44 protein-coding genes and 1 other annotated feature are annotated in these 56110 nt (G+C 50.8%); of the genes, 42 read left to right on the forward strand and 2 right to left on the reverse strand.

Annotated features, from left to right (window positions below; translation table 11 throughout):
• The 13 genes from HMPREF1548_RS13600 to HMPREF1548_RS13655 all read left to right on the forward strand — a co-directional run.
• The coding region (locus tag HMPREF1548_RS13600; RefSeq protein WP_021636798.1) for a cell wall hydrolase at nt 1–409 on the forward strand (409 nt) is incomplete at its 5' end.
• Between the two features lie 140 nt (nt 410–549).
• Entirely contained in the window at nt 550–765 is a 216-nt protein-coding gene (locus tag HMPREF1548_RS29980; RefSeq protein ID WP_021636800.1) for a hypothetical protein, read from the forward strand.
• A gap of 34 nt (nt 766–799) precedes the next feature.
• On the forward strand, nt 800–2068 hold the full coding sequence (locus HMPREF1548_RS13605) for a cell wall hydrolase (protein WP_021636801.1): 1269 nt from the start codon (nt 800–802) through the stop codon (nt 2066–2068).
• A 163-nt stretch (nt 2069–2231) separates the two neighbouring features.
• On the forward strand, nt 2232–2675 hold the full coding sequence (locus HMPREF1548_RS13610) for an NfeD family protein (protein WP_021636802.1): 444 nt from the start codon (nt 2232–2234) through the stop codon (nt 2673–2675).
• A gap of 1 nt (nt 2676) precedes the next feature.
• On the forward strand, nt 2677–3600 hold the full coding sequence (locus HMPREF1548_RS13615; protein ID WP_035322126.1) for an SPFH domain-containing protein: 924 nt from the start codon (nt 2677–2679) through the stop codon (nt 3598–3600).
• A 201-nt stretch (nt 3601–3801) separates the two neighbouring features.
• Nucleotides 3802–4794 carry an ornithine carbamoyltransferase gene (gene argF / locus HMPREF1548_RS13620; protein WP_021636804.1) on the forward strand — a complete coding sequence of 331 codons (993 nt, stop codon included), beginning with the start codon at nt 3802–3804 and terminating at the stop codon, nt 4792–4794.
• A gap of 45 nt (nt 4795–4839) precedes the next feature.
• On the forward strand, nt 4840–5859 hold the full coding sequence (locus HMPREF1548_RS13625; RefSeq protein ID WP_021636805.1) for a biotin--[acetyl-CoA-carboxylase] ligase: 1020 nt from the start codon (nt 4840–4842) through the stop codon (nt 5857–5859).
• A gap of 107 nt (nt 5860–5966) precedes the next feature.
• The gene (locus HMPREF1548_RS13630) at nt 5967–6347 is read left to right on the forward strand and encodes a DUF6145 family protein (protein WP_021636806.1); all 381 of its coding nucleotides are present in this window, start codon (nt 5967–5969) and stop codon (nt 6345–6347) included.
• A gap of 14 nt (nt 6348–6361) precedes the next feature.
• Entirely contained in the window at nt 6362–7132 is a 771-nt protein-coding gene (locus HMPREF1548_RS13635; protein ID WP_021636807.1) for a type III pantothenate kinase, read from the forward strand.
• Between the two features lie 81 nt (nt 7133–7213).
• Complete coding sequence (gene dusB, locus HMPREF1548_RS13640; protein ID WP_021636808.1) at nt 7214–8170, forward strand: tRNA dihydrouridine synthase DusB; 957 nt, start codon at nt 7214–7216, stop codon at nt 8168–8170.
• 104 nt (nt 8171–8274) lie between these two features.
• The gene (locus HMPREF1548_RS13645; RefSeq protein WP_021636809.1) at nt 8275–9186 is read left to right on the forward strand and encodes a hypothetical protein; all 912 of its coding nucleotides are present in this window, start codon (nt 8275–8277) and stop codon (nt 9184–9186) included.
• Nucleotides 9187–9387: 201 nt separating this feature from the next.
• Nucleotides 9388–9870 carry a transcription elongation factor GreA gene (greA, locus tag HMPREF1548_RS13650; RefSeq protein ID WP_021636810.1) on the forward strand — a complete coding sequence of 161 codons (483 nt, stop codon included), beginning with the start codon at nt 9388–9390 and terminating at the stop codon, nt 9868–9870.
• A 298-nt stretch (nt 9871–10168) separates the two neighbouring features.
• On the forward strand, nt 10169–12127 hold the full coding sequence (locus tag HMPREF1548_RS13655; protein WP_035322127.1) for a right-handed parallel beta-helix repeat-containing protein: 1959 nt from the start codon (nt 10169–10171) through the stop codon (nt 12125–12127).
• 229 nt (nt 12128–12356) lie between these two features.
• Here HMPREF1548_RS13655 and HMPREF1548_RS13660 read toward each other — a convergent pair whose 3' ends face one another.
• On the reverse strand, nt 12357–12998 hold the full coding sequence (locus HMPREF1548_RS13660; protein ID WP_025487451.1) for an SGNH/GDSL hydrolase family protein: 642 nt from the start codon (nt 12996–12998) through the stop codon (nt 12357–12359).
• 74 nt (nt 12999–13072) lie between these two features.
• On the reverse strand, nt 13073–13990 hold the full coding sequence (locus HMPREF1548_RS13665; RefSeq protein WP_021636813.1) for a dihydrodipicolinate synthase family protein: 918 nt from the start codon (nt 13988–13990) through the stop codon (nt 13073–13075).
• A 318-nt stretch (nt 13991–14308) separates the two neighbouring features.
• On the opposite strand from HMPREF1548_RS13665, the gene HMPREF1548_RS13670 reads away from it, so the two are divergent.
• The 29 genes from HMPREF1548_RS13670 (at nt 14309) to tuf (ending at nt 56037) form a co-directional block, all read left to right on the forward strand.
• Entirely contained in the window at nt 14309–15010 is a 702-nt protein-coding gene (locus HMPREF1548_RS13670) for an N-acetylmannosamine-6-phosphate 2-epimerase (RefSeq protein WP_025487449.1), read from the forward strand.
• 121 nt (nt 15011–15131) lie between these two features.
• Nucleotides 15132–15581 carry a NanQ anomerase/TabA/YiaL family protein gene (locus HMPREF1548_RS13675; protein WP_021636816.1) on the forward strand — a complete coding sequence of 150 codons (450 nt, stop codon included), beginning with the start codon at nt 15132–15134 and terminating at the stop codon, nt 15579–15581.
• 30 nt (nt 15582–15611) lie between these two features.
• A complete protein-coding gene (locus HMPREF1548_RS13680; RefSeq protein WP_035322130.1) occupies nt 15612–16505 on the forward strand; it encodes an ROK family protein in 894 nt (297 codons plus the stop codon).
• An 8-nt stretch (nt 16506–16513) separates the two neighbouring features.
• A complete protein-coding gene (locus HMPREF1548_RS13685; RefSeq protein ID WP_035322138.1) occupies nt 16514–17362 on the forward strand; it encodes a MurR/RpiR family transcriptional regulator in 849 nt (282 codons plus the stop codon).
• A gap of 223 nt (nt 17363–17585) precedes the next feature.
• A complete protein-coding gene (locus HMPREF1548_RS13690) occupies nt 17586–17921 on the forward strand; it encodes a transcriptional regulator (protein WP_009256204.1) in 336 nt (111 codons plus the stop codon).
• A gap of 15 nt (nt 17922–17936) precedes the next feature.
• Nucleotides 17937–19061, forward strand: a complete 1125-nt coding sequence (gene glf / locus HMPREF1548_RS13695) for a UDP-galactopyranose mutase (RefSeq protein ID WP_021636820.1) — start codon at nt 17937–17939, stop codon at nt 19059–19061.
• Between the two features lie 174 nt (nt 19062–19235).
• Nucleotides 19236–20867 (forward strand): acyl-CoA carboxylase subunit beta, encoded by a 1632-nt coding sequence (locus HMPREF1548_RS13700; protein WP_021636821.1) that lies wholly within the window; start codon nt 19236–19238, stop codon nt 20865–20867.
• A 219-nt stretch (nt 20868–21086) separates the two neighbouring features.
• A complete protein-coding gene (locus HMPREF1548_RS13705) occupies nt 21087–28550 on the forward strand; it encodes a non-ribosomal peptide synthetase (protein WP_055725903.1) in 7464 nt (2487 codons plus the stop codon).
• Between the two features lie 95 nt (nt 28551–28645).
• Nucleotides 28646–30523 carry a sensor histidine kinase gene (locus HMPREF1548_RS13710; RefSeq protein WP_049942201.1) on the forward strand — a complete coding sequence of 626 codons (1878 nt, stop codon included), beginning with the start codon at nt 28646–28648 and terminating at the stop codon, nt 30521–30523.
• Nucleotides 30520–32025 carry an HD domain-containing response regulator gene (locus HMPREF1548_RS13715; protein WP_021636825.1) on the forward strand — a complete coding sequence of 502 codons (1506 nt, stop codon included), beginning with the start codon at nt 30520–30522 and terminating at the stop codon, nt 32023–32025. Before HMPREF1548_RS13710 ends, HMPREF1548_RS13715 begins: the two co-directional genes overlap by 4 nt.
• Nucleotides 32022–33683, forward strand: a complete 1662-nt coding sequence (locus tag HMPREF1548_RS13720; protein WP_021636826.1) for an AMP-binding protein — start codon at nt 32022–32024, stop codon at nt 33681–33683. The genes HMPREF1548_RS13715 and HMPREF1548_RS13720 overlap by 4 nt, the downstream gene beginning before the upstream one ends.
• A gap of 13 nt (nt 33684–33696) precedes the next feature.
• Nucleotides 33697–33924 carry an acyl carrier protein gene (locus HMPREF1548_RS13725; protein ID WP_021636827.1) on the forward strand — a complete coding sequence of 76 codons (228 nt, stop codon included), beginning with the start codon at nt 33697–33699 and terminating at the stop codon, nt 33922–33924.
• Nucleotides 33925–34593 (forward strand): 4'-phosphopantetheinyl transferase family protein, encoded by a 669-nt coding sequence (locus HMPREF1548_RS13730; protein ID WP_021636828.1) that lies wholly within the window; start codon nt 33925–33927, stop codon nt 34591–34593. It begins immediately after the preceding gene.
• 321 nt (nt 34594–34914) lie between these two features.
• Nucleotides 34915–35064: a 50S ribosomal protein L33 gene (rpmG, locus tag HMPREF1548_RS28995; protein WP_009256180.1), complete on the forward strand. Its 150-nt coding sequence runs from the start codon at nt 34915–34917 to the stop codon at nt 35062–35064.
• A 29-nt stretch (nt 35065–35093) separates the two neighbouring features.
• A complete protein-coding gene (secE, locus tag HMPREF1548_RS13735) occupies nt 35094–35300 on the forward strand; it encodes a preprotein translocase subunit SecE (RefSeq protein WP_021636830.1) in 207 nt (68 codons plus the stop codon).
• Between the two features lie 15 nt (nt 35301–35315).
• A complete protein-coding gene (gene nusG, locus HMPREF1548_RS13740; RefSeq protein WP_021636831.1) occupies nt 35316–35834 on the forward strand; it encodes a transcription termination/antitermination protein NusG in 519 nt (172 codons plus the stop codon).
• Between the two features lie 145 nt (nt 35835–35979).
• On the forward strand, nt 35980–36405 hold the full coding sequence (rplK, locus tag HMPREF1548_RS13745; protein WP_021636833.1) for a 50S ribosomal protein L11: 426 nt from the start codon (nt 35980–35982) through the stop codon (nt 36403–36405).
• An 89-nt stretch (nt 36406–36494) separates the two neighbouring features.
• A complete protein-coding gene (rplA, locus tag HMPREF1548_RS13750) occupies nt 36495–37184 on the forward strand; it encodes a 50S ribosomal protein L1 (RefSeq protein ID WP_021636834.1) in 690 nt (229 codons plus the stop codon).
• Between the two features lie 123 nt (nt 37185–37307).
• Nucleotides 37308–38633 (forward strand): CapA family protein, encoded by a 1326-nt coding sequence (locus HMPREF1548_RS13755; RefSeq protein WP_276945580.1) that lies wholly within the window; start codon nt 37308–37310, stop codon nt 38631–38633.
• Nucleotides 38634–38654: 21 nt separating this feature from the next.
• A complete protein-coding gene (locus HMPREF1548_RS13760; RefSeq protein ID WP_021636836.1) occupies nt 38655–39785 on the forward strand; it encodes a DUF6709 family protein in 1131 nt (376 codons plus the stop codon).
• Nucleotides 39786–39805: 20 nt separating this feature from the next.
• The gene (locus HMPREF1548_RS13765; RefSeq protein WP_021636837.1) at nt 39806–41656 is read left to right on the forward strand and encodes a hypothetical protein; all 1851 of its coding nucleotides are present in this window, start codon (nt 39806–39808) and stop codon (nt 41654–41656) included.
• Nucleotides 41657–41757: 101 nt separating this feature from the next.
• Nucleotides 41758–41906, forward strand: a sequence feature (ribosomal protein L10 leader region).
• A gap of 84 nt (nt 41907–41990) precedes the next feature.
• The gene (gene rplJ / locus HMPREF1548_RS13770; RefSeq protein WP_021636839.1) at nt 41991–42557 is read left to right on the forward strand and encodes a 50S ribosomal protein L10; all 567 of its coding nucleotides are present in this window, start codon (nt 41991–41993) and stop codon (nt 42555–42557) included.
• A 55-nt stretch (nt 42558–42612) separates the two neighbouring features.
• Nucleotides 42613–42990 (forward strand): 50S ribosomal protein L7/L12, encoded by a 378-nt coding sequence (gene rplL / locus HMPREF1548_RS13775; protein ID WP_021636840.1) that lies wholly within the window; start codon nt 42613–42615, stop codon nt 42988–42990.
• Between the two features lie 349 nt (nt 42991–43339).
• Entirely contained in the window at nt 43340–47200 is a 3861-nt protein-coding gene (gene rpoB / locus HMPREF1548_RS13780; RefSeq protein ID WP_021636842.1) for a DNA-directed RNA polymerase subunit beta, read from the forward strand.
• A gap of 77 nt (nt 47201–47277) precedes the next feature.
• A complete protein-coding gene (gene rpoC / locus HMPREF1548_RS13785; protein ID WP_021636843.1) occupies nt 47278–50997 on the forward strand; it encodes a DNA-directed RNA polymerase subunit beta' in 3720 nt (1239 codons plus the stop codon).
• Between the two features lie 404 nt (nt 50998–51401).
• Nucleotides 51402–51821, forward strand: a complete 420-nt coding sequence (rpsL, locus tag HMPREF1548_RS13795) for a 30S ribosomal protein S12 (protein ID WP_009256158.1) — start codon at nt 51402–51404, stop codon at nt 51819–51821.
• 216 nt (nt 51822–52037) lie between these two features.
• On the forward strand, nt 52038–52508 hold the full coding sequence (rpsG, locus tag HMPREF1548_RS13800; protein ID WP_021636845.1) for a 30S ribosomal protein S7: 471 nt from the start codon (nt 52038–52040) through the stop codon (nt 52506–52508).
• A 60-nt stretch (nt 52509–52568) separates the two neighbouring features.
• Nucleotides 52569–54686 (forward strand): elongation factor G, encoded by a 2118-nt coding sequence (gene fusA / locus HMPREF1548_RS13805; RefSeq protein ID WP_025487438.1) that lies wholly within the window; start codon nt 52569–52571, stop codon nt 54684–54686.
• A gap of 157 nt (nt 54687–54843) precedes the next feature.
• Nucleotides 54844–56037, forward strand: coding sequence for an elongation factor Tu (tuf, locus tag HMPREF1548_RS13810; protein ID WP_021636847.1), 1194 nt, complete (start codon nt 54844–54846; stop codon nt 56035–56037).
• Nucleotides 56038–56110: the final 73 nt, after the last annotated feature.

Consider the following 56110-nt stretch of genomic DNA (forward strand, 5'->3'; position numbering starts at 1 on the left):
CGCAGCCGAGCAGGCGCAGGCAGCCGCGGTTCAGGCAGCACAGCAGGCGGTTATCGCGCAGTCGGGCGTTACCCCCCAGGATGTGGAGCTGCTTGCAGCGCTCATCCAGTGTGAAGCCGGCGGCGAGCCCTATGTGGGCCAGGTCGCGGTTGGCAGCGTGGTTATGAACCGTGTGGAAGCTGCAGAACATCCCAGCAGTATTCCGGATGTTATCTATGCGGCCGGCCAGTTCAGCCCGGTAAGGAACGGAAGCCTTTCCAGAACCCTTTCCACCGGCGATATCAGCCAGTCCTGCAGACAGGCGGCCATTGAAGCGCTTGCAGGTTCCGAGCCTGTAGGAGATAAGCTTTATTTCCGAAGGGTAAACGGAAGACATGGGCAGGTCATCGGCAATCATGTTTTTTATTAATTGAATAGTAACTGTTCAGGATGGCGGATATATTGGATGTTCTGAACTGTTACATTGGATAAAACGAAACAGACAAAAGAGCAAAAGGCGGTTGGAGTATATATCCAGCCGTCTTTTTTCTTACCTGCCGCAGTCGGCATATGAAAAATAAGCTATCAACAGTAACAGTTGAAATCTCTGGTGTTGTTACTGCTAATATGTCTGTTTTTTTACAAAACTTGACAAATTTTGCAACAATTGTTAACATGTCTGTAATATCTGGCGGGAAGCGGAGCGGAATTAGAAGGCTGTCCCGCGGCGGGAATTATGGCACGGCCATTTTCCCATATCTTATCTGTGCCGCACAGGCGGCATGAGGGGAAGTGTAAAACACTTTACAGGGGTTATACTATGAAAGTATTGAGAAAACACAGCATTGCATTTTTTATGAGGCGGACGCTGCTGTTTGCCGCCGTATGTATGCTCATGGCAGGGACACAGTCCAGCGCGCAGGGAAGCAGCGGAGAGCGTCTGGGGGCGGGCGTTGCGGAAATCCTGGATGAGGAAGCGGATGTACCCGATTTACAGAACGCGGATACGGATGCTACGGAGAAGGACGGGGAAAAGGATATCCTTATGGCCGAAGCCCTGCAGACAGGCGCCGTGGGAGAAGCGGTGATTACCGACAGAATACCTGACGGAGAAAAGGCCGTGGAGGAAGCGGCGGATACGGATTACGATCTGGTTATGGCCAACGTGTCCAATACGCTGAATGTAAGACAGGAGCCGGACGAGGAAGCGAAGAAGGTAGGCTACCTTTACGCGGACTGCGGTGGAACGGTACTGGAAAGAAAGAATGGCTGGACGAAGCTGAAATCAGGTGACCTTACCGGCTGGGCCAAGGACGAATTCCTTCTGTTCGGACAGAAAGCGCTGGAGGAGGCTAAGAAGGTGGGGAGAACGGTAGCCACGGTTACCGGGGATACTCTGCGTATCCGTAAGGAGCCTGCGGCCGATGCGACGGTATACGATCTGGCTGCAAGAGGAGAAATTTTCCGGATAGTGGATGCGGGAGAGCTGGAATTCAGCGACGGCATCCGGCTGAATGCGGATTGGGCGGCCGTGGACTACGAAGGCCGCACCGGTTATGTGTCGGCAGACTATATTACTGTGGAATTCGAACTGGACGAGGGTGAGACTCTGGAGGAAATCGCGGCAAGGGAAGCTGCGCAGAAGGAAGCCCAGGCCCAGACCCTGCTTCAGGCGCAGGATGGGAAGGCATCGGAAAAAGCAGGACGTACAGGCGGCAGAAATATAGAAAACTCAGGCGCAGTGCCTGCAGGGACCAGCGATGCTATTCTGCTGGCGGCGCTGATCCAATGCGAAGCGGGAAGCGAAATTTATGAAGGACAGCTTGCGGTAGGCGCGGTGGTAATCAACCGGGTGAAAAGCGGTTCCTACCCCAACAGTGTTTCCGGGGTTATCTATGCATCCGGACAGTTCGGCCCTGCGGGAACCGGCAAGGTAGCCAGGCTCATCCAGAGCGGAAATATTAAAGCCAGCTGCCTGCAGGCGGCCAACGAGGCTCTGGCAGGCTCCACAAATGTGGGAACCGCCACCCATTTCAGACGAGCAGGCAGCCGGGAAGGCATTGTTATCGGCAATCATGTATTCTGGTAAAGGATGCTTTGTATACAGGGCGGCGGCAACCGCCCAAGCTGGACACAAACAGGGAGTGAACAGTAACGGGACTGCGGCATTGCTTCCATCGGCCTGAAACAAATGATTGAATATCTTTTTATTATATAGTATTATGTAGGAAAGCCGAAAAGGAGGGATTTGTATGAACCAGGTTGTATTCTGGCTGATTTTGCTTATTATTCTGGTTGCCATTGAGATTGCAACTATGGGTCTTACCACCATCTGGTTTGCGGGCGGAGCATTCGTCGCAATCATAGCAGCGGCTTTCGACGCACCGTTGTATGTGCAGATAACGTTGTTTCTGAGCGTGTCGGTGGTGCTTCTGCTTTTCACAAGACCGATCGCAATGAAGTATTTTAACAGAGACAGGATCAAGACCAACGCGGAAAGCCTGATAGGCAAGCAGGCTATTGTCACAGAGGAAGTGGATAACCTGATGGCCGCCGGCACGGTAAGTGTGGACGGACAGGAATGGACCGCCAGGAATGTGATGGACGGTGTGAAGCTTCCCAGGGGAACCATCGTGATTATACGCGCCATCAGCGGGGTCAAACTAATCGTAGAAGAAAGAAATGAGGGAATGTAGTATGGCTGGAGCAATTGTGCTGTTAATTATTCTTGTACTTATCATCATCCTGCTGGCATCATGTATCAAGATTGTACCGCAGGCTCAGGCATATGTTGTGGAAAGGCTGGGCGCCTACCAGGGGACCTGGAGCGTGGGCCTGAAATTAAAAATGCCTTTTATTGATAAGATTGCCAGAAAGGTGAACCTGAAGGAGCAGGTGGTTGATTTCGCTCCCCAGCCGGTTATCACCAAGGACAACGTTACCATGCGGATAGATACGGTAGTATTTTTCCAGATTACCGATCCCAAGCTGTATACCTATGGCGTGGAAAATCCCATCATGGCTATTGAGAACCTGACGGCTACCACGCTTCGTAATATCATCGGCGACTTGGAGCTGGATCAGACCTTGACCTCCAGAGAGACCATCAATACCAAAATGCGCGCGTCCCTGGACGTTGCCACCGACCCCTGGGGAATTAAAGTAACCAGAGTCGAACTGAAGAATATCATACCTCCGGCGGCCATCCAGGACGCCATGGAGAAGCAGATGAAGGCGGAACGTGAAAGACGTGAGTCCATCCTCCGGGCGGAAGGCGAGAAGAAGTCCACCATCCTTGTAGCGGAAGGTAAGAAGCAGTCCGCGATTCTGGAAGCGGAAGGCGAGAAGCAGTCTGCCATCCTTCATGCGGAAGCTGAGAAGGAGAAGATGATTCGGGAAGCGGAAGGTGAAGCGGAAGCTATCCTGAAGGTACAGCAGGCCGCAGCTGACGGTATCCGTTTTATCAAAGAAGCAGGAGCGGATGATGCGGTGCTCAAGATCAAGAGCTTGGAGGCCTTTGAAAAGGCAGCTGACGGCAAGGCGACCAAGATCATTATCCCATCCGAAATCCAGGGACTTGCAGGAATGCTGGCCTCTGCCAAGGAAGTGCTCAATAGCTGACAGCAAATACCCCGCGTAAGCAGCGGGGCATTTGAACCCCGTGCAGCCGCCGGGTGGGCGCGTTGACGCGTCCGTCCGGTTCGCTGCACGCGGGAATAAACCGGTAACTATATAAAAGACATGGATAAGTCTCACATCAAAGACGATCAGGATGTGGGACTTTTTCGTCAGAAGGAATGAAGAAAGAGAGGAGAGACTGCTATGGACTTAAAAGGACGTCATTTTTTGAAATTAATGGATTATACGCCGGAGGAGATTACATACCTGCTGGATTTGGCTGCTGATTTGAAGGACAAGAAGAAAAAAGGCATTCCGGTCAATTGTTTCCAGGGGAAGAACGTAGCCCTGATTTTTGAAAAAACAAGTACCAGGACCAGATGCTCTTTTGAGGTTGCCGCCCATGATCTGGGCCTGGGAACCACCTATCTGGATCCTTCAGGCTCCCAGATTGGCAAGAAGGAAAGCATTGCCGATACCGCCAGGGTGCTGGGAAGAATGTATGAAGGAATTGAATACCGCGGCTTCGGACAGGCGATTGTGGAAGAGCTGGCCGCTAATGCGGGAGTTCCTGTATGGAATGGCCTGACCAATGAATTCCATCCCACCCAGATGTTGGCGGATCTTCTGACCATCAGAGAGCATCTTGGCCGTATTAAGGGCGTAAAGCTTGTATACATGGGCGATGCCCGCTATAATATGGGCAATTCCTATATGGTGGCCTGTGCGAAAATGGGCATGCATTTTACTGCCTGCGCGCCGAAGGCATACTTCCCGTCCCAGGAGCTGGTGAACCAGTGTAAGGTTATTGCATCGGAAAACGGCGGAAGCATCACCCTGACTGAGGATGTCATGGCGGGAACCAGGGATGCGGATGTCATCTGCACCGACGTATGGGTATCCATGGGTGAACCGGACTATGTATGGGAGGAGAGGATCAACCTGCTTTCCCCGTATCAGGTGAATAAAGCGATTATGGATAATGCGGGAAATGCTATTTTCATGCACTGCCTCCCTGCATTCCATGATCTGAATACGAGGATCGGGAAAGAGATAGGGGAAAAATTCGGCATCAGTGAAATGGAGGTTACCAACGAGGTGTTTGAATCCCCTGCCTCCGTGGTATTTGATGAAGCGGAAAACAGGATGCATACCATCAAGGCGGTCATGGCGGCCTCACTTGGTTATGAATTCTGAAAATAACAGGCAGGCCAAAAACCTCAAAGGAGCGCTGACGGATATATGAAATCGGAAATACTCACCCTGCTGAGAGAAGGAATGCGCAGGGGGAATGCACAGGACGGAAGCCAGGAATATATATCGGGGCAGGAGCTTTGCAGCCGGTTCGGCGTTTCCCGCACCGCTGTATGGAAGGTGATGAACCAGCTGAAGGCGGAGGGCTATGAGATAGAAGCGGTACAGAACAAAGGCTACCGTCTGAAGGCCTCCCCGGATGTGGTGGGGGAAGATGAAATCAAAAGCCGTTTTGAGAACCGGGGAGAAGGCCATTGGGCGGGATGCCGCCTGATGTATTTCCCGGAAACGGGTTCTACGAATATCGATGCCAAAAAGGCGGCTGAGGAAGGCGCGCCGGAGGGAACGCTGGTGGTGACGGACTGCCAGAATACGGGCCGCGGCCGGAGGGGGCGAAGCTGGGCCTCCCCTAAGGGATGCAATCTCTATTTTACCCTCCTGCTGCGCCCTGACTGCAAGCCGGAGCAGGCCTGCATGCTCACCCTTGTTATGGCTCTTGCCGCGGCGGAGGCTGTGGAGGAGCTTGGCATTAACGCCGGCATTAAATGGCCCAACGATATTGTGGCGCACGGCAAAAAGGTCTGCGGCATCCTGACGGAAATGAGCGCGGAGCCTGACTACATCCATTATGTGGTCATAGGCTGCGGCATTAACGTCAATCAGATGGATTTCCCGGAGGAAATAAGTGCAACAGCAACGTCCCTTGCCCTGGAAAAAGGGGAAAGGATCACCCGTTCCGCCCTGCTTTTGTCCATCATGGAGCATTTCGAAAAGGCTTATGATAAATTTCGGGAAACCTGGGATCTCACGGCCCTGCTTCCTGCATATCACAGCTATCTCCTGAATAAGGATGCCAGGGTGCGGGTCCTTGACCCGAAAGGCGAATTCTGCGGCACGGCCAGAGGCATTAACGAAGCAGGGGAGCTTCTTGTGGAAAAAGAAGACGGGGAGCTTGCCAGGGTATATGCCGGCGAAGTTTCCGTACGCGGCGTATATGGCTACGTGTAATATTTTGTAACAGCTCAGGACGGCAGAGCCATTCAAGAAGATGCGCCCTCCCGGACAGTTGCTATAATGAGTGAAGTAACAGATTATAAAAGACAGGCGGACAGAACATGGAAGAAAGATGGAAAACCGGCAGAACGGAGGACGGGCGCATGCTCCTGTGCGGCGCCAACTCCTATGAGCAGAAATATTATTTTAACCCTGATTTTAACAAACTGCCCCAGTCCGTTCAGGACGAGCTGCATATCCTTTGCGTGCTTTACACTGAGGAAGTGGGCGGTATTTTTACCATACTCTTTGAACCGGACGGCGGCGTGACCCTGGAAACCACGGCTGCCGAAGAGGATTTCCTCTATGATGAGGTGAGCAGCGGGCTTCTTCTGGGTGAAATCAGAAGAAAAAGAAGGGAACTTCTTGAGTCCCTCAGCCTTTATTACAGAGCCATGGTGCTCCATGAAAACGTAGCGGATTTCCTGGATGAAGAAGAATAGAACAGGAGAACAGCATGATATTAGTAATTGATGTAGGCAATACCAATATTACCTTCGGCGTATATGAAGGGAAAAAATTAGTCACCACCTTCCGCATGATGTCCAAGCTGCCCCACACCTCGGACGAATACGGAATGAGCATCAGGCAGCTGCTGATGTTTGACGGAATCTCCAAAGAGCAGATTGAGGGAACCATCCTGGCAAGCGTGGTCCCCAATATCATGCATTCCCTTGTGGGCGGCATTACGCGCTACCTGGGAACCCCGCCCCTCATTGTGGGAGCAGGCACAAAGACCGGTATCCGCATCATCACCGAAAGCCCCAAGGAAATCGGCCCCGACCGTATTGTAGACGCAGTGGCGGCCTATGAAAAGTACGGCGGCCCCGTCCTTGTTCTTGACTTCGGAACGGCAACCACCTATGACTATGTCACTGCAGACGGCTGCTTTGCTGCGGGCATTACGGCTCCCGGCATCCGTATTTCGGCCAAAGCCCTCTGGGAAGATACAGCCAGGCTCCCTGTAGTGGAGATTAAGAAGCCCAAAAGCATCCTGGCCCAGGAAACCATCTCCAGTATGCAGGCAGGCCTTGTCTATGGCCAGATAGGTCAGACCGAATATATCGTCAATGCCGTAAAAAAGGAAACCGGCCTGCCGGATATGAAAGTAGTGGCTACCGGCGGCCTGGGCCGTATTATTGCCGACGAAACAGACGTCATAGATATCTACGACGCCGCCCTTACCATGGAAGGCCTGCGTTATATTTACGAAAAGAACCGCAGATAGCTTCACGGATTATCGGATTCCGAAGCAGCCTGCAGGGACAAAATTCCGGGGCGTCATCCCTCTCATGAAAGGAATGTAAAGATGGCAAAAGTGCAAATTGGCAATGTGACTTTGGAAAACCAGGTATTTCTGGCACCAATGGCAGGCGTAACCGACCTGCCATTTCGTCTGCTCTGCCGCGAAATGGGAACCGGCCTCGTATGCAGCGAAATGGTGAGCGCCAAAGCCATATATTATAAAAACAAGAATACGGAAAGCCTTTTGGAAATCCATGAAAAGGAACGCCCTGTTTCTCTTCAGCTCTTCGGCTCCGATCCGAAACTGATGGCGGAAATGGCAAAAAGAATTGAAGAAAGGCCTTTTTCCATTCTGGATATCAATATGGGCTGCCCCGTACCCAAGGTTGTAAATAATGGAGAAGGCTCCGCCCTCATGAAAGATCCTCTTCTTGCAGGAAAAATTATTTCGGCCGTGGCCGGAGCGATTCATAAGCCCGTAACCGTTAAAATCAGGAAGGGCTTTGACGACAGCTGCGTCAATGCGGTGGAAATCGCCCGCATTGCCCAGGAAAGCGGCGCCGCCGCTGTAGCGGTGCATGGCAGGACAAGAGAGCAGTATTACGCCGGACAAGCGGATTGGGACATCATTGCCCGGGTAAAGGCGGCGGTAAGCATACCGGTAATCGGAAACGGTGATGTGACCGGACCGGAGACGGCGGAGCGCATGCTGAAGGAAACGGGCTGCGATGCGGTGCTTATCGGACGGGCTGCCAGAGGAAACCCATGGATTTTCCGCCGAACCATTCACTATCTGGATACCGGCGAGTTGCTGCCCAGTCCACCCATAGAGGAGGTGCGGGAGATGATGCTGAGGCATGCCGCCCTTTTGACGGAGTATAAGGGAGAATATACGGCTATCCGGGAAATGCGCAAGCATGTCTGCTGGTATACGGCCGGCTATCCTCATTCCGCCAGGCTGAGGGAACGCATCAATGAAATGGAGACAATGCAGGAGCTGGAGGCGGTCATCCGCGGCTGAGCCTGTGCAAAGCCATCTTTTAAAAATCGCCTTTCGGGAATCGCCAATGTAAAGTCACCTTCCGGGAACCGTCTTCTGGGAATTGCCTTCCAGAAAGCCTTTTTGTGAAATTCCCTTTTGAAAATAAAAAAGCGCTGCATGAAAACAGGATGAACAGCATACCCTTAACCATGGTATATATAGATGCTTTTTTACCCTGGGACAGGGATATGGCAAAAAGAGCCCGGCATACCGGGAAGGGATTTATCCGGCGGCGGATCATGGGAAACAGGCCATTGGAGTGGACCGTTTCAGAGGAGGAAATACAGTTCAGGTTTCACATGCTTCCTGAGGGCTGGATGAAAAAGACGGAAAAGCTCTGCGGACGGCTGTTGGAGGCTGTGGCCGAAGCTGCGGGAGGAAATCAGATCTGGATGGCGCCGGAGCTTAGGAATATCCTGGGAAAAACTAAGGCCGGTGAGGTATTTAGTTCCCTGCCTGTTCCGGAGCCTGCGTTAATGCGCCTTCTTTGGAAGCAGCAGGGATTCTTTCCGTATATGACCATAATTATGCCTGATTTCGGGAAGGAAGACTTTTATGAGGAAATAGAAGCGGAGGCGGAGCTTGTCAGGGAATTTCTGGAAGGTGATTATGACGGGCTGAACGGCCTTCTGCTGGTCAGCCGGGCGCTGGAGGGCGGCCTGCAGATCTCCCTGGAGGAGGAAGTCCCTTACTACAGCCATATCTATCAGGATACGGGACTCCCGGTCATCTGTGCGGGCAGCCCGGCTGTTGCGGGTTCCCGGGGAAGCATATGTATTGATATGCGGCCCGGTTACAGGATTGCGTTCCGCCGTCTGCCGGAGAATACGATCTATCTGGATATGACCTCGGAGGCGGAGAAGGAACGGCTGCTTTGTGCCAAAAGAAAGGATATTTCTTATGTGAGTGCTTTGAATATTCTTGACACTTATGTGAGAAAAAGGTATAATACGAACCGTTACCAGGAGTCTGATGATAATCAGCCGTATAAGTAGAAACGTTTTTACAGACTGCGGAACGCGGAATATGGTCAGACAGTTAAATTGAAGACTAGATGAGGCAGGCGGAACGGATATGGCAATGCTTATGTGAAGGCACTGCCATATTCTAATGCTGACCGTAAATTATAGTATGTCCGTTCCGGCAGGAGCGCGGGCGGGAAAAGGAATCTGCAGGAATAAGAAAGGGAGAGAAACATGGAAGAGAAGAAAAATATCCTTACCTATGAAGGACTTCGTAAGTATGAGGATGAACTGCATAACCTGAAGGTGGTTAAGAGACAGGAAGTGGCTCAGAAGATCAAAGAGGCAAGAGAGCAGGGCGACCTCTCCGAAAATGCGGAATACGATGCTGCAAAGGACGAGCAGCGCGATATCGAAGCAAGAATTGAAGAGCTGGAGAAGATCCTGAAGAATGCGGAAGTAGTCGTGGAAGACGAAGTGGATCTGGAGAAGATCAACATCGGCTGCCGCGTTAGAATTCTGGACATGGAATATAATGAAGAAATGGAATACAAGATTGTCGGTTCCACCGAGGCAAACAGCCTGAAGGGAAAGATCTCCAACGAATCTCCCGTAGGCAAGGCTCTTATCGGCGCTAAGGTAGGGGATATTGTAGAAGTGGAAACGCAGGCGGGCACCATCACATATAAGGTACTGGAGATTCAGCGTTCCAACTGATTCCGGAAGAATATCGGTATGACTGGAATATACGCTTTTAAGGACACTTTCAGAAGAAAATCTGAGAGTGTCTTTTTTTGCGATGGCACGAGGTTTTCATTGTATATCAACAACTATGGAAAATGGTGGATGCAACAGCCCTCCTGATACTTCCGCCCGCAGAGACCCAAACGGGGTGTGAACAGTAACAGCAAAAAGTGACAGGTCCCCCGCAGTAATTGCGTGGACGGGCGCCTCTTCCTCCTGTATGCTATAGTCAGCAGAGAAATTGCCGCGGTGCGGCAGAATGGAGGAAGCAATGAACATAGAATATCATGTATCGGTAAACGGATGCGACCGTGCTGAGGGAAGCAGGGAAAATCCGTTTCGGACAATCTCCAGAGCGGCGGCCATAGCGGAAACCGGCGACAGAGTCATCGTCCATGAGGGCGTTTACAGGGAATGGGTGAAGCCCGCCCATACCGGCTACAGCAATATCAGCCGTATCACCTATGAAGCGGCTGAAGGAGAAAAGGTAGTCATCAAGGGTTCCGAAAGAATTCAGAACTGGGAGCAGACGGAAGGGACGGTTTGGAAGGCCGTTGTGCCCAATACGCTTTTCGGCGACTATAATCCCTACCAGGAGATTCTGGGAGGGGACTGGTTCCTTTATCCCTGTGCGGATGGACCGGAGGGATACTGTATCCATACGGGGGATGTGTATCTGAACGGGAAATCATTTTTTGAGGCAAAGAGCCTGGAGGATGTGAAGAATCCTGTAATTCGTACGGAAGGCTACAATCCGCCGTGGACAAAAAGGACGGAGCCTATCCTGCATCCGGAGGATACCGTTTACCAGTGGTATGCGCAGGTGGATGACGAAAATACCACAATTTACGCTAATTTCCAGGGCGCGGATCCCAACCGGGAGCTGGTGGAAATCAATGTGAGGAAATGCTGCTTTTACCCGGAAAAGCCGGGGATGAACTATATTACGGTACGCGGCTTTGAAATGGAACAGGCCGCCTGCCCCTGGACGCCGCCTACGGCGGATCAGCCCGGCCTTCTTGGAACTCACTGGAGCAAGGGCTGGATCATTGAAAACAATATTATCCATGACGCCAAGTGCAGCGGCATCAGTATCGGCAAGGAAGCCTCCACAGGACATAACCTGTGCACCAGAAGGCACCGCAAGCCCGGCTATCAGTATCAGATGGAGGCCGTGTTCCGCGCCCTGCAGATTGGCTGGAGCAAGGAAAAAATCGGATCCCATATCATCCGTAACAACGAGATTTACGATTGCGGACAGAACGGCGTGGTGGGCCATATGGGCTGTGTATTCAGTGAGATTACCAATAACCACATATACAATATTGCTGTAAAGCATGAATATTTCGGTTATGAAATCGCGGGCATTAAGCTTCACGCCGCCATTGATGTGCAGGTATGCCATAACCACATCCACAACTGTACGCTGGGCGCCTGGTTTGACTGGCAGGCACAGGGCACGAGGGTTGGCAGCAACCTGTTCTATGAAAATGACAGGGATCTGATGGTGGAGGTTTCCCATGGCCCTTACATGGTTGATAATAACATTTTTGCTTCTGATTATAACTTTGACAACATTGCCCAGGGCGGCGCGTATGTGAATAACCTGTGCTGCGGCACCATGCGCAGGGAGCCGGTACTGAACCGTTCCACGCCTTACCATTTCCCTCATACCACGCAGGTGGCGGGAACCACGCTTGTTTACGGCGGGGATGACAGGCTGTATCAGAATATTTTCCTGGGAGGCACTAAGACCTACACGGAACAGTCCCTGAACGGGACCGCGGGCTATGACGGCTCCCCTGTTTCCCTTGAGGAATATGTGGAAGAAGTAACCGCCCTTGGCAACGGGGATGTGGAAATGTTTGAAAAGGTAAACCAGCCGGTATTTATCAATGGCAACGCTTATCTTAAGGGAGCGCCGGCCTTTGCCAGGGAGGAAGACAATTACCTGAGCGAGGGCGATCCGCAGGTTAAAATTTCGGTGGAGGGAGACAGCGTTTACCTGGAAATGAATGTGGAAAAGGATATGCTTTCCATCCCTACGGAAATTATTGATACGGAAAAACTGGGAATGGTCCGCCTTGTGGAAGCGCCGTTTGACGATCCTGATGGAAATCCGATTGTACTGGATAAGGATTATCTTGGAAAAACCAGAAAAGCAGGCTCTCCGGCAGGACCGCTGGAGGAGCTGAAGGAAGGCTTCAACCGGGTTAAGGTCTGGGGATAAGAGACTGACATCAGGGACAGGCTGTGGATAAATAACAGAAATCAGGCAAAGCCCTGAAAAAAACAGTGTCATGCACAAAGCCGGTTAAGAACCGCAAAGCTGCATGGCACTGTTTTTTGTGATGATGAACTTAAAAAAGTGATTCAGAAGTGCTAAAATCCATCGCCGAAGGCGATTAAGGAAGGATTCTGGCAGTCACTGTGAGGGTATACAGTGACAGGGGATGTTTTCAAATAATGGATGGGATCAGCTCAGCCAGCGCACGCGCCAGAAGCTCATGGCTTTTTTTATCCAGATGCATATAATCATTGGGATGCATCCGTATCCCGTCAATGGCGCCGGCGTCCAGGAAGCTGCAGCCAATCCGTTTTGCCAGGTCTTCGTACCAGAAGGCCAGCTGCCTTGATTTCTCCACACAGCCCGGTCCCATTTCATTGGCGGCGGAGGTTGATGCGTAGCCCTCCTCAATCGGGGCGGGGGCGATAAGCAGCAGCCTGGGGCCGCTCCGGAAGGCGCCCGTAGTGGACATGGCTTTGCCTGCCAGGCGTTCCAGCCCTTTGGCGATGTTCTCCGCATTGCAGCAGAAGCGGGCTTTCGTGTCATTTGTCCCCAGCATGATAATCAGCAGATCCACCGGCTCATGTGTCAGCAGACACTGGGTAATGGCGGACAGGCCGTTCAAACCTTCGAACAGGGGATCGTCAAAAACGGTAGTCCTGCCGCTCAGTCCCTCCTCCATCACCCGGTATTCATTTCCAAGGTACTGCTCCAGCAGGCAGGTCCAGCGTTCCTCCTCACTGAACCGGCCTCCGGTCTGCGAACAGTAGCCATGCGTATTGGAGTCGCCAAAAGCGACAATGGTCTTTTTCATCTTTCCCTCCTGCATATCGGATATCTGACTGCGATACTTCATCAGTCTGTTCCAGTATTAAATATCAGATCTGCCTACCATTTTTTTGTTTCCTCCACAGCGTTGCGTATATCCTGATAAAGGCTGATAATCGCAGGATCCTTTTCGTCAACAGGCAGGAAAGGGAGCCTGGGATCACCGATGTCCACGCCGTCCAGCCGGATAATGGTCTTGCATGCGCCGTGCATGGAAGGGAAGGAGCACAGCCGGTAAATAAATTGTGTTATCTTAATCTGCAGCTGCTGCGCCTTTGCAATTTCCCCTCTGCGGATCAGGTCTTCCAGCTTCAGGTACAGCTCTGGCATGGAACCGTAGGTTCCGCCGATTCCCGCGTCCGCACCCATCAGCCTTCCGGCGAGATACTGCTCGTCCGGGCCGTTGAAAACAATGAAATCCTCACCGCCGGCCTGTTTGAAGCGGAGGATGTCATGGCAGGGTTCTGAGGAACATTTTACGCCTGCAACCCGCTCGTTGGCAAGCATCCGTTCAAAAAGTTCCATGGAAAGATTAAAACTGGTCAGCTGCGGTATGTTATAAATGAAAAAGGGCAGGTCGGCGGCTTCCGTAATTGCCGTCCAGTGGCGGTATACGCTTTCCTCGCCCAGATGATAGTAGACGCAGGGCACCGCGCTGGTTGCATCCGCGCCGGCCTTCTGCGCATGCCTTGCCAGCTCCGCCGCATGCCTGGTGTCAGGACAGCCCACATGGACTATAACGGCCATTTCCTCTCCGGCCTCTTCTTTAACCGCTTCCACTACAGCCATTCTTTCCCGGCTGTCCAGCAGAAAACCCTCGCCGGTGCTTCCGCATACATAAAGGCTCTTAATGCCTTTGTTAATATAGTAGCGGGTAAGCCTTCTGGCGGCGGCCAAATCCACCTCGCCGGATTTGGTGAAAGGGGTGTTGAGCGCTACGGTTACATTGCGGAAGCGTGATACATCGTATTTTGACATGAATTTTTCCCTCTTTTCTTTTTGCCTGTGTAAATTGTTCAGTAACCTGGCAGTTACCTGTTATTCAATTTTATGGCTTTTTTCAGATGAGGAAATTATAGCATTATGATATGGTGAAAACAACAAAATAAAAGATTTTTCTTTCATTCGTATAATATTGAAAAAATTTTCCCTATATGCTATAGTCGGTTTATACGAAAACACAAAAAAATATCAACTGCAAATCAGGACGATACGTCCAAAACCATGGAAGCTTAACCGGACAGCATCAAAGGCTCTGATTTGTATGCGCGCCTCAGGGCGCAGATGGGAGTAAAGATGACACAACAGGAAATTATGGATCAGATTCATGGTAAGCTGATTGTATCCTGCCAGGCGTTAAAGGAAGAACCTCTGTACAGCTCCTACATTATGTCACGTATGGCATATGCGGCCATGGAAGGAGGGGCAGCCGGAATCAGGGCAAATACCGTGGAAGATATTACGGCAATTAAAAAGACGGTAACGCTTCCTGTGATTGGTATAATAAAAGAAGTTTATCCCGGCTGCGAAATCTACATAACACCGACAATGAAAGAGGTGGATGCGCTGGCTTCCTGTGGCTGTGAAATTATTGCCGCGGATGCTACGATGCGGCTTCGGCCGGACGGGAAAACCCTGGATGAATTTTTTAATGAAGTACGGAAGAAATATCCGGCTCAGCTTTTTATGGCTGACTGCTCCACAATAGAGGAAGGAATGCACGCGGCTCAGCTCGGCTTTGATTTTATTGGCACCACACTGAGCGGCTATACCTCCTATACGAAAGGGAGCCGGCTGCCCGATTATTCCATGATGAAAACGCTGGCGGAGGAATGCGGCAGACCTGTGATTGCGGAAGGCGGCATCTGGTGTCCTGAGGATCTGGGCAGGGCGCTTGATACAGGCGCTTTTGCGGCAGTTGTGGGTACGGCGGTGACAAGGCCCAGGGAGATAACAAGACGTTTTGTACAGGCGATTGCCATGAGAGAGGCAAAGTGACGGAAACTTTTTTCAGAAATGTAACAATGGACTGGAACTGTATGGCAGAAGGCTGTCCGGCCTTTTCCTGCAGTTCTTTTTTGACCGGAACCATTTAGCGGGGCGGAAACGGAGGAAGACTGTGATTTATGATACACTGGACAGAATCGGAGAATACAGAGGGATGGGAGAGTGGCTTGACAGAGCTATAGATTTTCTGGAAAATACGGATATGGAGAGGCTTCCGTCCGGCAGAACGGAAATAGCGGGAACGGACTGCTTCATCAACGTAATGGAGACGGTGACAAAGGAGGAAACGCAGGCGGATTTTGAAGTCCACAGAAAATATATGGATATCCAGATTGATCTTGAGGGAATGGAAGAAATCCAGATCGGAGGAACCACGGAGGGGGAAAAATTTCCCTACTCAGAAGAAATGGATTTTGGCACCGTATTGTGTGAAAAGAAAGCGGCCTGTCTCCTGGGCCGGGGTCGGTTTATCCTGTGCATGGCGGGAGAACCGCACAAACCGGGTGTGGCGGCAGGAGAACCGGGCCGTCTGAAAAAATGCGTGATAAAGGTAAGGGTATAACTGCGCAAAAGCGTGGGGATGGGAGCAAATATGAAAATTGCGGTGCTGGATATCGGGGGGACTTCTATAAAGGCGGGAATATATGAAAACGGCAGTCTCAGGGATTGCAGGGAATTTGCTACGGATGCGTACCTGGGCGGGGAAAGCGTTATGAGGAAAGCGATAGGGATTCTGAAGGGCTGCTGCGGTTTTGAACGGATAGGAATCAGTACGGCGGGGCAGGTGGATTCTTCCGCGGGGGTGATACGCTTCGCCAATTCCAATATCCCGGGGTATACAGGAACACGGATTCGGGATATAATGGAAAAGGAATTCCGGGTGCCGGTGGCCGTGGAGAATGATGTGAACGCCGCGGCACTGGGAGAAGCGGCATTCGGCGCTGGACAGAGCTTCCGGGATTTTCTGATGCTCACCTATGGAACAGGCGTGGGCGGCGCGGTGGTTATGGACGGCGGCATTTATACCGGCGGCAGCTTTTCGGCAGGAGAAGTGGGCGGCATGGTGGTTCATGGCGGGCAACGTGATGCGGAAGCTGATATTTTCAGCGGCTGCTACGAACGGTACGCGTCCGTCACGGCGCTGGTTAATGCCGCGGGGAAGCTGGACGCTTCACTGACGGACGGCCGGCATATTTTTGCCAGGATTGGGGAACCACAGATCCGGGAAACCGTGGACAGCTGGATTGATGAAATCCTTTACGGGCTGATAACCTTAATACATATTTTCAACCCTCCCTGCGTAATACTGGGAGGCGGTGTGATGAGCCAGACATATATTATAGAAGAAATCCGGAAAAAACTGGGAAAGCAGATTATGCCCAGCTTCCGGGATGTGGTCATCCTGCCTGCGCAGCTTAAGAATACGGCCGGCCTGCTGGGAGCGGGCAAATGCGCGGAAGGAGCGGATACTCTGCATGGAAAGTGAGGGGCAGTGTGAACAGCGACAATTTTATCCTACAGATTAAGGCATCCTACAATCAGTTCACCAAGGCGGAAAAAAAGGTGGCTGATTACGTCATAGCAAACCAGAGCGGTGTGCTGTATATGTCGATTACGGATTTGGCGGATGCATGCAGGGTGGGCGACACCAGTGTGTACCGGTTTTGCCGTACCATGAAGCTCCAGGGCTATCAGGAATTTAAGATGAAAATGTCCTTAAGCCAGGCGGCGGCAGCGCCGGCAAAGCCTTCCCCACAGTCGCCGTATGACAATCTGGGAAGCATGGCTGAGAAGATTATGGAGCTTCATATGGAAGCGATTAAGGAAACCTACATGCTTCTTGACAGGGATAATTTTGAAAAAACGCTGGATATGTTTGAAAAGGCGGAGCGGGTTCATTTTTTCGGGATCGGCGACAGCCTTCTGACGGCAGAGGAAGCCAGGAATAAATTCCTCCGCGTTACCAACAAGGTAAGCTGCATTACGGATCCCCATATGCAGTCCATGGCGGCCTCCCTCTGCGGCAAGGAAGATTTGATTGTGATTATTTCCTATTCCGGGGCGACCAAGGACAATATCCATGTAGCCAAGGTGGCAAAGGAGTCCGGCGCCCGCATTGCCTGTATTACCCATTTTAAAAAATCTCCCCTGACTGCTTACTGTGACTCCATATTGCTGTGCGGATCCAATGAAGGCCCGCTTGAGGGCGGCTCCATGCAGGCCAAAATGAGCCAGCTTTACCTCATTGATCTGCTGTATCAGGAATATTATGAAAGAAATTTCAGGGAATGTAAACGAAATAATGAAGCAACCTCCCAATCGGTGGTGGAAAAATTATATTGAAGATGTATGAAACGCGAAAAATCTGGCAGATGGGGGCGAAAATTAGTCAGAACAGTTACAGTTTTTGCCTTTTCAGGGCCATTTTATAGCAAATTATGACCAATTTATTAAAATATTCGAAATTTTGTTTATTTTTCAAAAGAAATGTTGCAAAATGAAAGGTAGATAGTGTACAATAATCAATGCAAAACCTAAGGGTTAAAAGGTAATGGAGGGATTTGAAATGACCAAAGCACAGATCTTGAAAAAAGAAATTTTAAGCCAGTACAGAAGCGTAAGGCAGTTTGCATTAGAAATGCAGATCCCTTATAGTACTCTGGTTACGGCGCTGGAGAGAGGGATTGACGGAATGGCTTACGGCACAGTCATCAAAATGTGCAACAAGCTTAACCTGAATCCGGTAGACTTCAGTTCTCTGGAAAGAGATACTACCATTAGTGAGCAGCTTCTTGAGAACCGCGTTATGCAGTACTACGTGAAGCTGAATCAGGAGGGAAGGGACAAGATTCTCGGCCTGATGGACGACTTTGTACAGATCAAGAAATACAAAGCAAAATAATGAGGGAGATTATCCATGCATTATGATTATCTGATTGTCGGAACAGGGCTGTTTGGCGCCTGTTTTGCGTACGAGATGCAGCGGGAGCGCAAGACCTGTCTGCTGATCGACAAAAGAGAGCATATTGCCGGGAACATCTACACGGAAGAAAGTATGGGCATCCAGGTACATAAGTACGGTGCCCATATTTTTCATACCTCCGATAAGGAGATATGGGATTATGTAGGACAGTTCGCGGAGTTCAACAATTACATTAATTCACCCCTGGCAGTGTATAAGGATGAGCTTTATAACCTGCCCTTTAATATGAATACATTCAGCAGGATGTGGGGAATCCGGACGCCCGCAGAAGCCAAGGCCATCATTGCGGAGCAGATCAGAGATCTGCATATCGGAGAACCGAAGAACCTGGAAGAACAGGCCCTTTCCCTGGCGGGCAGGGACGTCTACGAGAAGCTGATTAAAGGATATACGGAGAAGCAGTGGGGGAGGGACTGTACCCAGCTCCCTGCGTTTATTATCAAGCGGGTGCCCCTGAGGTTCCGTTATGATAATAATTATTTCAATGATCCTTATCAGGGAATACCCAAGGGCGGCTATACCGCCATTGTGGAGAAAATGCTGGCGGGCAGCGACGTGCGCACCGGCATTACCTACCGGGACTTCCTGAAGGAAAACGAAGAAAGCGCGCAGCCGTGCACCTGGGACAAGGTTCTCTATACAGGAATGATAGATGAATATTTTGATTATTGCCTGGGCGCTTTGGAATACCGTTCCCTCCGGTTTGAAACACAGGAGCTTCCTGATGTGGATAACTTCCAGGGAAATGCAGTGGTCAATTATACGGAACGGGAGGTTCCCTACACCCGGATTATTGAGCATAAGCATTTTGAATTCGGGACACAGCCTGGTACGGTGATTACCAGGGAATACCCTGCAGAGTGGCGCAGAGGGGACGAACCATATTATCCGGTAAATGATGAAAAGAATACAAAGCTGTATGCCGGATACCTGGAACTGGCCGGAAAAGAAAAAAATGTGCTGTTCGGCGGCAGGCTGGGGCAGTACCGTTATTATGATATGGATAAGGTCATACGGGCGGCGCTGGATATGGTCCGCAGTGAGCTTGCGGCAGAATAAATCCCGGTTACCGAACAGGCTGTTTTTCGGACTGTAAGGATAAAAGTATAAGCACGGCTGAAAAAAAGATTGCACTTTTTTCAGGCCGTGCTATAATATTATTTAAATAATTTGAATATCAAACTATTAAATATTCAAATAGTTAGATTAACAAGAAATTCAGGAGGACTGCACATGAATTGGGAACAGGCAAACCGGAATCTGGACGAAAGAAGACAGAAGGCGCTGCTGGGCGGCGGACAGTCTAAGATAGATAAACAGCATGCGGGAGGAAAGCTCACCGCGCGGGAGAGGCTGGAGCTTTTATTTGATCAGGGAAGCTTTGTGGAAACGGACGCTTTTATCGAATCCAGGATTGATGACTTTGATCTGGATAAAAGAAGGGTGCCGGGGGACGGCGTGGTGACCGGCTACGGTTACGTGGACGGAAGGCTTGTTTTCGCTGCCAGTGAAGACTTTACGGTAATCGGAGGAACGCTGGGCGAGTACCATTCCATGAAAATCTGCCGTCTGCAGGATATGGCGATGGAGATGAAGGCCCCGCTTGTATGCATCAATGACAGCGGCGGAGCCAGGATTGAGGAAGGCATCAGCTCCTTAAGCGGCTATGCGGGCATGTTCCTGCGTCATACCAAGGCCTCCGGCGTGATTCCCCAGATTGCGGTGATTCTTGGCCCCTGCTCCGGCGGCGCCTGCTATGCGCCCGCTATCTGCGATTTTATTTTCATGGTGAGGGAGACCTCCAAGATGTTCATTACCGGGCCGAATGTGGTGAAGACGGTTATCAATGAGGAAACAACGGTAGAAGAGCTGGGCGGTGCGCAAGTGCATGCCAGGAAGAGCGGCGTTTCCCATTTTACCTATGATACGGAAGGGGAGTGCCTGATGGGAGTGCGAAAGCTCCTGAACTACCTGCCTTCCAATTTTGAAGAAAAAGCGCCGGTCATCCGTCCGGAGGAAAAAAGGGCGCTGGCAAAGAACGTAAATAAAGTGCTGGAGCATGTGGGGCATCTGGGCCGGCGCATCCACAGCGGGAAAAAGGGGACGGAGAATCCCTGTGCCGGGCTGGAAGAGATTGTGCCGGATAATTCCAGGCGTTCCTATGATGTAAAGGAAGTCATTGCATGTGTTGCGGACCGGAACAGCTTCTTTGAGGTGCAGCAGGAATTCGCTCCCAATGCAGTGGTGGGCTTTGCTAGGATGGAGGGGGAAACTGTGGGCTTTGTGGCGAACCAGCCTGCGGTCATGGGCGGCTCCCTGGATTACCATGCTTCCGATAAAATTGCCCGCTTCATCCGTTTCTGCGACTGCTTCGGCCTGCCCATTCTGACGCTGGTGGATGTGCCCGCCTTTTTGCCGGGAACCGCGCAGGAACACAGCGGAATCATCCGCCACGGAGCGAAGGTGCTGTATGCGTATTCCGAAGCTACTGTGCCTAAGATTTCACTGATTATGAGAAAAGCCTACGGCGGCGCTTACATTGCCATGAACTCCAGGGAAATGGGCGCGGACTATGTCTATGCCTGGCCCATTGCGGAGATTGCGGTTATGGGCGCGGAAGGCGCGGTCAACATCGCCTTCAAACGGAAAATAAAGTCCGCTTCCGATCCGGAGGCCATGCGCGCGCAGTGCATCAGGGAATATGAGGAACGTTTTTTGAACCCCTATGTGGCGGCGGCCAGAGGCTTTGTGGATGAGGTGATTAAGCCGGAGGAGACAAGGGAAAAGCTGCTGTGCGCACTGAAGGCCTTCCGGGGAAAGAAGGAAGAGGCCCCGAAGAAAAAGCACGGCAATATCCCTCTGTAAGGATAACATTCGGGTAGGAATGATATTACAGTATCAAGTAAGATATTTCTTTTTATTATACAGCGCGTTTTCCCACAATATAGCGAATTACGTTGCTTTTATGCAGAAAAAACGGTATAAATATAATGTATGCATAATAGACAGCGTCTCCCTGAGGGGGACAGAGGAGTGACTGGTGCCCGGGTTTCCCGGCACTGGTTAAAAAGGACGGGAAAAGCATTGGATTCAGAGAAACATAAAGTATTTGCCCTGTCCAGAAGCCAGCAGAATATCTGGAATCTGGAACAGGCTTATCCAGGGACATCAATCAATCATATCAGTACGACAGTAAGTATTCGGGGCAGGATCGACTTCGCGCTTTTACAGGAGAGCATCCGGCTTGTTTTGAAGGCGGACGCTACGCTGCGGACCCGGATTACGCTCCAGGACGGTAAGCCTGTGCAGTATTTTGCCCCCTGCGGTGAAGAGCGTTTTGATATCTATGATTTTTCCCATACGGATCAGGAAGGAATTGAAAGCTGGGAAACTGCGATGAGCAGGGAGGCGCTTCCGGTATTGGATGCCCCCCTGTATCGTTTTGCCCTGTTTGGGGCAGGGGAAAATACAGGCGGCATCTTCCTGAAAATTCATCATATCATTTCGGACGGCTGGTCCCAGATGCTGGTGTGCAACCGGATCGCGGAGACTTACCTGAAGCTGCTTGCGGGAGAGAGGCCGGAGCCTTACCAGATCCCGGACTATGAGCTGCATGTGAGGGAGGAAGAGGATTACCTTTCGGGCAGAGCTTACAAAAGAGATTTGGAATATTGGAAGGAACAGGTGGAAAAGGCCGGGGAACCTTCCGTTATCAAGTCTGTAAAAAGCGCCGCGGTCAGCCCTGTGGGGCGCAGAATGAGCTTCCGCCTGCCGCAGGTGCTTAATCATGCCATTTATCTGTACTGCCTGAACAACAGGGTGGCGCCCTTTGCCGTATTCTATATGGCGCTGGCAATCTATTTCCGGCGTATCGGCGGGGCTTCCCGGTTTACCATCGGCGTTCCTATTTTCAACCGTACCAGCTATGAATTTAAGCAGAGTACGGGGATGTTCGTAAATACCCTTCCCTTTTTTAATGAAATACAGGACGAATGGACGCTGAACCAGTTCAACGAAGAACTGATGGAGGCGTGGTTTGAACTGCTGCGCCATCAGCGCTTTCCCTTTTCCCATATCCTGGAGCTTGCCCGGGAAAAAGGAGACGGGACGGACAGGCTTTTTTCAGTTGCTCTCTCTTACCAGGACAGCAAGGTATATGAGAGCAGGGATGCTTCTGTGGTATTTTCCGGAAGGTGGCACTACAGCGGCTGCCAGGCGGAGCAGCTGTGCATCCATCTGAGCAATATGGAAAGCCATAAGCAGTATTGTGTGGATTACGATTATCTGTCCCAGTTTTTTACGGGAGAGGAGATTGCCGGGCTCCATGAAAGCCTGGTGAATATCCTTATGGAGGCCCTGCATAATCCCGACAGGCCCCTGTGCCGCCTGGCCGTGCTTGGCAGGGAGGAACGGGAAAAGGTTCTCTATACCTTTAATAATACGGAAAAATATCTGGAAGAAAAAGATCTCTATCAGGTCTTTGAACAGACGGTTTCTGATTATCCGCAACGTGTTGCGGCTATTTGTGGTGGGAAAAAGCTGACCTATTCCGGGCTGGCAGAGCAGGCGGGCGTTGTTTCCCGGGGGCTGAACCGTATTTTCGGGGAAGAAAAAGGGGTGGCGGCCATTCTGCTTCCACGCACCTTTGCGCTGTTTGCCGCACTGATGGGAACTCTGCGTTCGGGGAATGCGTATCTGCTGCTGTCCACGGAGCTTCCTGCCGGGCGGATTGGGGATATTTACCGCAGGAGCGGCGCGGGCGTGCTTATTACGCATGGGACGCAGGCGGGACGGCTTGGCACAGAGGCGGGGGATATGCGGCTTCTGCTGATGGAGGATCTGGAAGAGGGGCGTTTTTATCCTGACGGGGAGGAGGAAGCGCCGTTTCGGGCAAAGCCGGAGGATCTGGCTTATGTGGTATATACCTCCGGAAGCACCGGGGAGCCTAAGGGCGTGGAAATCACCCAGCGCAGCCTGTTTAACCTTGTAAAGGCCATGGGGCCTGTTTACGGAAAGGGAGCGGTTCTTTCCGTCTGCAATGTGGGCTTTGACGCGTTTACCCTGGAAAGCACGGCCGCTCTTTTAAACGGCAGGACAGTGGTGCTGCCGGGAGAGGAGGAGCAGGAATCCCCGCGCCGGCTGGCGGAGCTGATTGCCGGCTATGGGGTGGGCTTTCTGTCCATAACGCCCTCCCGCCTGACCGCTTTTTTAAGGGATCCCTCCTTTTGCCGGGCCATGAGACAGATGGAACGGATTATATGCGGCGGGGAAGCTTTTACCGGGGAGCTTCTGAAGCTTTTGAAAAATTGTACCAATGCCAGAATCTACAATCAGTATGGCCCTTCGGAAACCACGGTGGCGGTGAGCATGAAGGAACTGGGGGAAGCGTCCTTAATTACCGTCGGCGGGCCGCTTCCCGGCTGTCGCATGTATGTGCTGGATCGGTGGATGAACCCTCTGCCGACAGGCGTTTACGGACAGCTGTTTATCGGCGGCGTCTGTGTGGGAAGAGGCTACAGGAACGCACCGGAGCTTACGGAAAAAAGCTTCCTGGAGAATCCATTTGAAGCAGGGGAGCGGATGTATGCCACCGGGGATATCGCCTGCTGGACGGCGGAAGGGGAAATTATGCTGTCCGGAAGGCTGGACCGTCAGGTGAAGCTGCGCGGGCTGCGCATCGAGCCGCAGGAGGCGGCGGACTGCATTGCCTCTTACCCGGGAGTGAGGGAAGCGGCGGCGAAGGTGCTGGAACTGAACGGCCAGCTGATCCTGGCCGCCTATTACTGTGCGCCGGAGGAAATCCCGGAGGTGGAGCTGCTGGCGTTTGCCGCTTCCCGGCTGCCGAAATACATGATTCCCTCCTGCGTGATCCGTCTGGAGGAAATCCCGCTCACCTCCAGGGGAAAGGTGGACGAGGACAGGCTGCCTGCGCCGGAGGAAAAGATGGGAGCCATGGATGGGGCGCAAGACGGGCTTTCATTGCAGATCCTGGAGATTTTCCGGGAGGTGCTGGCGCAGCCGGAGATGGGAATCGAAAGCGACTATTTTCTGTGCGGCGGGAATTCCCTGAATGCCATGGAGGTGCTTGCCGGAGTGGAAGATGCTGTGGGAAGGCGGCTGCGGATTTCCGATCTGTATGCCTGCCGTACGGCAGGACGTCTGGCCCGGTACATCGGCGGGGAAAAGGAAGCGGTGAAAAAGCCGGTGCGGCAGCTGCAGCCCGCGCCCGGCCTGGACCGTTATCCCCTGACTCCCATCCAGCAGGGAATCTATGTCCAGTCCTGCATGGCGCCGGAGAGCTTCACCTATCACATGCCGGGAGCCTTTTGTCTTAAGAAGCCTGTGGATGCCGGAAGGCTGGCGCAGGCATTTGAAAGGCTGATTGCCGGGGAACGGATTTTCCGTACGGCCTTTGTCCAGGAGGATGACGGTATTTTTGCAAAGGTAATGCCGGAGGCGGCTTTTACGCTTGCGCAGCTTGAAGGGGATACCCTGGAGCAGGCGGCATCGCTGTTTATCCGGCCGTTTTCCCTGGATAAAGCGCCCCTGCTGAGGGCGGGACTGTGGCGGGACGGGGAGGGGACGCAGTTCCTTTTCCTGGATGTGCATCATATTATCGGGGACGGGATGAGCACGCCCCTGATGCTGGAGAGGCTGAACCGCTGCTATGAGGGCGGGGAGGCTGTTTCGGGGGACGTGGATTATCTGGATTACGCTTATTGGCAGTCCCGGGACAGAATGGAAGAAAAAACCACTGACAGGGACTACTGGAGGGAGCATCTGTCTCCTCTGCCGGAGCCTTTGCTTCTGCCTGCGGATAAAACACGTCCATCGCAGTTTGATTATCAGGGGAAAAATTATGTGCACCGCATTTCCCGGGAATTGAGCGGCCAGTGCACGCAGTGGTGCAGGCAGAACGGCATTTCGCCCTACATGCTGTTCCTGGGAGCATACGGTATCCTGCTTTCCGCGGCTGCGGGGAAAAAGGAGCTGCTTGTGGGAACGCCGGTGGCGGGCAGGAATCAAAGGCAGCTGCAGGAAATCTGCGGACCGTTTATCAGTACCATGCCTTTGCGTCTGCGGGTGGACGCAGAGGAGGAAACTGGCAGGTATCTGCAGCAGATCAGGCAGGAGGTAACAGGGATGCTGGAGCATCCGGACTGTTCCCTGGAGGAAATGATCTCCATGCTCGGGCTTCCCAGGACCTTATCCGAAAACCCGCTGTATCAGGCGGCCTTTTCCATGCGTCCCTTTGAAGCCGGCAGTCTGACGCTGGCGGGAGAGGCAGTGGAATATGTGCCGCTGTTTACGGGGGCGGCAAAGACAGAGCTGTTCGTAGAACTGGTTTTTGAAAAAGAAGAATACCAGCTGCAGTTTGAGTACGCCTCTTCTCTGTTTGAGGAGGAAACCATACGGCTGTATGGCAGAAGCATGGAAAGCATTGTAAGGGGGCTTACGGACGGAAGCGCGGAAAAAATCCATGAGGTGCCCATAGTGGATGTGGCCGATCGGATGGAGCTTTTTGAAATTCCCAATTACAGGTATATGCCGTATCTGAACCAGCCCATCCATCAGATGATACGCAACCGCGCCAGAATGTATCCGTCGGAAACGGCGGTGATCTGGCATGGGGAAAAAATAACCTGTCAGGAGCTGGACAGGCGTGCTGGCTCCATTGCCTGCGGGCTGCATGCAGCCGGGGTAAGCAGAGGTGACCGGATAGGGCTTTGTTTTGGAAGGACGCCTGAGCTTCTGGCCGGTATGCTGGGGATTCTTAAGGCCGGCTGCGCTTATGTGCCTCTGTCCCCGTCCCTTCCGGCAAAACGGACGGACTATATCCTGGAAACGGCGGGTGCGGCGTTTGTGCTCTGTGATCAGGAAAGCAGGGAAAGCCTTGTTAATAAAACCGAGCTTCCCGTGCTTGTTTCCTCTCAGATGGACAGTGGTTCCTGGGAGGAAACGGGCGTGAACGGGGAGGATTTGATCCATGTTCTATTTACTTCAGGATCCACCGGCAGGCCAAAGGGAGTCATGCTGCGCCACCGCAGCCTGTCCAATCTGTTTGCCAACATGAAAATGCTCATGGCGGATGTGAAAGGGCCGGTACTGTGTACCGCCAACATGATGTTTGACATTTTTATAGTGGAAAGCCTGTTCCCGCTGGCGATGGGGAATCCTGTGGTCATGGCGGATGAAGAGGAGATGGTGCTTCCCTGGCGGCTGGCGGAGCTTATTGGCGCCACCGGAGCAAAGTTTATGCAGCTGACGGCCTCACGGCTGCAGCTGTGCCTTGGAAATGAAGCGTTCCGGAACGCGGCGTCTGGCCTGAAGCTGGTAATTTCAGGCGGGGAACCGTTGACGGAAACGCTGGCGGAGCAGTTCTTCCGGATTTGTCCGGAAAGCCGGCTGCTGAATATGTACGGCCCTACGGAGGCGGCGGTATGCGCCACTGTGGAGGAGGTGGCGCCGGGAAAAGAAATCACCATCGGCCGCCCCCTTTCCAACTGCAGGGTATATCTGCTGGATGAGGAGCGAAACCCGGTGATGCCCACTGCGGAAGGAGAACTGTACCTGGCCGGGGAAGGTATTTCGGAAGGCTATATCGGACGTGAGGATTTGACGGAGGCGGCCTTTTACCCGGATATTTATTTCCCGCAGCAGCGGATGTACAAAACAGGTGACCTGGGCCGGCTGCGCGCGGACGGAAGGGTTGTTTTCCTTGGCCGCAGGGACGGGCAGGTAAAAATCAACGGCCAGAGAGTGGAGCTGAGTGAAATTGCCAACGCCATGCTGGAATCGGGGGCGGCTGCCCGGGCGGCGGTGATTCCCGTGGAAAAACCGGACGGGGCGTCGGAGCTGATCGCTTTTTATACGGAAGCGGAGGATGGCGGCGGGGATGCGGAACGCTTGCGCCGGTGGCTGCGTGGCTGCCTGCCGGATTATATGGTGCCTTCCTCTTTCTGCCGGCTGGAAAGCCTTCCTATAACAGATAATGGGAAGACGGATCTGCTGCTTTTAAAGCGGGAGTGGGAAAAAGGCGCGTTTACCGAAGAAAGGACAGCTGCAGCGGAAAAGCTTCCGTCCAAGGAGGCTTCCGTTAAATTTTCTGAAACATATCCGGCAGGATCTTCTGCGGAGCAGGCAGGGAAAAGGTCGGTGAAACCTGCAACAGAGGAGAAAATCCTGCAAATCTGGTCGGCTATTCTGGGGAAAAACGACATTTGTGCGGAAAAATCCTTTTTTGAACAGGGCGGAACCTCTCTTGGGGCGCTCAGCGTGCTGAGCAGATATTTTAATGAGGGCATGGAAATGACCATGGCCCAGTTTTATGAAAACCCCACGGCGGCAGCCCAGGCGAAGCTGTTATCCGGGAGCGGGCTGCACAGGGACGACAGGGAGCGGGAGGCGGAATATCCCGCGCAGGTTCCTGCGGCACCGGCGATTTTGCCCGACCCGCCCGGCCGGGAAGAAAAGGCGGTGCTTCTCACCGGAGCCACAGGCTTTTTCGGTGCGCATTTGCTGAAGGAGCTGCTTTCCCAGAGCGGAACAAGGATTATATGCCTTATAAGGAACGGGGATATTGACAGACTGCGGGAGACGCTGTCCTGGTATTTCGGCGCCGGCTGGACGGCGGCCCAGATGGGACGCATTCGGGTTGCGGCAGGGGATTTATCCAGGCCCCTTTTGGGAATGGAGCGTCCGGAATGGAACCGGCTGGCGGGGGAAATCCGGGCCGTATACCACTGCGCGGCGGACGTGAGGCACTATACTGCCAATGAGCAGGCCTTTCTGGATACCAATGTGGGAGGCACGGAAATGCTGCTTGCGCTGGCAAAAGAGGCGGAAGCCGTATTTTATCACATATCCACAGCTAGCATCGGCGGAGATTTCCTGCGGGAGCATCCGGGGGAGGACGCGGTCTTTACGGAAGCGGATTTTTACATCGGACAGAACTGGGAGGATAATGTTTATATCCGGAGCAAGTTCCTGTCGGAGGCGGCGGTTTACCGTGCTATGAGGGAAGGACTGAATGCACGGGTCTACCGGCTGGGCAGAATTACGGGACGCTGCTCGGATCATGTATTCCAGAAGAACCCGGAAAGCAATGCGGCGTTCCTTCTTATGAGGGCGATCCGCTGCGTGGGGGCAATATCCCGCTCCATGTCCTGCCCGGCGGTGGATCTGACGCCGGTGGACTGGTGCGCGGCAGCGGTGCTGGCTCTGTGGGACACGGAAGCCACAGCACTGCATCTGATGAATCCCTGCCCGCCCTCCATGTCCCAGGTGGCACAGCTTCTTGTGCCGGATCTGGAAATCGTGCCGGATGAGGCTTACGGCGGATTGCTCCTGCAGCGGATGAATGATGAAAACAGGGATATCCTGGCGCCGCTTTTGGATTATGTCAACCGTATGAAAACCTCCGGCGCCGCGGTCCGTGTAGAATGCAAAATAACGCAGGAGATGCTGAAAAAGGCAGGCTTTGACAGAAAGCTTCCCGATGCGTCTTATCTGATTGAAGGCTTTGCCGGACTTTTTTCCGGTGAATAAAATGCCCGCCAAAGCGGGCGGATGGGAGCAAAGGTGAAATGCATTTCACCCTCCCTGAATAAAATGCCCACTAAAGCGGGCGGATGGGAGCAAAAATGATATCTGATTTTTCTGCCGCCATCTTTTTAACGGCGTTGATTGCAATCATATTATTTTTTATCTGGAGTTTTAAAGTAAAAAGGCTTCAGCTGATCCATAAATTTTACCTCATGCTGGCTGGCTCCTACGGACTGTGCGTTATTGCCCTGCTGGGGATGAAGCTGACGAAGCCGGATAATACGTTAGCGCTCATGTTCTGGGATGCCTGGACCAATACTATGGGAGCGCTGATGCCGGTATTCTGCCTCTGCATTGCCCTGATTTTTGTCAAGGGCTGGGAGCAGATGCCAAGGAAAAGCATGTGGCTCTTTTTTATCCCGCTGCTTACTATCCTTGTGGTGTGGACCAACCCGCTGCACCACCTGCATTACCGGGTTTTCTCCACCATTAGAAGCGAGATAGTGTTCGGGCCGTATATTGCGGTGACAGGGCTTTACAGCTGGCTCTGCCAGCTGGTCAGCCTGACGCTGATGATCAATTTCGCACTGCATAACAAGAGCAGGCTTTATATGCTGCAGTGCCTGATGTTTACCATCGGCTGCCTGTGCCCGCTGACGGTGAGCGTGGTGGCTACGGTCACAAGCACCCTGTCCATAACGGCCACGCCTCTGAGCTTTATCGTCACCATCGTGTTAAACGGCATCGCCATATACCAGCTGCATATTCTGGATATCAGGCCAATCGCCATGCAGCGGGTGCTGGACTGGATTTCCGACTGTTATCTGGTGCTCAGTGAAAGCGGCGTGGTCATCAGCTATAACAAGCCCTTTGAAAAAATCCTGGCCTCAGGCTACGGCATTACGGAAAGCAGGTATTTGAGCGACTGTGTGAAAAAAGAGGATGTCTATAAAAAGACGGCAATCTACAACCTGCTCACAGCCGTTTCCTCCTGCCAGGAAAGCGGCTCCACCATCACCTACGAACAGGCGATTACCATTGATTTCGGAGAGGGCACCAGGAAAAATTATTACGTGGTGGATGTGACACCCCTGTATATCAGGGAAATCCTTTCCGGCTTTGTGGCAATTTTCAAGGATGTGACCCAGCTGAAAAAAAGCATGCAGCAGCTGCAGGACAGCCAGGCCAGAATGATGGAGCAGGAACGGCTTGCTTCGCTGGGCCAGATGATAGGCGGACTTGCCCATAACCTGAAAACACCCATCATGAGCATATCCGGCTGCATTTCGGCGGTGGAAAACCTGGTTGAGGAATGCAGGGACAGCCTGGAAGACCCGGATGTGACGGCGGACGATTACCGGGAAATATATGGGGAGATGGAGGAATGGTTTGAAAAGGTCCGGGAATCCTCCTCCTACATGTCGGATATCATTACGGCGATAAAGGGGCAGGCGGCCAGCGTCAGTACCAGTGATGAGGTCACTTTTACTACAGAAGAATTGATAAAACGCAGCATGCTCCTCATGCGGCATGAGCTGATGAGCAGCGGCTGCAGTGTGGCAACGGAAATTGAAGACGGACGCATCTATGTGATTCGGGGAGATATCAACAATCTGGTCCAGGTGCTCAACAATCTGCTCTCTAACGCCATTTATGCGCAGAAGCAGGTGGGAGGCGGTACCATAACCATAGGTGTGAAAAAGGACGAAGAAGTACTGAAGATTTTTGTGAGGGATACAGGGCCGGGCATCAGCGCAAGGGTGCGTGAAAGGCTCTTTAAAGAAATGGTCACCAGCAAAGGTATTTACGGCACAGGGCTGGGACTCTATATTTCCGATGCGGTAGTCAGAGGAAAATTCGGCGGAACCATGTGGACAGAGGACAATCCGGCAGGCGGCGCTGTCGTGGGCGTTTCCATTCCGCAGAGTGAAGTACAGGAAGAGAACATAACAAAGGGGGAAACTGTAGGAAAATGAGAAAAAACAGGAGAACGCTGCATAAAGATTTCCGAATCCTGACGCTGGATGACGATTATATCATGACATCCACGCTGCAGGCCTATTTCCAGCGCTCCGGCTATTACGTAGATGTGGTGAATGACCCTTATCAGGCAATTGAACAGGTAAGAAACGGAAAATACGATATCCTGCTGCTGGATTTCCTGATGTCTCCCGTTTGCGGAGATCAGGTGGTGGAGGAAATCAGAAGATTCAACAAAGAAATCTACATCATACTGTTGACCGGACATAAAAGCATGGCACCGCCAATTAAAACCATCCGCGACCTGGATATACAGGGCTACTACGAGAAAAGCGACCGCTTTGACCAGCTGGAGCTGCTTGTGGAGTCCTGCGTAAAATCCATTTCCCAGATGCGTATCATACAGAATTATAAAAACGGCCTGTCCCTCATGATGGAGGCCCTGCCCCAGATTTATGATCTGGACAATACCCGTTCCATTTATGAAAGCATTCTTAGTATCACCCTGAATATTTTCCAGGGAGACAGAAGCTTTCTCATGATATCGGATTTTACAGCTTCCCAAGGGGAAAATGAACTGCACCTCCTGGGAGATATCACTGAGGAGGAAGTGCGGGATATTGTAAAAAATGCACATTTTGACGGGCAGAAGGTTATCACCCTTGCTGATATGCTGCTTGCGCCCATCGAGGATGAGGAGCATAAAATCATAGGAATCCTGGGAACCGATCCGGGCGTATCCCCGGAATACGTCCAAGTGCAGATGATGGAAATCTATATCCGCCAGATATCCTCAGCGCTGCATAACAGCCAGCTCCACCGGCTGGTCAGCACCAAGAATGAAGAACTGACCAAGGCTTACGAGCAGTTGAACGAAAGCTATGTGGAAATCATCAATGCCATGCGAACCATCGTGGATGAAAGAGATATTTACACCAGAGGCCATTCCGACAGGGTTTCCGCCATTGCGGCAGATATTGCGGGACAGATGAAAAAGGATAAACATACCATAGAGAGAATCCGTCTGGCCGGCCTGTTCCATGACATCGGCAAGGTCGGCATTTCGGATAAAATTCTCTTAAAGCCGGACAAGCTGAACGAAGAGGAATATGCGAACATCAAAAAGCATTCCGGCAAGGGCGCAAAAATCCTTTCCGCCATAACCCTGTTCAACGATGTGGTGCCCATTGTCCGTTCCCATCACGAATGGATTGACGGCAGAGGCTATCCGGATGGACTGAAGGGGGATGCAATACCCGAGGAATCCAAAATTATTGCCGTTGCGGATTCCTTTGACGCCATGACATCCCACCGGCATTACCGAAGCAATCTGTCCCTGGCACAGGCCCTGGACGAACTGAGGCGGGGAAAAGGGACACAGTTCGCACCCGAGGTGGTGGACGCCTTCCTGGAAATGCTGGATGAAATGGGTGAGGAAAAAGCAATGGAGAAATACGGAACCGGCAAAGCAGTTGAAGAAGAAGGAGAAAATGAATGAAAAATTTCCCGCGCAATCAGGTAACCCATTATGATACCTTCGATGCCTTTATGGAGGGAATAGAAAAAGAGTTCGGTGACAGACCCGCGATTTCCTGGTTCCTGAGAAATAAAACGGAAATGTGCCGCAGCTTCCGTGAGACTGCGGAGGATGTGAGACAGCTGAAGGAGGCCCTTTACCACCGCGGCCTGGCCGGTAAAAATATCGCCCTGGTAGGGGAAAACAGCTATGACTGGATCATCACCTACCTCGCCGTCGCCGCATCCGGCGGAATTGCAGTATGCATAGACGCGGAACAGGCGGACGACAGCATCTGGCAGATGATGCAGATGGCCGAGGCCGAGGCCGTATTTGCCTCCGATGTCTGCCTTCCCATCTGTGAAAGCATTCCCGAAGGAAAAGAAAGAATCCGGCTGTTTGCCATGCTGGGCGAGCAGAAGGGCAGCAGTGCGCTGACCTGCCGCAGCCTGCGGGAGGAAGGCAGGGCGCTCCTGGCAGACGGAAAGCAGCCCTGGCGCTGTATGGATATTGAAGCAAGACAGACCGCAGCCATTGTTTTCACCTCAGGAACCACCAGCGCCTCCAAGCCGGTTATGCTCAGCCATCAGGCCATCCTGCATAATGCCAGCGATTCCAGCGTATATGTTTCTGCAGAACAGCGGGTTTTCTCCTCCCTGCCCTTTTACCATACCTATGGCATGACCTGTGCGGTGCTGGCCACTATGGTCAGAGGGGCCCAGCTGATCATCAACGGTGATCTGAAAACAGTCATGCGCGATCTCCATCTGGCCCATGCCGACTCCATGCTCACCGTCCCCCTCATGATCGAAGCCATCCACAACCAGCTGTGGCTGAATGCGGAGAAGGAAGGCAAGGCCGACGGCCTGCGCCGCCTGCTCAAAATCCATAAAATCCTGAGCAGGGTCGGCATCCATAAGCGCAGTAAAATCCTGGATGAGATCCGTGAAAAATGCGTTGGCTCCCTGCACATCATCATATGCGGAGGCGCCCACCTGAGCCGGGAAATCGCAGAAGAATTCCTCCTGCTGGGAATTCTCGTCCTCCAGGGCTACGGAATCACCGAATGCTCCCCCCTGGTGGCGGTAAACAGCAACTATTCTTACGATATGGACTCCGTAGGCTACGTGCTGCCCTGCTGCGAGGTGAAAATCGTGGATGAGGAAATCTGGGTCCGCGGAAAATCCGTTATGAACGGCTACTACAAAGCACCTGAGCTTACCGCCGAGGTTATGGAAGGCGAATGGTTCCGTACCGGCGACCTGGGCCATCTGAGCAGGGAAGGCTTCCTTTATATTACCGGCCGCAAGAAAAACCTCATAGTTTTTAAAAACGGCAAGAAGGTTTCCCCCGAAAAGCTGGAAGAAAAAATCAGCGCTATCCCTCTGGTAAAGGATGTCCTCGTTTACGGGGCCGCCAGCGGTGCATCCGCCGACGACGTAAAGCTGGCCGCCAGCATATACCCTGATCCGGAACGCGCCAAGGGCCTTTCTTCCTATGAAATACTGGAACAGCTCCAGGCGGAAATCAACAGCATAAACGAACACCTGCCCATTTACCAGCAAATCCAGATGGTAAATATCAGGGAGCAGGAATTTTCAAAGACAGCATCAAAAAAAATAAAAAGACATATGGTCTGAAAGGAGATTTATCGTGCTGGAACTCATTCAGAAGATTGTTTTCCACGTTACCGGAAAAACGAATCTCAACTACGAAACGGACTTCGTCCAGGATCTGGGCCTGAATTCTTTTGAACTTATGAATATTGTAAGCGCATTTGAGGAATATTTTGATACGACGATACCCACCCGGGACGTCTGGAAGCTGCATCAGGTAAAGGACGTCATCGCCTACATGCAGGAAAGAGGACTTGAAGTATAAATGGAAACACAAAAAGGGGAAATCGTCCTCTATATCTACCATATAAAAGGAAACAAAAACGAAAATAAAAATGAAAACGGAGCCTCCGGCAAAATACCGGCAGAGGATACGCCCAAACAACAGGCAAAGCTCCTTTCCTCTGCCCTCCTCGCCCGCGCAGCCACCCACTACCTGACGCAGCACAGCCCCGCCTGCCTTTCATTTGCCCCCGGCCAGCCGCCCGCCCCATCCTGGCGCACACAAAAAGGCAGCCATGGCAAGCCCTACTTCCCCGACTGCCCCTGGCTCCACTTTTCCATCAGCCACAGCGGCGAATACTGGGCCTGCGCCATGGCTCCCACAGAAGTGGGCCTGGATCTCCAGCTCCACACCAAAGGAAGAAAAGAACGCATATCCTCCCGTTTTTTCCACCCCCAGGAAAACGAATACCTCCGACGCTGCGCCTACCGTGACTTTTTCGACATCTGGGCCGCCAAAGAAAGCTACGTCAAATACACCGGCCAGGGCATCGACGAAAACTTCGCCTCCTTCACCGCCGCCGCCCCAACCGCCCCCGCCGCCGAAATCAACGGCGCCCAACTGAAATCCATCCCCTTCCATCCAGACTACAGCCTCTCCCTCTGCGCCCCCCGCATCGACAACGTCATAATTCATTACGAAACACAGTGAGTGAAACAACCGGCCGGACCCAGGCATCTCTGCGAGCGTCCAGCATATCACATAAGTTCAGGGCCGCCAAAAACTCATACGAAATCCTCCCTCCCTCCTCTAAAAAAGCTTGACTTTCGGCGGTACTGTGTGCTATAGTCATAAGGCGAGATGAGATTTAGGTCTTTTTTTTATGCTTAAAATTCCGAAAAGACCAGTTATGTCAATAGCCCGTGAGGGTGTTGACCACGGGCGGTTGTCGGCGTTCAGAGAATGAATCAAGACGAGAAGCTTACGTGAGACAATATAGGTTAACAGAGAAAAAGGTGGAGGTGGAATACCATGCGTACAAGAATCACATTGGCATGTACAGAGTGCAAGCAGCGTAACTACAACACAACAAAGGATAAGAAGACACATCCTGACAGAATGGAAACAAGCAAGTACTGCAGATTCTGCAAGAAGCACACAACGCACAAAGAAACCAAATAATCAGCCAGACGGACAGAGAGGTGCAGGTAATGGGAAATTCCTCAAGTGAAGAAAAGACGTCCAAGCCGAAATTCTTTGATGGTGTGAAAGCAGAATTCAAGAAAGTCACATGGCCGGACAGAGAACTGCTGTTGAAACAGTCCGCCGCTGTTGTAGGAATTTCAATTGTACTCGGAGGCATCATTGCCGTTTTGGACATGATCCTTCAGTATGCAGTTGATTTCCTTGTAAAATAACAGTGGGGTGAACGTATGGCAGAAGCAAACTGGTATGTGGTCCACACTTATTCCGGATATGAGAATAAGGTAAAGGCCAACATTGAAAAGACAATTGAGAACAGGCACCTGGAAGAAGAAATTCTGGAGGTCCGTGTCCCCATGCAGGATGTTGTGGAGATGAAGAACGGAGCTAAGAAAACAGTCCAGAAGAAGATGTTCCCCGGCTATGTCCTGATTAACATGGTCATGAATGATGATACCTGGTATGTCGTACGTAATACCAGAGGCGTGACAGGGTTTGTAGGACCGGGAAGCAAACCGGTGCCGCTTACAGAAGCGGAAATGAAGCCGCTTGGCATTAAAACGGAGAATGTTTCCATTGATTTTGCAGAGGGCGATACCATCGTCGTTGTTGCAGGAGCATGGAAGGATACGGTCGGGCTTGTGCAGAGAATTGACTACGGCAAGCAGACCGCTACGATAAATGTAGAGCTGTTCGGAAGGGAAACCCCTGTGGAAATCAGCTTTGCAGAGGTTCGTAAATTACAATAGTCTGACGTTTAATGGAGAAATCCGTTGAACTGTGGAAGCAGTGCCCTGGCTCCGCCGGAGGTTTCCCGGAAGGGGACGGGCCGCGCGTTTAAAACGCGTGCATTATGGCTGCGCCATACCACATTATATTTAGGAGGTGCCTGACATGGCAAAGAAAGTTACAGGATACATCAAGTTACAGATTCCTGCTGGTAAAGCGACACCAGCTCCCCCGGTTGGTCCTGCTCTTGGACAGCACGGTGTTAATATCGTTGAATTTACCAAGCAGTTCAATGCAAGAACAGCAGATAAGGGAGATTTAATCATCCCTGTTGTAATTACTGTTTACGCAGACAGAAGCTTCAGCTTTGTAACAAAGACTCCGCCTGCTGCAGTACTGCTGAAGAAAGCATGCAATCTGAAGTCCGGTTCCGGTGCGCCGAACAAGACCAAAGTTGCAACTATCTCCAAGGACAAGGTTAAGGAAATCGCAGAAATGAAGATGCCTGACCTCAATGCTGCCTCTCTGGAATCAGCTATGAGCATGATCGCCGGTACGGCAAGAAGCATGGGTATTGTAGTAGAAGACTAAAACTGATTAATTGGGAGCAGTATTCCGGCCCGGAGCCTTCCGCGCCGAAAACAAAAGTACTGCGTTAATAACCAACGGAGGAATTGAAAATGAAACATGGTAAAAAATACAGCGAAGCTGCTAAATTAGTAGACCGCGCTACCGCTTATGAACCCACCGATGCCATCGCATTAGCAAAGAAAACAGCAACAGCCAAATTTGATGAGACCATCGAAGTTCATATCAGAACAGGCTGTGACGGACGTCATGCTGAGCAGCAGATCCGTGGTGCTGTTGTGCTTCCTAACGGAACCGGTAAAACCGTTAAGGTTCTGGTATTCGCCAAAGGAGATAAAGTAAACGAAGCAGAAGCTGCCGGCGCAGATTATGTTGGCGGCGATGAGCTCATCCCCAGAATTCAGAATGAAGGCTGGCTTGATTTTGACGTTGTTGTAGCTACTCCTGATATGATGGGTGTAGTAGGACGTCTTGGTAAGGTTCTCGGACCGAAAGGCTTAATGCCCAACCCGAAGGCCGGTACCGTAACAATGGACGTTACCAAAGCTATCAACGATATCAAAGCCGGTAAGATCGAATACAGGCTTGATAAGTCCAACATCGTTCATGTGCCGATCGGAAAAGCTTCCTTCACAGAAGAAAAGCTGGAAGAGAACTTCAACGCTCTTATGGATGCTATCGTAAAGGCAAAACCTTCAGCTCTGAAGGGACAGTATTTAAGAAGCATCACCCTGGCTTCCACAATGGGCCCTGGCGTAAAGGTATCTGTTGCTAAATATTAATTTTATAGATGAAGAAACAGGCGCAGCCGGATTGAACGGCTGCGCTTTTTTGTTCCCGGAGAAATATGTGCGGCAGAATTTTACAGGCTTGACGTAATGGCGTTTACCCCTGATAATAATAGCATGGAAAGAAAGACTGAGGTACAGAGGGGGACTGTACTGCAGAAAAGAAAGAAGGTGATGGGCATGGCGGGGAAAAGAAAGAGAAGAAGGAACGGGAGAGTAAGCATCTTTTTGCTGACTATGCTCATCACCATTGCCGTGGGCAGCGTGGTATTGCTTGTGAGCTGGGCTTTTCTGGGAAACAGGGGAATGGTTCTGGCGGCTGTGACCGTGGAGGGTGAAGTGTTCTCGCTGTTCGGCGGAAATGACGCGGAAACGGAAGCGGCCGCAGAAACAGAACAGGGGAAGTATGCGGATATCCTCAATAACCCGGAGCTTATGGCACAGCAGAACATCTATACCATAACGCCTGCGGCTGAAGGCGAGGTATCCCTTGTTTTTGCCGGCGATATTCTGTTTGATGACGGCTACAGCATTATGGCCAAAATGAAGAGCAGAGGACAGGGGATTGAAGGAAGCATTGATTCCGGACTGCTGGGAGTGATGCGGGACGCGGATATTTTTATGGTGAACAATGAATTTACCTATACCAAAAGAGGCGCGCCCACTCCGGGAAAGGCCTTCACCTTCCGGGCCGATCCGGCCCATGCGTCGCTTCTGCATGACATGGGGGCGGATTTGGTGTCCCTTGCCAATAACCACGCCTACGATTATGGCGAGGTTTCCCTGACGGATACGCTTGATACGCTGCAGTCCATCGGGATGCCCTATGCAGGGGCAGGCAGGAATCTGGCGGAGGCGGTGCGGCCCGTCTACTATATCGCCGGAGATTTAAAAATTGCCTTTCTTTCCGCAACACAGATAGAAAGAGTGGACAACCCCGACACCAAAGGGGCCACGGAAACCTCTCCCGGTGTATTCCGGTGCAGGGATGTGGACATGCTGCTTCAGGCTGTTTCGGAAGCAAAAGCAAACAGCGATTTTGTGGTTGTCTACATTCACTGGGGAACGGAAAGCACCACCGAGCTGGACTGGGCGCAAAAGGAACAGGCGCCACGGATTGCGTCTGCCGGGGCAGATTTGATTATAGGCGACCATCCCCATGTCCTTCAGGGGATAGACTATATCGGGAATACGCCGGTTATCTACAGCCTGGGCAATTTCCTTTTTAACTCCAAAACACAGGACACCTGTCTTGTAAGGGCGATCCTGGATGAGGAATCGGGCAGCCTGAAAAGCTTCCAGTTTATCCCGGCTCTGCAGAAGGACTGCAGGACAACAATACACGAGGGAACAGAAAAAGCCAGAGTCATCGGCCATATGCGCAGCCTGTCACCAAAAGTGCAGATAGATGAGGAAGGCTATGTTGCTGTTCCGGAAAACTAGAGAAATACGAGGGAAGAGAAAATGTTGGACATACTGAAGAAAAAGTCAAGAAAATCCTTGACGATAAGAGCTATTATATCTATCGTTATTGTCATCGGCCTTCTGGCCCTGACTAAATTCGCTGTTTTTGATGTGATTACCGGTCCCACCGAACTTGACGTAACCGCCGATCCTGAGCAGTATGAGGGGAAATACGTAACGATTGAGGTGGAAAATTTCCTTACGGATTATGTGGAGCACACCACCACGACGACAAATACCAAAACCGGCTCCAAAAGCACCTCGGTGGATGGAAACAGCTATATTGTTTTCAATGCGGTTGATGATTATGAAAACAATTCTTCCATCTGGTATTACTATAGTATTTATATGAAAAAGAGCCAGAAAAACGAGCTTTATGACCTGATTGACGATACCTGGAATTACTGGGGCGATGAAACCAATACGGTGGCTCCTCCGGCAACGCTGAAGGTAACCGGTACATGGACGAAGCTGGAATCACAGCTTGAGAGGTATTACAAAGAAACATTAACTGAGATGGGCATCGAGGAAAGCAGCTATGACGTGGTTTACCTTTATACAATTGACACCGCCAAAATCGGAGGACAGTCGGTGGTATTCTTCTGGGTATGCATGGCGGCGGCGCTCCTCCTTCTGATTTATTTCATCGTTAATGTTGTTGGTATTTTCAGCAACAGGTATGCGGGCAAAATCAATACCTATCTGCACAATAACCCTTCCGTGTCCCTGGCTGCAATTGAAGCGGATTTTGCCCAGGCCCATCCGATAGGAAAGAATGCGTGGGTTGGCAGGAAATGGACGGTTTACGTAGAGGGACCCAAGGCGAACATACTGGCCAACAGGGATCTGGTATGGGGCTATTATTTCAAGCAGACGGGAAAATACAGCGTCAGCCAGCTCCGCGTTTTTAATATGGCAAAGAAAATGATCTCTATCAACCTTTCTGAGGATGAAGCGCATGAGGCGCTGAAATACTATGCCGAGGAACAGCCGCATATGATCGTGGGCTATACCAAGGAACTGGAAACGAGTTTCCAGAAAAATTTTACAGAATTCCTGAATCTTAAGTATAATCCTGCCATTAACGCAGAGCAGGCAGATCCGTATTTCGGGAATAACACCAGTTTTTAACTGACAGTACAGGAGGCCGGATGAACCGATATACTTTTTGTTTCACCAAAAAAGAACTGAAGGAATTTTCCATACGGGCGGTTCTGGAGCAATATCGCAGACGGGGCCGTGTCTGGGTGATTCTCCTGCTGCTTTGCGTGCTGGAAGCGTTTATCAGCCCGGCCTTCAGTGTTGTTATCCTGTTTTTGTTTGCGGCGGCGCTGGGAGTTGATATGTTTCGCACCTGCCGCTTCCTGGAAAAGGAACATTTCCTGGAAAAACGGATTCTGTGGGTGGAGGACGGCCTGCTGAAAAGCAGTGCGTGCGGCGCAGGGGAAATACCCTGCAGCCGCATCAATATTATAGTAAAAAGCAAAAACCTTCTCATGCTGGGGTATTCCCAGTCGAAAAGGCAGATTGTATGGTATCCCCTGCCTTTGCGTGTGTTTGAAAACGCCGGGGAGCTGGAGCGGTTCCGGGAGCTTTTCGGAAAAACGGAAAACCCTGCCGCAGGCTGGAGCGCCGGAATGGGGCGGCAGCCGCAGACAGGCGCTGTGTTTTCCTTTACATTTCCGGTGGATGAGGAAAAGTGGATTTCCATTTATAAGAATGCCTTAATGACCATCAATTCCGGAACGCTTGGCTTCCCGCAGAATATGAAGACCTTTCTTGGCGTATATGGCGTTGTATTTGCCGTGGCAGGCTTATTCTGGTTTTTCAGGTCTGGCGACCATACGCCCGTGTTTCCGGCGGCGCTGTTTCTCATGCTTGTTTTCCTCATGCTGTTTCGGTGGAAGTCGGACCCGGAAAAAACTATCCGCAAACAGGTGAGGAACGGTACCCTTCAGAACGATATTTACGGCGTCTGGGAACTTCATTTAATGGAGGAAGGCGTCATACAGATCATGGCGGGCCGGAGCAGGAGCTTCCTTAAGTGGGAGGAATTCGGCTGGCTGGTGGAAACCGATGAAGAATTTTTACTGTTTAAGAAGAATAAAGTTCAGTTCATACCGATTCTGAAGGAAGGGATTCAAAGCTATCAGCAGGCGGAAGCCATGTGCAGGTTCTGTGAAAGCAGGGGGATTGCCGGCCTGCCGTCAAAACGCATGAAATATCTGCCGGGCTGGTTTTTTTACGTAGGCCTGGCCTTTGTGCTGCTGGCCATGTTTGCAGTCGGGATCTGGAGCGGCTTTGCCAGAGACAGACAGCGGGCGGAAGCGCAGAAAGAAGCGGCCGCCTATGCGGATAATGAATGGACGGAAGCCTTTGACCCTGCGGACTATCCTGATTATGTGCCGCTGGACGGACAGGTAGAGACGCTTCGTTCCCTTGGATTTTCCATCACGGATCAGCTGGCGGACAGGGTGCGCGGGGTGATGGAGGATGACATGACGCGTGTGTATGTGGAAGGCTATCCCTATACCTGGCTGCTGACTGAGCTGGGCGTGCCTTCCAGGGATGAAAACGGCCGGATTTGCGGTTATCCGGAGGAGGTGTTCTGGTTTGATTTTGAAGGCTGGGATATCAGCAACGATTATACGGAGGTGCTGGAGGGAATGCTGGCGCTTGCCGGGGACAGCCCGCTGGAGGATGTGACGGAGATCTCGGAGGATACCGAAAAGATGGATTGGGAAGCCGGCAGCGGAAGCATAACGGTTAAGCTTCTGTGGAAAGGTCGGAGCTGCTCCTGGGATATGGATGTGGAATATGACTGGATTGATCCGGATATCCTTGGGGTATTCAACGGGCTGCTGGAACAGACGGATGCGGCGGAGCGTTTTTATGTCATCGGGGATAACGGGCAGGGAGCGCTTGTATTTTACCGCACTGCCGAATGGGCGCAGGCTTTTGAAAAAGCCACAGGCCTTGTGCCTGAGGCCCCTTTTGTCTGAAGCTGATGGAAAAATAAAGCACAATCAATGCATTCAAAAAAATTGTAAATATAAAACACAAAAAATGTTGACAAACATTACAGCATGTGATAGTCTGAGAAAGGTCGCAAGCGGCCATGCCGAAGACAGCAGGTACCGGTATTCCGGTATAAGAAAACAGCGCCTGCCGAGGAAAAGAGTTGACGATTGTAACGGTTTATCCGTAACTTATCCTCTCTGTGTCTTCGCAGAGAGGTTTTTTTATATCCGGCTGCAGCTCAGGCTGACGGCACCGGCGTAAACTCCTTTTCGGCACTGAACTTGTTTTCAGAAAAATCTATAAGGAGGTAAAGAAATGGCAAAGGTTGAACTTAAAGCACCTGTAGTTGCAGAGATTTCCGAAGCGATTAAGGATGCGCAGTCAGTCGTACTGGTTGACTACCGCGGACTTACCGTAGAACAGGATACCGCTCTTCGTAAACAGCTTCGTGAAGCGGGAATCAACTACAAAGTTTACAAGAACACAATGATGAACTTTGCTTTCAAGGGAACAGACTTTGAAGCACTGGCACCTTTCCTGGAAGGACCCAGCGCAATTGCAATTTCCAATACGGATGCTACCGCACCCGCCAGAGAACTTGCTAAATTCGCAAAGACTGCAAACAAGCTTGAAATCAAAGCCGGCGTAGTAGAAGGCACTATGTATGATGCGAAGGGAATGGCGGAAATCTCCCTGATTCCTTCCAGAGACGAACTGCTCTCCAAACTGCTTGGAAGCATCCAGTCTCCTATTACCAACTTTGCACGCGTTATGAAGCAGCTGGCTGAAAAAGGCGGCGCCGGAGCATGCGAAGCACCCGCAGCACAGGAAGAAGCAGCAGAGGCACCCGCAGCAGAAGCTGCACCTGAAACTGCTGAATAATCAGTACATTAGCAGATAAATCAATTTTAAACAAATTAAATGGAGGTAAAATAAAATGGCTAAATTATCCACTCAGGAAATTATTGATGCAATCAAAGAATTATCCGTATTAGAATTAAATGATCTTGTAAAAGCATGTGAAGAAGAATTCGGTGTATCCGCAGCAGCAGGCGTTGTAGTTGCAGCAGCAGGTGCCGGCGCAGCTGAAGCAGCTGAAGAGAAGACAGAATTCGACGTAGAGCTGACAGAAGTTGGCCCTAACAAGGTTAAGGTTATCAAAGTTGTTCGTGAAGTAACCGGTCTTGGCCTGAAAGAAGCTAAGGACGTTGTTGACGGCGCTCCCAAGGTTGTTAAGGAAGCTGCTTCCAAGCAGGATGCTGATGACATCAAAGCTAAACTGGAAGCTGAAGGCGCTAAAGTTACTCTTAAATAATCGGAGTATCTTTCGAAAACGAAATGACTTGTCAGGAACCTTTGCCTGCTGCTTTATGCCAGCACGGCAGAGGTTTCTTTTTATTTATCCACAATATTACAAAAATTTTGGTTGACTTCCCTTTTTTCTTGTAGTAGAATGGATAGTGCACTATTGTGGTAAGTTATGCTATTTTTGTGCGTAAAACCGATAAACTAATATCAAGCTGCCTGTTGGCGGGTTACATTACTGCCTGCGGCCGCCTATTCGTTTGCCATTCAGAGGGTGTGACATCAGGTTTTTCTGCGGTAAAGAAGTGCCTCCTTGGGAACGAATGGCAAACAAATCATAAGAACGGGGTGAAATGTCAATGGAAAAGAACAGAATACGTCCAATTGCCACCGGCAAGAACATGCGTATGAGTTATTCACGGCAGAAGGAAGTTTTGGAGATGCCGAACCTGATTGAAGTTCAGAAGAATTCCTATCAGTGGTTCCTCGATGAAGGCCTGAAAGAGGTCTTTGACGATATCTCTCCAATAGAAGATTACAGTGGCCATTTAAGCCTGGAATTCGTGGATTTCGAACTGTGCGAAGACGATGTGAAGTATTCTATCGAGAAATGTAAGGAAAGAGACGCCACATTTGCGGCCCCCTTAAAGGTTAAGGTACGTCTTTACAATAAAGAAAAAGAAGAGATTACAGAGCATGAAATCTTCATGGGCGATCTGCCCTTGATGACTGAGACAGGAACCTTCGTTATTAACGGCGCAGAACGTGTTATCGTCAGCCAGCTTGTTCGTTCCCCCGGTATTTATTATGGAATCGGCCATGATAAGATCGGTAAGAGGCTTTACAGCTGTACGGTGATCCCCAACCGTGGTGCGTGGCTGGAATACGAGACGGATTCCAACGACGTTTTCTACGTTCGTGTGGACAGGACGAGGAAAGTCCCGATCACGGTTCTGATTCGTGCACTGGGTGTCGGTACCAATGATGAAATCAGAGAACTGTTTGGTGATGAACCCAAGATTGAAGCGAGTTTTGCCAAGGACACTGCTGAGAACTATCAGGAGGGTCTGTTAGAGTTATATAAGAAAATACGTCCCGGCGAGCCTCTCAGCGTGGAAAGCGCGGAGAGCTTAATCAATGCCATGTTCTTCGACCCCAGAAGATATGATTTGGCGAAAGTCGGCAGATATAAATTCAATAAGAAGCTGATGCTCAGAAACAGAATCCGCGGCCATATCCTGGCTGAGGATGTGATTGACACCACAACAGGAGAGCTTCTTGCCGCGGCGGGAACCAAGGTGACGGCCGAACTGGCGGACACCATCCAGAACAGTGCGGTTCCTTTTGTATATATTGAGACAGAGGAGCGCAATGTAAAGGTGCTCTCCAGCATGATGGTTGATATTACACATTATGTGGACTGTGATCCAAAAGAACTGGGCGTTACCGAGCTGGTATATTATCCTGTCCTGGCGCAGATCCTGGAAGAGTATTCTGCGGATCCGGAAGAGTTGGCAGAGGCCATCCGGAAGAACATCCATGAGCTGATCCCGAAGCATATTACGAAGGAAGATATCATCGCTTCCATTAACTATAACATCCATCTGGAATACGGCATCGGCAACGATGACGATATCGACCATCTGGGCAACAGGCGTATCAGGGCTGTGGGCGAGCTGCTCCAGAACCAGTACCGTATTGGTCTGTCCAGAATGGAAAGAGTGGTCCGTGAAAGAATGACCACGCATGATGCGGAAGAAATTTCTCCGCAGGTTCTGATCAACATTAAACCGGTACAGGCTGCCGTGAAGGAATTCTTCGGTTCCTCCCAGCTGTCCCAGTTCATGGATCAGAACAACCCGCTGGGCGAGCTGACCCATAAGAGACGTCTGTCCGCATTGGGACCCGGCGGTTTGAGCCGTGACCGTGCCGGATTTGAGGTACGTGACGTACATTACTCCCATTACGGAAGGATGTGCCCTATCGAGACGCCTGAAGGACCCAACATCGGTCTGATCAACTCTCTGGCATGTTATGCAAGAATTAACGAATACGGTTTCGTGGAAGCACCCTACCGTAAGATTGATAAAACGGACCCGATGAATCCCAGGGTTACCGAGGATGTTGTCTATATGACAGCTGATGAAGAAGATAATTACCATGTGGCACAGGCGAACGAGGCCCTGGATGCGGAAGGGCATTTCGTAAGAAATACCGTATCCGGCCGTTACCGTGAAGAGACGCAGGAATATCCCAAGACCATGTTTGATTACATGGATGTATCTCCCAAGATGGTGTTCTCCGTAGCTACAGCCCTCATTCCTTTCCTGGAAAACGACGATGCCAACCGTGCGCTGATGGGATCCAACATGCAGCGTCAGGCGGTGCCGCTGCTCACCACGGAAGCGCCGGCGGTAGGAACCGGTATGGAAGTGAAGGCAGCCGTTGACTCAGGTGTCTGCGTTGTTGCCAGAAAGCCCGGTATTATCGACTATGTATCCTCCAACCTGATTAAGATGACCTGTGATGACGGTGAGAAGGTTGAATACCATCTTACGAAGTTTTCACGAAGCAACCAGAGCAACTGCTACAACCAGAGACCCATCGTATTCAAGGGCAACCATGTTTCCGCGGGCCAGGTAATTGCAGACGGCCCTTCCACTTCAGAAGGCGAGCTGGCGCTGGGCAAGAACCCTCTCATCGGTTTCATGACCTGGGAAGGTTACAATTACGAGGATGCTGTTCTTTTAAGTGAGAGACTGGTACAGGAGGATGTATATACCTCCGTCCATATTGAAGAATACGAAGCGGAAGCCAGAGACACAAAGCTGGGGCCGGAAGAAATCACAAGAGACGTTCCCGGCGTTGGTGATGAAGCCCTGAAGGATCTGGACGACAGAGGAATTATCCGCATCGGTGCAGAGGTCCGTGCAGGCGATATCCTTGTGGGTAAGGTAACTCCCAAGGGAGAAACCGAACTGACGGCTGAAGAAAGGCTTCTGCGTGCCATTTTCGGTGAGAAGGCAAGAGAAGTAAGGGATACGTCCCTGAAGGTGCCTCACGGTGAATACGGCATCATTGTGGATGCCAAGGTATTTACGAGGGAAAATGGCGATGAGCTTTCTCCCGGTGTGAATCAGGCAGTGCGTATTTACATCGCACAGAAGAGAAAGATTTCCGTAGGTGACAAGATGGCAGGCCGTCACGGCAACAAGGGTGTTGTTTCCCGTGTGCTTCCCGTGGAGGATATGCCTTACCTGCCCAACGGACGCCCGCTTGATATCGTACTGAATCCTCTGGGCGTGCCTTCCCGTATGAATATCGGACAGGTACTGGAAATCCATCTGTCCCTGGCAGCCAAGGCCCTGGGCTTTAACGTGGCAACACCGGTATTTGACGGCGCCAATGAAAATGATATTATGGATACCCTTGACCTGGCAAACGATTACGTGAACCTGGAATGGGAAGAATTTGAAGCAAAGCATAAAGATGAGCTGCGTCCTGAAGTATTCCAGTACCTGTCTCTGAACAGAGATCACAGAGAACTCTGGAAGGGCGTGCCCATCAGCAGGGACGGAAAGGTAAGGCTTCGTGACGGCCGTACCGGAGAGTATTTTGACAGCCCGGTAACAATCGGACACATGCATTACCTGAAGCTGCACCATCTGGTAGACGATAAGATCCATGCGCGTTCCACCGGCCCTTATTCCCTTGTAACACAGCAGCCTCTGGGCGGTAAAGCGCAGTTCGGCGGCCAGCGTTTCGGGGAAATGGAAGTTTGGGCGCTGGAAGCATATGGCGCTGCTTACACTCTGCAGGAAATCCTGACAGTGAAGTCCGACGATGTCGTGGGACGTGTGAAGACTTACGAAGCCATTATCAAGGGTGAAAATATCCCTGAGCCCGGCATTCCGGAATCCTTCAAGGTTCTGCTGAAGGAGCTGCAGTCTCTTGCGCTGGATGTTAAGGTTCTGCGTGAGGACAATACGGAAGTGGAAATCATGGAAACGGTGGACTACGGTGATACGGATTACCGCTACGAAATCGAAGGTGACTCCAAAGGTTATGAGAAGTATGAAAAAGATTCTCTTGGCGAACTCGGTTACCAGCATCAGGAATTCGACGATAAGAGCGGAGAACTGGTGACTGCTGAAGAAGAGGAGCCTGAAGATGACCTGGAATTCGATATAGATGAGAATTTCGAGGAAATCGAGGAATAATCTGCATCTGTATGGAAAATGAACGGCCTGCGCAGGGCAGGCCCGTTCATCCGGAATAGTTTTGGAAGGAGTGCACAATGTCTGAAACAACTACAAAAAATGAAGTATATCAGCCGATGACGTTCGATGCCATCAAAATCGGCCTGGCTTCTCCTGAAAAGATCAGGGACTGGTCCAGAGGTGAGGTACAGAAGCCCGAAACCATCAATTACAGAACGCTGAAGCCGGAAAGAGACGGCCTGTTCTGTGAACGTATTTTCGGGCCTACCAAGGACTGGGAATGTCACTGCGGTAAATACAAGAAAATCAGATACAAAGGTGTTGTCTGCGACAGATGCGGTGTTGAGGTTACCAAGTCCAGCGTCCGCCGTGAGCGTATGGGACATATCGAACTGGCTGCGCCGGTTTCCCATATCTGGTATTTTAAAGGTATCCCCAGCCGTATGGGACTGATTCTGGATCTTTCCCCCAGAGTGCTGGAAAAGGTACTTTACTTTGCTTCCTATATCGTACTTGACCGCGGCGAAAGCAACCTGGAATACAAGCAGGTGCTTTCCGAAAAGGAATACCAAGACGCAAGGGAAACCTGGGGAAATAAATTCCGGGCGGGCATGGGCGCCGAGTCCATCAAAGAGCTGCTGGAAGCTATTGACCTTGAAAAAGAATCCGAAGAACTGAAAACAGGGCTGAATGAGTCTACCGGCCAGAAGCGTGCAAGAATAATCAAGCGTCTTGAGGTTGTGGAAGCTTTCCGCGAATCCGGCAACCGTCCGGAGTGGATGATTCTGGATGCCATCCCGGTAATTCCTCCGGATCTTCGTCCTATGGTACAGCTGGACGGCGGACGTTTTGCGACCTCCGACTTAAACGACCTGTACCGCAGGATTATCAACAGAAATAACCGTCTGAAAAGACTGCTGGAGCTTGGCGCTCCGGATATTATCGTCCGTAATGAAAAGAGAATGCTTCAGGAAGCCGTTGATGCCCTGATTGACAACGGCAGAAGGGGACGTCCGGTAACAGGACCCGGAAACAGGGCACTCAAATCCCTTTCCGACATGCTTAAAGGTAAGTCCGGCCGTTTCCGTCAGAACCTGTTGGGCAAGCGTGTTGACTATTCAGGACGAAGCGTTATCGTCGTAGGTCCCGAACTGAAAATTTATCAGTGCGGTCTGCCTAAGGAGATGGCAATCGAGCTGTTTAAGCCCTTCGTTATGAAGGAACTGGTGGCCAGAGGCATTTCCCAGAATATTAAAAATGCCAAAAAGCTGGTGGAAAGACTGGATTCTCAGGTATGGGACGTTCTGGAGGATGTTATCAAAGAGCATCCCGTTATGTTGAACCGCGCCCCTACACTGCATAGACTGGGTATTCAGGCGTTTGAACCCATCCTGGTGGAAGGTAAGGCTATCAAGCTGCATCCGCTTGTTTGTACGGCTTTCAATGCGGACTTCGACGGTGACCAGATGGCTGTGCATCTTCCTCTTTCCGTGGAAGCGCAGGCAGAGTGCCGTTTTATGCTTCTTTCACCCAATAACCTGCTGAAGCCCTCCGATGGCGGCCCTGTTGCCGTTCCTTCCCAGGATATGGTACTTGGTATCTATTACCTGACACAGGAAAGACCCGGAGCCAAGGGCGAAGGAAAGTGCTTTAAGAGCCTGAATGAAGCAATTCTGGCTTATGAAAACCAGGCGCTGACCCTGCATTCAAGAATTAAAGTTAAAATAACAAAGCAGATGCCTGACGGCACTGAAATGTCTGATATCGTAGAATCTACGCTGGGCCGTTTTATTTTCAATGAAGTCCTTCCTCAGGATCTGGGCTTTGTGGACAGAAGCGTTCCGGAAAATGCGCTGAAGCTGGAGGTTGACTTCCACGTAAGCAAGAAGGGCCTGAAGCAGATTCTGGAAAAGGTTATCAATATCCATGGTTCCTCCAGAATGGCTGAGGTGCTGGATGATATTAAGGCAACCGGCTACAAATATTCTACAAGGGCAGCCATGACGGTTTCCATTTCCGACATGACCGTTCCTGAAAAGAAGCCGGAAATGCTGGCAGAAGCGCAGGCTACCGTTGACCGTATTTCACAGAACTTCCGCCGCGGCCTTATCACAGAGGAAGAGCGTTACCGTGCGGTTGTGGAGACCTGGAATGAGACGGATAAAGAGCTGACGGACGTTCTGCTTGCAGGACTGGATAAATACAACAATATTTTCATGATGGCCGACTCAGGTGCCCGTGGTTCCAACCAGCAGATCAAGCAGCTGGCAGGTATGCGTGGACTGATGGCCGATACAACCGGCCGTACCATCGAGCTGCCCATCAAATCAAACTTCCGTGAAGGTCTGGACGTACTGGAATACTTCATGTCCGCGCACGGCGCACGTAAGGGTCTGTCCGATACGGCTCTGCGTACCGCTGACTCCGGATACCTGACCAGACGTATGGTCGACGTATCACAGGAGCTGATTATCCGTGAACTGGACTGCTGTGAAGACAGACCGGAAATTCCAGGCATGGAAGTTAAGGCTTTCATGGATGGAAAAGAAACCATCGAAGGCCTGAAGGACAGAATTACCGGCAGGGTTTCCTGTGAGGAAATCAAGGATCGCGATGGTAATGTCATTGTTAAGAAGAACCACATGATCACTCCCAGCCGTGCGGAGAGAATTCTCAGCGTTGGCGTAAATGATAAGGGTGAACCTGTGGAAAGCGTGAAAATCCGTACTATATTAAGCTGCCGTTCCAGAAACGGAATCTGCGCCAAGTGCTACGGAGCCAACATGGCTACCGGTGAAGCGGTGCAGGTTGGTGAAGCAGTTGGAATCATCGCTGCACAGTCAATTGGTGAGCCTGGTACCCAGCTGACCATGCGTACCTTCCATACGGGCGGTGTTGCCGGTGACGATATCACACAGGGTCTTCCCCGTGTCGAGGAGCTTTTTGAGGCCAGAAAGCCCAAGGGACTTGCGATTATCGCAGAGTTCGGCGGTGTGGCGGCCATTAAGGATACAAAGAAAAAACGTGAAGTTATCATAACCAACAGTGAAACAGGCGAATCCAAAGCCTATCTGATCCCTTACGGTTCCAGAATCAAGGTTATGGACGGCCAGATACTTGAGGCTGGTGATGAACTGACCGAAGGTAGCGTTAACCCCCACGATCTGTTGAAGATCAAGGGTATCCGTGCAGTACAGGATTACATGCTCCGTGAAGTACAGCGTGTATACCGTCTCCAGGGTGTTGATATCAGCGATAAGCATATCGAGGTTATCGTTCGTCAGATGCTGAAGAAGGTGCGTGTGGAAGACAGCGGTGATACCGAATATCTGCCCGGCACACTTGTGGATGCTCTGGATTACGAAGACCTGAATGAAGAGCTTGTGGCAGCTGGCAGACAGCCGGCGGACGGCAAGCAGATTCTTCTTGGTATTACCAAGGCGGCTCTTGCAACCAACTCCTTCCTGTCGGCAGCATCCTTCCAGGAAACTACCAAGGTTCTTACCGAAGCTGCAATCAAAGGAAAGGTTGACCCTCTGATCGGTCTGAAGGAAAACGTAATTATTGGTAAGCTGATTCCTGCCGGAACCGGTATGAAGCGCTACCGCGACGTGCATCTGAGCACCGACGACACGCTGAATGACATGCTGGATATGGACGATGAATTCGATTTTGACGAAGGCGTGGAGGAAGACGTCCTTCCGGATGAGGAAGAGGATATCATAACTGCAGAAGAAACGGAAGAAATCGATGAAGATGAGGATTTGGCAGTTTCTGTTGCAGAGGATAATGAGTAATTAGCTGATTAAGAATGAGAAGCTGTCTCATTTATAATGTAAACGTACCCAGACAGGCATGGAGAATTTTCCATGCCTGTCTGGCGTTTACAGCGACGCGTGTTATTCCTCAGGAAATGAAAAGCAAGCAGAGTGTTACAGTCCAGTCAGATCCGCGCTATTGGCTGCGCAGGACAGCGCTTCGTGCTGACCGTAAGAAAGTGAAGGAGGCACGTTTGCGTAAAATTTTTGAGAATTAGGTGTAAAAGCCGCTCATTTACCATAAAATACCTGTAAATTTAAAGAAAATCTATTGACAATGCATTCTGAAGCACGTATACTATTCTAGCGTGCATTTGAATGCATTTTTTTCTTATGCATGTATATAACGACACATTAACCTATACCGCAGGAGGTGAAAAAGAATGCCAACATTTAACCAGTTAGTCAGAAAAGGACGTCAGACATCTGTAAAGAAGTCTACCGCACCGGCTCTCCAGAAAGGATACAACTCCCTTCACAAGAAAGCTACGGATGCTTCCGCTCCTCAGAAGAGAGGTGTCTGCACCGCTGTTAAGACAGCTACTCCTAAGAAACCTAACTCAGCTCTTAGAAAGATCGCCAGAGTTCGTCTTTCCAACGGAATCGAAGTAACAAGCTACATTCCCGGTGAAGGACACAATCTGCAGGAACACAGCGTTGTTCTGATCAGAGGCGGCCGTGTTAAGGACCTTCCCGGTACCAGATACCACATCATCAGAGGTACACTGGATACCGCAGGCGTTGCTAACAGACGTCAGGCCCGTTCCAAATACGGTGCTAAGAGACCTAAGGCAGGAAAATAATTCATTATTTTCCATGTACCACAGAAAGAACTAATTTAGTGTTGGGATTCTGATTTTCACTTTCTAAGCGAACAGATAGACCGCACGAACACATTGGGTGTAATTAGTAACGTTTTGTTTCCGGACAGACGTTTGCCCGGCCGCATGCGGCCGTGTATCAGACACATGTGAGTACCGATGATTTAATTACAGATTATAATTAAGGAGGGAAGAACCGTGCCACGTAAAGGACATATTCAGAAAAGAGACGTACTGGCGGACCCCTTATACAACGACAAGGTAGTCACCAAACTTATCAACAACATCATGCTGGATGGTAAGAGAGGCGTTGCCCAGAAGATTGTATACGGTGCGTTCAACAGAGTTGAAGCAAAGGCTGGAAAGCCGGCTCTTGAAGTATTCGAGGAAGCGATGAACAATATCATGCCTGTTCTCGAAGTAAAGGCTAGGCGTATCGGTGGTGCTACCTATCAGGTGCCTATCGAAGTAAGACCTGACAGACGCCAGGCGCTGGGCTTAAGATGGCTTGTAACCTTCTCACGCAAGAGAGGCGAGAAGACCATGGAAGAAAGACTGGCAAACGAAATTCTTGACGCATCCAATAACACCGGATCCGCAGTTAAAAGAAAAGAAGACATGCACAAAATGGCAGAAGCAAACAAGGCGTTCTCTCACTACAGATTTTAATCTGGGTGGGCGCGTCCTTGCGGCTTAGGCCCGGGATACAAAATTAAGGAGGAAAAACCTTTGGCTGGAAGAGAATATCCATTAGAGAGAACCAGAAACATTGGTATTATGGCTCACATCGATGCAGGTAAGACTACTCTGACAGAGCGTATTCTGTACTACACCGGTGTTAACTATAAGATCGGGGATACTCATGAAGGTACTGCGACCATGGACTGGATGGAGCAGGAACAGGAAAGAGGTATCACCATCACATCAGCCGCTACCACATGCCACTGGACCAAGCATCATGAATGCAAGGTTGATCCCAATGAGCCTGAGTACCGTATCAATATTATCGATACTCCCGGCCACGTTGACTTCACAGTGGAAGTTGAGCGTTCTCTTCGTGTACTGGATGGCGCTGTCGGCGTATTCTGTGCGAAGGGCGGCGTTGAGCCTCAGTCAGAAAACGTATGGCGTCAGGCAGACACCTACAATGTACCGAGAATGGCCTTCATCAATAAGATGGACATCCTTGGCGCAAACTTTTACGGTGCCGTAGACCAGATCAGGACAAGGCTTGGCAAGAATGCCATCATCCTGCAGCTGCCTATCGGCAAGGAAGATGAATTCAAGGGAATCATCGACCTGTTTGAAATGAAAGCCTATATCTTTAACGACGATAAGGGCGAAGATATTACAGTAACAGAGGATCTTGGGGATATGCAGGATGATGCAGAGCTGTATCGTTCAGAGCTGATCGAGAAAATCTGTGAATTAGATGATGATTTAATGATGATGTATCTGGAAGGGGAAGAACCTTCTGTTGAAGAACTTAAGGCAGTTCTGAGAAAAGCTACATGCGAATGTGCAGCTATCCCGGTTTGCTGCGGTTCCGCATACAGGAACAAGGGTGTACAGAAGCTTCTGGATGCAGTGCTTGAGTATATGCCTTCTCCTACGGACATCCCTTCTATAAAGGGAACTGATCTGGATGGAAACGAAGTGGAAAGACATTCTTCTGACGAGGAACCTTTTTCCGCTCTGGCATTCAAGATTATGGCTGACCCGTTTGTTGGTAAGCTTGCATTCTTCCGTGTGTATTCTGGAACTATGAACTCCGGTTCTTATGTGCTGAATGCAACAAAGGATAAGAAGGAACGTGTTGGACGTATCCTGCAGATGCATGCTAACAAGAGACAGGAGCTAGATAAGGTATTTGCCGGTGATATCGCTGCAGCAGTTGGCTTTAAGTTCACCACAACCGGTGATACCATCTGTGACGATCAGCATCCGGTAATTCTGGAATCCATGGAATTCCCTGAACCGGTTATTGAGCTTGCTATTGAGCCCAAGACCAAAGCAGGCCAGGGTAAACTGGGTGAAGCTCTTTCCAAACTGGCAGAAGAAGACCCGACCTTCCGTGCCCATACGGATCAGGAAACAGGACAGACAATTATCGCTGGTATGGGCGAGCTCCATCTGGAAATTATCGTAGACAGACTTCTGCGTGAGTTCAAGGTGGAAGCAAACGTTGGTGCACCTCAGGTTGCATACAAAGAAACCTTTACCAAGCCTGTTGATGTTGACAGCAAATACGCAAAACAGTCCGGTGGACGTGGACAGTACGGACATTGTAAGGTTAAGTTCGAGCCCATGGATCCTAACGGCGAAGAGACATTCAAGTTCGATACCGCAGTTGTCGGCGGTTCTATTCCTAAGGAATATATCCCGGCAGTTGGTGAAGGTATTGAGGAAGCATCCAAGGCCGGTATCCTCGGCGGATTCCCTGTACTGGGTGTTCACGCTACCGTATACGATGGTTCCTACCATGAAGTTGACTCTTCCGAAATGGCATTCCACATTGCCGGATCCCTGGCATTCAAGGATGCTATGTCCAAGGCTAACCCGGTACTGCTTGAGCCTATCATGAAGGTTGAAGTTACCATGCCTGAAGACTATATGGGTGATGTTATCGGTGATATCAACTCCCGCCGCGGACGTATCGAAGGTATGGATGACATCGGCGGAGGCAAGCTGGTAAGAGCATATGTACCGCTTGCTGAGATGTTCGGTTATTCCACAGACCTGCGTTCCAAGACTCAGGGACGTGGCAACTATTCCATGTTCTTTGAGAAATATGAGCAGGTACCGAAGAACGTACAGGAAAAAGTGCTTGCTGCAAAGGCAAAATAAAAGTAGTGAACTTTTTCCTGTGTAAAAAGTACTTGCAGCAAAGGCAAAATAAGCTAAATAAAGCTTGAAAATATCGGTATAATCTAATATAATCAGAATTAGCCGATTAGAAAAAGAAACAATTGATTTCTATTGATTTTAAGGAGGATTATCAAAAATGGCTAAAGCTAAATTTGAAAGAAAAAAGCCGCATTGTAACATTGGTACCATTGGCCACGTTGACCATGGTAAAACAACTCTGACAGCAGCTATTACCAAGACTCTGAATACAAGACTTGGAACTGGTGAAGCTGTAGCTTTCGATATGATCGACAAGGCTCCGGAAGAAAGAGAACGTGGTATCACCATTTCCACAGCTCACGTAGAGTATGAAACAGAAAACAGACATTACGCACACGTTGACTGCCCTGGCCATGCTGACTATGTAAAGAACATGATCACTGGTGCAGCTCAGATGGATGGTGCTATCCTGGTTGTTGCAGCTACCGATGGTGTTATGGCTCAGACCAAAGAACACATCCTGCTGTCCCGTCAGGTAGGCGTTCCTTATATCGTTGTATTCATGAACAAATGTGATATGGTAGACGATCCGGAACTGCTTGAGCTGGTTGAAATGGAAATCAGAGACCTGCTGAACGAGTATGAATTCCCCGGAGATGACACTCCGATTATCCAGGGTTCCGCTCTGAAAGCTCTGGAAGATCCTCAGAGCGAATGGGGCGATAAGATCCTTGAGCTGATGGCAGCTGTTGACTCTTATATTCCGGATCCTCAGCGTGACACAGACAAGCCTTTCCTTATGCCTGTAGAAGACGTATTCACAATTACCGGCCGTGGTACTGTTGCAACCGGTAGAGTAGAGCGTGGAACACTTCATCTGAATGAAGAAGTTGAAATCGTTGGTATCAAAGAAGAGACCAAGAAGACTGTTGTTACCGGTATCGAAATGTTCCGTAAGATGCTGGATGAAGCTCAGGCTGGTGATAACATCGGCGCACTGCTTCGTGGTGTTCAGAGAACTGAAATCGAAAGAGGACAGGTTCTTGCAAAACCCGGCACAGTTACCTGCCACAGAAAGTTTACCGCTCAGGTATACGTTCTGACCAAAGATGAAGGTGGACGTCATACTCCTTTCTTCAACAACTACAGACCTCAGTTCTACTTCAGAACAACTGACGTAACAGGTGTCTGCAACCTTCCTGAAGGTGTAGAGATGTGCATGCCTGGTGATAACGTAGAAATGAGCATCGAACTGATTCATCCTATCGCTATGGAGCAGGGTCTTACTTTCGCTATCCGTGAAGGTGGACGTACTGTAGGATCAGGCCGTGTTGCTACCATCATCGAGTAATTAGTATTTTTAGATTTTTAAGGGCTTTCCGATTTTCGGAGAGCCCTTTTCTTTGTTTGCGCGCCATGGGCGC

Origin of the sequence: Clostridium sp. KLE 1755, from assembly GCF_000466465.2 — a bacterium.
GTDB classification, from domain to species: domain Bacteria; phylum Bacillota; class Clostridia; order Lachnospirales; family Lachnospiraceae; genus Eisenbergiella; species Eisenbergiella porci.

Excerpts from the sequence above, each read along its gene's own strand:
- rplL (WP_021636840.1), top strand. The coding sequence starts at position 42,613 with ATGGCTAAATTATCCACTCAGGAAATTATTGATGCAATCAAAGAATTA.
- rplA (WP_021636834.1), top strand. The coding sequence starts at position 36,495 with ATGAAACATGGTAAAAAATACAGCGAAGCTGCTAAATTAGTAGACCGC.
- HMPREF1548_RS13730 (WP_021636828.1), top strand. The coding sequence starts at position 33,925 with ATGGAAACACAAAAAGGGGAAATCGTCCTCTATATCTACCATATAAAA.
- HMPREF1548_RS13720 (WP_021636826.1), top strand. The coding sequence starts at position 32,022 with ATGAAAAATTTCCCGCGCAATCAGGTAACCCATTATGATACCTTCGAT.
- HMPREF1548_RS13690 (WP_009256204.1), top strand. The coding sequence starts at position 17,586 with ATGACCAAAGCACAGATCTTGAAAAAAGAAATTTTAAGCCAGTACAGA.
- greA (WP_021636810.1), top strand. The coding sequence starts at position 9,388 with ATGGAAGAGAAGAAAAATATCCTTACCTATGAAGGACTTCGTAAGTAT.
- HMPREF1548_RS13715 (WP_021636825.1), top strand. The coding sequence starts at position 30,520 with ATGAGAAAAAACAGGAGAACGCTGCATAAAGATTTCCGAATCCTGACG.
- HMPREF1548_RS13665 (WP_021636813.1), bottom strand. The coding sequence starts at position 13,990 with ATGTCAAAATACGATGTATCACGCTTCCGCAATGTAACCGTAGCGCTC.
- HMPREF1548_RS13655 (WP_035322127.1), top strand. The coding sequence starts at position 10,169 with ATGAACATAGAATATCATGTATCGGTAAACGGATGCGACCGTGCTGAG.
- rpmG (WP_009256180.1), top strand. The coding sequence starts at position 34,915 with ATGCGTACAAGAATCACATTGGCATGTACAGAGTGCAAGCAGCGTAAC.
- HMPREF1548_RS13700 (WP_021636821.1), top strand. The coding sequence starts at position 19,236 with ATGAATTGGGAACAGGCAAACCGGAATCTGGACGAAAGAAGACAGAAG.
- HMPREF1548_RS13710 (WP_049942201.1), top strand. The coding sequence starts at position 28,646 with ATGATATCTGATTTTTCTGCCGCCATCTTTTTAACGGCGTTGATTGCA.
- HMPREF1548_RS13680 (WP_035322130.1), top strand. The coding sequence starts at position 15,612 with ATGAAAATTGCGGTGCTGGATATCGGGGGGACTTCTATAAAGGCGGGA.
- tuf (WP_021636847.1), top strand. The coding sequence starts at position 54,844 with ATGGCTAAAGCTAAATTTGAAAGAAAAAAGCCGCATTGTAACATTGGT.
- glf (WP_021636820.1), top strand. The coding sequence starts at position 17,937 with ATGCATTATGATTATCTGATTGTCGGAACAGGGCTGTTTGGCGCCTGT.
- dusB (WP_021636808.1), top strand. The coding sequence starts at position 7,214 with ATGGCAAAAGTGCAAATTGGCAATGTGACTTTGGAAAACCAGGTATTT.
- nusG (WP_021636831.1), top strand. The coding sequence starts at position 35,316 with ATGGCAGAAGCAAACTGGTATGTGGTCCACACTTATTCCGGATATGAG.
- HMPREF1548_RS13625 (WP_021636805.1), top strand. The coding sequence starts at position 4,840 with ATGAAATCGGAAATACTCACCCTGCTGAGAGAAGGAATGCGCAGGGGG.
- argF (WP_021636804.1), top strand. The coding sequence starts at position 3,802 with ATGGACTTAAAAGGACGTCATTTTTTGAAATTAATGGATTATACGCCG.
- rpoC (WP_021636843.1), top strand. The coding sequence starts at position 47,278 with ATGTCTGAAACAACTACAAAAAATGAAGTATATCAGCCGATGACGTTC.
- secE (WP_021636830.1), top strand. The coding sequence starts at position 35,094 with ATGGGAAATTCCTCAAGTGAAGAAAAGACGTCCAAGCCGAAATTCTTT.
- rpsL (WP_009256158.1), top strand. The coding sequence starts at position 51,402 with ATGCCAACATTTAACCAGTTAGTCAGAAAAGGACGTCAGACATCTGTA.
- HMPREF1548_RS13630 (WP_021636806.1), top strand. The coding sequence starts at position 5,967 with ATGGAAGAAAGATGGAAAACCGGCAGAACGGAGGACGGGCGCATGCTC.
- HMPREF1548_RS13755 (WP_276945580.1), top strand. The coding sequence starts at position 37,308 with ATGGAAAGAAAGACTGAGGTACAGAGGGGGACTGTACTGCAGAAAAGA.
- HMPREF1548_RS13765 (WP_021636837.1), top strand. The coding sequence starts at position 39,806 with ATGAACCGATATACTTTTTGTTTCACCAAAAAAGAACTGAAGGAATTT.
- HMPREF1548_RS13635 (WP_021636807.1), top strand. The coding sequence starts at position 6,362 with ATGATATTAGTAATTGATGTAGGCAATACCAATATTACCTTCGGCGTA.
- HMPREF1548_RS13670 (WP_025487449.1), top strand. The coding sequence starts at position 14,309 with ATGACACAACAGGAAATTATGGATCAGATTCATGGTAAGCTGATTGTA.
- rpoB (WP_021636842.1), top strand. The coding sequence starts at position 43,340 with ATGGAAAAGAACAGAATACGTCCAATTGCCACCGGCAAGAACATGCGT.
- HMPREF1548_RS13605 (WP_021636801.1), top strand. The coding sequence starts at position 800 with ATGAAAGTATTGAGAAAACACAGCATTGCATTTTTTATGAGGCGGACG.
- HMPREF1548_RS29980 (WP_021636800.1), top strand. The coding sequence starts at position 550 with ATGAAAAATAAGCTATCAACAGTAACAGTTGAAATCTCTGGTGTTGTT.
- HMPREF1548_RS13610 (WP_021636802.1), top strand. The coding sequence starts at position 2,232 with ATGAACCAGGTTGTATTCTGGCTGATTTTGCTTATTATTCTGGTTGCC.
- rplJ (WP_021636839.1), top strand. The coding sequence starts at position 41,991 with ATGGCAAAGGTTGAACTTAAAGCACCTGTAGTTGCAGAGATTTCCGAA.
- HMPREF1548_RS13615 (WP_035322126.1), top strand. The coding sequence starts at position 2,677 with ATGGCTGGAGCAATTGTGCTGTTAATTATTCTTGTACTTATCATCATC.
- rplK (WP_021636833.1), top strand. The coding sequence starts at position 35,980 with ATGGCAAAGAAAGTTACAGGATACATCAAGTTACAGATTCCTGCTGGT.
- HMPREF1548_RS13760 (WP_021636836.1), top strand. The coding sequence starts at position 38,655 with ATGTTGGACATACTGAAGAAAAAGTCAAGAAAATCCTTGACGATAAGA.
- HMPREF1548_RS13660 (WP_025487451.1), bottom strand. The coding sequence starts at position 12,998 with ATGAAAAAGACCATTGTCGCTTTTGGCGACTCCAATACGCATGGCTAC.